Consider the following 43,083-nt stretch of genomic DNA (forward strand, 5'->3'; position numbering starts at 1 on the left):
TAGCTTGCCCAGGTAATTCATTATCTGGGTGGGGTTGTTGGCCGCCACCCGGCCGGTGGCCATGCGGCTTACGTAGTCGCCTTTCTGCCAATCAGCCGTAAAGAAGGCATCGGAGGCGCCCCGCGAGCTGGTGGGCACATAGTCGGGCGTGCCCCGATACTGGGCGGGTGAAGCCTGCCGATGATAGCGGCCGTTGATAGCGGTGCCCGTTTCGTAGCCCTTGCCCAGTAGCAGCAGGTAGCGCTGCTTGGAGCCGCCAGTAGCCAGCATCCACTGCGCAAACTGCCGGATTGCCAGCGCCGATTTCTCGCCGTAGTGAAATTGGTCGTAGAGTTGTTCGGTGCTAACGGTCAGCGTATCATACTTGCCCCCCTCGGCCGAAGCCCGGTACGACGAATAGCTGCGCACGGCATTAGCAGTGGCGCCATCGGCCGTGGGCTGCATTAGTCCTTGGGCGCTTACCACCAGAAAGTTGGCCGTAGTTGGCAGTGAGCGGAAAAGCACCCGCTGGGCCGGCAGCGGTGGTACAAAGGCACGGGCTACGTCGTGCAGGCGCAGGGCGTGCGAGTTGCTGCTGGTGCCCGGAAATACGAACAGGCTGGCGCTGCCCACCGTTTGGGGCAGCACCCGCACTACGTTAGCCGGATCGGCTACATCGTAGCCCACGACGCTTGCGGGCAGGTTTTCGAACTGGTAAGCAGCCGGACCGGCAGCAGTGGAGTCGGACAGAAACGCAACGCCCGCCTTGCCCGCCACCCAGCGACGGGCCTGCGGATACGTCACCCGCAGATAGCCAACGCGCACAAAGTTGTCTTTGTCGTAATTGGGCACCTGCGGGGCTGTCACTTTCACCCGTAGTTTGCCGTCGGCCCCGATATCGGAGGCTTGCAGCGCCGTGCGAAAAGTGTAGCTACCAAAGTCGGTAACGGGGAATGAGCCCAGCTCCCGGGGGCTGGAGCCCGATAGAAGCGTCACGAAAACCGTGCGGGTAATGGCCCTCACGCCGGTTACCACCATTTCCAGCGTAGGTACCCCGGCTATATCAGTCAGCGAGTCTACGGTGAAGGTGTTGTACGAGGCGCCTATTTCTCTGGTGCCGCGGAAGCCGATGGGACGCGAGAAAAATCCCTCGCCCGACTCCATCCAGGGCTGGTATACATTCCGGTCTTCGCTGATGCTAGACCACTCGTTAACGACCAGCTGGATGCGCTGGGTAAGCCAGTTGGGGTGCAGCGTGGTGGCCGCAGCCTGAGGCTGGGCCATGCGCTTGCCCTGGGCCGTGGGCGACAAGGTGAGGAAATAGGCCGCCGTATCGGTGTAGAGGCTATAGAGGCGGTGCACCTGGTCGGCCGGGTCTTTGTACATGCCCCGGTCGAGCTGACCGTCGTTGCGCTGGCCGAAGAACTCGACGAACGAGTTGGCATCGAGCGTGGTTGGGTTACCGCCGACGTGGATGGCTACCTCCTTGCCCCGCCGCCACAGCTGCAGCTGAGCCGGGTTGCCGCTGTTGAGGCCGGCGCGTTGCAGATAGGCGTAATCGAGCCGGTACAGGCCGTCGCGGGCCACCTTAATTTTATAGTACGGCTGGCCGGGGGTGAGCCACTCGTTGCCGTAGGGGCCCGACTGCGCCTGTGCGGCGGCCAGCCCCAACAGGCTCAGCAGCAGCACCAGCCACGCGGTTTTCAGGTAGTGGTGTTTCATGTTTTTTAAGCTGGTAGCTTTTAGCTGATAGCGGTTAGCTTTCGTTCCAAAAAAGGGTCAGGAACATTGAGCTGACCGGCTCATAACTGTACTGTTCCGACTGAAAACTATTATCCGTCAGCACGAAATGCTAACCGCAAATAGCTCTCAGCTAACAGCTCACTTAAGGCCGTAGCCCAGCGAGACGATGATGGAGGTGGGCTGCGAGCGTTGGCCCAGCTTTTCCACGGCCAAGCGGGTCAGGGCCATATCGAGGCGCAGGCCGTTGAGGGCCAGGCCCAGGCCCAGACTGGGCTGCACTTTCCAGGTTTCGGAGCCCGTGAACGACTGCACCTGCTGGGCGTTGCCCACGCCGCCGCGCAGAAATACCAGGTTCTTGTAGCCCAGCTCCAGGCCGGCGCGCGGGTCGAGGTTGACGGCTTTGCTCGATACCAGCGTGTTGCGCTGGCCGTCGGTGCTCAGCTCCATATCGAGGGCGGCCAGGGCCGTGAACTCGCCGGGCAGCTCGAAGCGGCGGGCGCCCCCCAACACGAAGAGCGGCAGCGTGATTTCGGTGCTGTTTTCCGGAATCTTGTCCAGCGCGTTGGCCGAGCCCTCGAACTGGTCGCGGTGAATGGTCCAGGCGTTGTAGGTGGTGGTGATGTCGCGGGCCATCAGGCCCAGCTGCCAGCCGTTGCGGCGGTACTGCACGCCGGCATCAATACCGAAGCCCACGGCATCGGCAAACGAGCCGATGTTGCGGTAGATGACTTTGGCGTTGGCGCCCACCTGCAGGCCCTCGATGCTCCCGATCTGGCGGGCGTAGGAGAGCAGCAGCGCGTAGTCGGCCACCGAGAAGTAGCGGATGTTGTTGTAGTCGATGTAGCCGTACTCGTTTACCAGGTTGCGGGTGTCGGCAATGTCGTCTACGCCCAGCCGGATCAGGCTCACGCCCAGGGCGCTTTTCTCGTCGAGCTTCATGCCGAAGCCGGCGTAGTCGTTTTTCACGATGCCCGAAAACAGCTCGGAGTGCATCAGCACGCCGTCGTACTTGTTTTTCTGGCTTACCAAACCGGCCGGGTTCCAGTAGCCGGCGGTGGCATCATTGGCCAAACTGACCTGCACTTTGCCCATGCCCAGGGCCCGGCCGCCCACGCCCACGTTCAGAAATTCGTTGCTGTATTTGGGCGTTTTGGTCTGGGCCAGCGCCGGCGCCAGGGCCAGCAAACTCAGGCCCGCGCCCAGCAGCAGGGCCTTGGAAGCGAAGAAGTGGGGCATAGAAAGTAGCGTCAAGCAGAAACCCGATAGAGGAGGAAAAACACCGTGCGGCAGCAACGCAAGATACTTGCTAATAGTGCATCGCGGATTGCCTTTCCCGATAAACACCTAAAAACGGCAGCTCAAAGATACGACCCCGCGCCTTAGCCGCAGGCCCCCAAAGAGGCGACCAACCGGAAAAAACAGGCAACCAAAAATATATTTCAACAGTACCTTGTTTTACATAGTACCTTTTGCTACCTTGACTCATTCATCCACCCAATCTGCCTTCACTTATGAAAGTCGAGAACACCCAAGTGCAGATGCGGAAGGGCATTCTGGAGTTCTGCATCCTCGAAATCATTGCCCGCGGCGAAGTGTACGCCTCCGATATGCTCGACGAGCTGACGGCGGCGCGCATGCTGGTCGTGGAAGGGACGCTCTACCCGTTGCTCACGCGCCTCAAGAATGCGGGCCTGCTGGACTACACCTGGAAAGAATCCATGAGTGGCCCGCCCCGCAAATACTACACGCTCACGGAGGTTGGGCAGGAGTTTCTGCACCAGCTGCGCCTGACCTGGGAAGAAGTCCAGGAGTCGGTGCGCATCATCCGCCAGAAACCCGGCGCCGCCCCGGCGCTCTGAGCGCCGCCCGCTTCTCTCCCTCCCTTTCCTATTGTTGACTTGTTGCAGCAACCACGATCATGAAAAAGAACATCAGCATCAACCTGCAAGGCATGATCTTCCACATCGAGGAAGACGGTTACGAGGTGCTCAGCCGCTACCTGGCCGAGGTGAAAGCCCACTTCAGCGGCTACCGCGGGCACGAGGAAATTGTGGCCGACATCGAAAGCCGCATTGCCGAGCTGTTCGCCGCCCGCCTCTCCCCGCTCAAGCAGGTCATCACCCTGGAAGATGTGGAGGCCATGACCGCCAAAATGGGCCGCGTGAGCGACTTTCAGCCCGCCGATGAGGCCGACGACGACGAGCAGCTGCTGGCCGCGGCCGTCGCCAACGGCTCGGCCCAGGGCACCTACACCGGCAACGCCGGCAGCGGCTCGGGCAGCGGCGCCTCCGCCACCGACGTGCCCCCCACTACCGACGAAACCGACGGAAGCCCCAAGCGCCTGTACCGCGACATGGCCAACCGCAAAGTGGCGGGCGTAGCCGCCGGTATTGCCCGCTACTTCGCCGTCAATCCGCTCTGGATCCGGCTGGCTTTCCTGGCCCTGGCGCTTGTCAAGCCCATTACGCGGCGGGTGTTTGATTTCGACGACCAGTTCTACCGCTTCGAGGGGTTCAGCCTGGGCGGGCTGGCAGTACTGGTGTACGTGGTGCTCTGGATTGCGCTGCCCAAGCGCTACGACGCCACCCCGGCCGACGAAGATCCGGCGTTCAAGAAGCTCTACCGCGACACCGACAACGGCAAAGTGGGCGGCGTATCGGCCGGTCTGGCCGCCTACTTCCGGGTCGATGTGGTGCTGATCCGGATTCTGTTCCTGGTGGGCTTGTTTGCCGGTGGCTTCGCCTTCCCGCTCTACCTGGCCCTCTGGATTCTGCTGCCCGAGGCCAAAACGGCCTCCGACCGGCTCCGCATGCGCGGCGCGGCCGTTACGCTCTCGGCCCTCGACTCCAACCTGCGCGACAACCCCTACGCCGCCGGCTCCGACACTGGCACGCCTAATAACCGGCCCGTGGGCACGTTTCTCGAAGATTCGTTCAGCAACATCCGGCCGGTGCTCAACGGGCTGGGCGGCATCATCCGGGCCGTGGTGGGCGGCATCCTCATCCTGACGGGTTTCAGCCTGCTGCTGCCCATTATCCTGGGGCTGGGCGTGGGCCTGGGGCTGACTTCGGCGCCCAACTGGGGCGACTTTGGCCCGCTGCAGCCCTTCCTGCTCTTCAATGATGTGTCGGTCTGGGCCGTGCTGTCGTTCTTTCTGCTGATTGGCATTCCGGCTCTGGCCCTGCTGCTTACCGGTTTGAGTTTGCTACTGCGCCGCCCCATTATGTCGCGGGCCGGCAACCTCACGCTGCTGGGCCTCTGGCTGCTGGGCATCGTGGGCAGTTCGGCGGCGGCCCTCAAAGTCGGCCGCGAGTTCAAGCGCGAGGCAGAGGTAACGCAAACCGTGGCCCTGAACGGCCTGAGCAGCCCCCGGCTGCTGCTGGAGCGCCGCCGCCTCGACAACGACCAGTGGGTGAACCTCGACCTGATTGGCATCGACAGTGCCCAGGCCCCACGCCTGGAGCGCATCATCTCGGCCAAAGGCTCCTCCGATTCGGTGGCCCGCCGCACCGCCGCCACCTCCACCACCCATAACCTGCGCATCCTCAACGACTCGACCCTGAGCGTGGACGACCACTTCACCTTCCAGCCCAGCGCCCGCCTGCGCGACCAGCAGATGCGCCTGCGCCTGCTTATGCCCCGCAGCCGCACCTTCCGCATGAGCGAGGACTTTGCCAGCTGGCTGGACTCGGATGACTACGTGGCCGGCCGCGAGCCTTACAAGCCCGAGAACTTCGTGTACCGCATGCAGGGCAACCGCCTGCAGTGCCTCAACTGCACCGATGCCGACCTGCGCGGCGGCAGCACCGACGACACCGACAACGAGGAAAGCGCCGACTACAACGAGGGCCGCGCCGATGCTAACATCAACCTCGATTTTGGCTCAGTTGACAGATTCGACACCTCCGAGAACGGCTACGGCGCGGGCCGCCGCAACTACTCCGAGTCGGGCTTCGAGCACGTGTCGGTGGTGGGCCCCTACCGGGTGGTGGTGCGCCCCAGCCGCCGCTACTCCATCCGGGCCGCCGGCTCCGACGATGCCCTGCGCCAGCTGCTGGTGGAGCGCGATGGCAACGGGCTGGTTATCAAGCCCCGCAACCGCAGCATGTTCCGGCTGGGCGACTTTTCTTCCGACAAAGCCCGGGTGCTGGTTACCATCGAGCTGCCCGAGCTCAACCACCTGCAGCTGGTGGGCGGGGCTCGTGCCCAGGTGAGCGGCTTCGGCACCGGCGATTTGAGCGTGGAGCAGGCCGGCGGCTCGCAGCTGGTCCTCGACGGCCAGTTCAACGAGCTGAGCATGGACCTGGCCGGCGCCTGCCGGGCAGCCCTGCGGGGTTCGGCCACCGAGCTGAAAATTGACGGCGCCGGCGCCTGCCAGGTAACCGGAGCAAGCTTCACGGCCCGCAACGCCGACATTGATGTGGTAGGGGCCAGCAAAGTTCGGGTACACGTTACCGGCGAACTGAAGGCTGATGCCACCGGAGCCAGCGTTATCGAATACAGCGGCTCGCCCACCGATGTGCGCCGCAGTGCCGTGGGCGCCTCCAGCGTGCGGGCCGTCAGCGAGTAGGCCTGGAACTAGGTCGGCAGGCGTCATTTTCGGCCTGCACGGGCCCTATAAGGCACTTGCCGACACCCCGAGCGTTTTCCTGTAACCCGCTGGCCTCCCAATCGTTCTATACCTGACAGATGAACTTTGCGGCCGGCAGACAACTATTGGCCCGGTTTTTACATCCATAGGCATACCACGCCCCCGCGGCGTACCAGATAAGGGTCCGTATGTGAGTGAAAAAGATGCGACCCCAAGAAAGCCCCGGCCTGCTACCCTGCTGCAACAGGAGGGTCGGGGCTTTCTTTTTTTCGCCTCGGCTCGGGCTTGAGGCCCCAACGCATCAGCGGCCGGCCCCCTACCAGGGAGCCGGCCGCTGCTGCGTTGGGCTGTTTTGCTTCAGAAATGACGGCTAGAACAGCTTAACGCGGTACGTGGCATCGGTGGCGCCGCCGAACAGGCCGTAGCCGCCCGACAGGTTGGAGTGCAGCGGGGCCGGCTCGGCGAAGGGGTTGCCGTCGGTGTCAAAATAGCGCAGCGCCGACTGGTAGAACCGGTACGTGTCGGGCGTAATGCTGCTGACGGTGACTTCGATGTAGCCCGGCTCGGGGTTGCCGCCCCCGTTGGGGTCGTAGCCGCCCCCGGAGTACAGGCGCACATCGGTACTGAAGCTTAGGCGCTGCCCGTTGCTGCCGGCATCGGCGAAGGGGTACTGGTTGTAGTAGCTGCTGGGTTCGGAGAGCTGGAAACGGCTCAGGTTGATGTCGGGCCCGTCGATGGTGTTGCCCCCCGAGTTGTAGTCGCGCACGACGCTGCCCCAGTAGTTGCCCTGCTTGTCGAGCACCCGGGCGTAGGCCAGGTAGTAGTCGGTGGTGGCGGGGTTGTCGGCCACGGCAATCGTGAGGCGGCCGCTGAGATTGAAGTAGTTGTTGGCGGGGATATTGGGGTCGCGGGGCTTGGCCACGTAGGCGGCCGACTCGATGGTGGGCACGGTGGGCAGTGCAAGGCTGGCTTCGAGCGGGGCCACGCCGGGGGCTGAGGCCCGCAACGTGTAGCGCTGGCCGGGCACACCCACGAAGCCCTTGGTGGCCACGTAGTTGCCATAAACACTATCGCGGGGCGTGGGACCGTACTCGTAGCCGCGCTGGGCCTTCGAGCGAAACTGCTCCACCAGCCGGCCGCTTTCATCGAAGAGCTGCACCGTGGCGTCGCCGCGGCCGGTGGGGTCTTTGGTTTCCAGCACGCCCTGGCTGCTGCTCACAAACAGGGCCCGCAGCTCCGCCAGCCCCTGGCGCTCGACGGAAGCCGGGTCGGCAGGCGTGTTGCTGAGCGTGTAGCTCAGCGCCAGCCGGGGCGTGTGCGGGGGAGTGTCCACGTCCACCACCGTCTCGCAGCCGCCCAGCGCCAGCAGGCCCAGCCCTACACTTACTCCACAAATCAAACGCAACGTATCCATAACTCAAAAGTCAAATTCAATAGAAAAACAGCCCCGCTCACAGCCCGGAAAGCAGCGAAATCACAGAATACCAGCGTCAGTCAGCCAGCCAGAAATCAGCGAAATCACGGTTAATCAGCGTAAATCAGTGGTTAAAATTTAAACGCTTTGCTGAACGAGGGGATAATCGGGAACAGGGAAATCTGGCGGTAAGTGGGCTTTTCCCTGACCACGCCGTCCGAATCGGTGTAGCCGCGCTGGTAGTAGAGGTAGTAGGGGTTGCGGCGGCTGTACACGTTGTAGATGCTGAAGCTGTTGACGACTTCGCCCCACTTCTTCTTCTTGGTTTTGCTCAGGTCCAGGTCGAAGCGGTGGTAGGCTTTCATCCGGAACGAATTCCGCTCGCCATAGTCCTCGTAGTCCTGGTTGGGGCCGAGCAGAAACCGGCCCTGCGAGAGCGTGGTGGCGTTGCCGGTGCCGTACACCCAGGTGCCCGAGAGCGTGAAGGTGGGGCTGAAATGGTGCGACACCACCAGCGACACGTCGTGGCGCCGGTCGTACTTGTAAGGGAAAATGCGGCCCTGGTTGAGGTCGGGGAAGCGGCGCTGGCTCCAGGCCAGCGAGTAGCCCAGCCAGCCGGTGGTGCGGCCGGTTTTCTTCTGCAGAAACAGCTCGCCGCCGTAAGCCCAGCCCTTGCCGCTGGTCACCTTGTCTTCCCACTGGCTGTCCACGGTGCCCAGAAAGCTGGCGCCCTCGCGGTACTCAATCAGGTTGCGCATGGGCTTGTAGTAGCTCTCGAAGCTCAGCTCGTAGTCCTCGTCTTTGAAGCGCAGGGTGCGGGCCGCGCCCAGGCTGAACTGCTGGGCCTGCTGGGGCTTGATGACGGGCGTGGAGGGCACCCACAAATCGGTGGGCAGGCCGATGCCGCTGTTCACGAGCAGGTGCACAAACTGCGCCGTGCGGGCGTAGGAGGCCTTCAGGGCCCACTGCTCGGTCAGCAGTAAGCGGGCGGACAGCCGGGGCTCGATGCTGGGGTAGAACGTGCCGCGCACCGCAAACCCGTTCAGGCGCAGGCCGCCGTTCACTTTCAGCCGCTCGCTCAGGCGGTAGTCGTCTTCGGCGTAGAGGCCTATTTCGCTGGCCAGCGTCTGGGTGCCGAGCTTCTGCTGGCTGTTGCCGTCTATCGACTGGTCTTTCTGCTGCAGGGCGCCGGGCCGGAACGAGTGCAGGATGTACTGCCCGCCGAAGCGGATGTAATGGTCGGGCGAGGGCGCATAGTCGAAATCGGTTTTCAGGCTCAGGTCGCGGATGTTGGAGAAGTAGCGCAATGAGTATTTATCGGTGCGCGGCTGCCCGTTGCCGCCGTAGCGCTGCTCGTTTTCCTGGCCTATCTCGAACTGGTACTTGCTGTAGCTGACGTGGGTGTTCATGAACAGCTTGTCGTTCACCACGCGGTTCCAGCGCAGGCCGGTGGTCAGGTTGCCCCAGCCCAGGCTGGCCTCCTCGCGGCTGTAGTCGCCGGCCGCTTTGTCCTTGTCGCGCAGGCGGGCGTAGAACTTGTCGTAGCCGGTGTAGCCACTCAGATACAGCCGGTCGCGGCCGCTGAGCTTCCAGTTGAGCTTGGCGTTGAGGTCGTGGAAGAAGTAGCCAATCGAGCCCTTGCCGCCTTCAGCCGATAACTGTGACTTGATAAACGGCTGGGCCAGGATGTCGAGGTAGGTGCGGCGGGCCGAAATCAGGAACGAGGCAGTGTCTTTCTTAATCGGGCCTTCGAGCGTGAGCTTGGCGGCCACGATGCCCACGGCGCCCTCGCCGTGGAATTTCTGCATGTTGCCCTCCTTCATCGAAATATCGAGCACCGACGAAAGCCGACCACCGTAGCGGGCCGGGAAGCCGCCCTTGATCAGCTCCACGTTGTTGAGCGCGTCGGCATTGAACACCGAGAAAAAGCCGAACAGGTGCGAGGCGTTGTACACGGGCGTGCCGTCGAGCAGAATCAGGTTCTGGTCGGGCGAGCCGCCGCGCACGTACAGGCCGGTCTGGCCCTCGCCGCCGCTCTGCACGCCGGGCAGCAGTTGGAGCACCTTCAGCACGTCGGTTTCGCCGAACAGCTTGGGGAGGCTCTTGATTTGGGCAATGGGCACGTTGATGGTGCTCATGCGGGTGCTGCGCTCAATGCGCTCCTCGCCGCCCCGGTTGCCCACCACCTCCACCCCACCCAACTCGTTGCTGATGGCCCGGAGCCGAAAGTTGTGGCTGGCACTGGCGCCCGTGGCCGCCGTGGCCCAGCGGCTCTGCCCGTAGCCCAGGTAGCTGGCCAGCAGCCGCACCGAGTCGGTGGGGGCGGCCGGAGCGGGCAGCGTAAGCGAGTAGAAGCCGTAGGTGTTGGTGGCGGTGCCATCGCCGGTGGCGGGGTTCACCACGGCCACGCCAATCAGGTTTTCGCCGGTGGCCGCGTCGCGCACGTAGCCGCTGAGGGTGATTTTGCCCGACTGGGCCCGGGCGGCCCCGGTGGCCGCCAGCACCGCGCCGGCCAGCAGCCACGGGCGAATTACAGAATGCATAGAAGTTGGGATATAGCAGAGGAATTTAAGGAATCGTATCGGTCAGCGGCGCTCGGTCGGCGCAGCCAAATTGCCAGGCCAACGAGTTCCGAGCGCCGAAAAAGGTTGTATGAGAATCAGGCGAAAAGGAACAATTTTTCAGCCACGCTCGTTAACGCACCCGCCTTTTTGATGAAATATTTTCAATAAACTGATAATCAGGGGCAATTATTGTCAATAGCTAAAAACGCCACCGGGGCTGCGCACTAACTGTTGCGCGGCCCCGGTGGCATTTTTCTGAAACTCCTGCTACCTACTTCCCTACCGGCGTCAGCCCTTGCGCGGCGCCCAACTCCAGCAGCAGCGCAAAAGCCTCGTCGTGCTCATTGCGCACCCGGCCTTCCAGGATGGCTTCGAGCAGGGCTTCCTTCAGCTCGCCCACGGCGCGGCTGGGTTTCAGGCCGAAGGTTTCCATGATAATTTCGCCAGTGATGACGGGTTTGAAGTTGCGCAGGCTGTCTTTTTCCTCCACTTCTTTCAGCTTCTGCTCTACCACATCGAAGTTGCGCAGGTAGCGGGCCACGCGATTGTGGTCTTTGCTCGTGATGTCGGCCCGGCACAGCAGCATCAGCCGGTCGATATCGTCGCCGGCCTCGAACAGCAGGCGGCGCACGGCCGAGTCGGTTACCACTTCCTTCACCAGCGCAATGGGCCGCAGGTGCAGGCGCACGAGCTTCTGCACCTGGCGCATCTCCTCGCCCAGCGGCAGCTTGAAATCGGTGAAAATGCCCGGCACCCAGCGCGCACCCTTGTCTTCGTGGCCATGAAACGTCCAGCCCACGCGCTTGTCGTAGCGCTTGGTAGCGGGCTTGGCAATGTCGTGCAGCACGGCGGCCCAGCGCAGCCACAGGTCGCCGCCGGCCGCCGCCACGTTGTCGAGCACCTGCAGCGTGTGGTAGAAGTTGTCTTTGTGCGCGTGCTGGCCTACTTTCTCTACGCCCTGCAGCCCGGCCATTTTGGGAAAGATGAGCGCCAGCAGCCCGCTGCTGAACAGCAGCTTGAAGCCGTAGCTGGGCTTGGGCACCAGCAGCATCTTGTTGATTTCGGTGGTAACCCGCTCCTGCGACACAATCTTGATCCGCTCCTTGTTGCGGGCCAGCGCGTCAAACGTGTCAGGCTCAATATCGAAATCGAGCTGGGCCGCGAACCGGATGGCGCGCAGCATCCGCAGCGGGTCGTCGGAAAAGGTGATGTCGGGGTCGAGGGGCGTGCGGATGAGCCGGCGGGCCAAATCGCCCATGCCGTCGTAACGGTCCACCAGCGCCCCGAAGTCGGCCTCGTTCAAGCTCAGACCCAGCGCATTGATGGTGAAGTCGCGGCGGGCCAGGTCTTCTTCGAGCGTGCCGGCTTCCACTTCGGGCTTGCGGCTCTCGGCGCGGTAGCTTTCGCGGCGGGCGCCCACAAACTCCACCTCAATGTCGGGCGTGGGCAGCATGGCCGTGCCGAAGTTTTTGAACACCGTTACGCGCGGGCGGCCGGGCAGGCGGCGGCCCACTTCCTGAGCCAGCGCAATGCCGTCGCCCACGCACACCACGTCCACGTCCTTGCTGGGGCGGCCCAGGGCCAGGTCGCGCACGTAGCCGCCGATTACGTAGGCCGGCGCGCCCAGTTCGGCGGCGGCGGCGGCAATGGTCTGGAACAGGGGCAGGTCGGGGAGTTGCGGCGTGTGCATGGCGCAAAGGTAGCAAGGCCCGTAGTAGGTCCGGATTCGGAAAACGGTTTGCCGGCCGCGGCGAAGGCGGGCGGCGCACAAAAAAAGCGCCTCCAGGAAATCCCGGAGGCGCTTTTTAGGGCCGTTGCCGGCCAATCAGTAATTACTGAGCTGGAACTTCCTCCACCAGCTTGTCGGCGGGTACGTTCTTTACTACGGCCGTGTCGCCGTTCTCCGGAGCCATATCGGCGGCAGCCTGGTCGGCGGTATTTTCGATGGCGTTGCCGGCGGCATCAACGTTGTTGGCGGCGTCGTTGGCAGCGCTATCAGCGGTAGCCTCGGCGTTGTCCTGGGTTTTCTCCGAGCACGAAGCCAGGGCGAAAGGAGCGAAAGCGGCCAGAACGAGCAGGGATTTGAACGAGAATTTCATAGTCAGAAGGTAAAGTGGTGATGAAACGATTTGGGCTTCATACCGCATACCAGCCAAACGTAACCCGCTGTCGAGCTTGTTTTTTTTTCGGGCCGGCTACTCCCGCACCGTTTCCAGCGTGCCGTCGGGCCGCACCCGCACCACCCGCGACGGCGCGGCGCGGGTGGCGTCGTCCTGCCGCCAGTTCACCACGTAATCCACCTTCCGAACCAGCTCGGGCGCTATTTCGCTGAACAGCGCCGGCGTAGGCTGCCCACTCACGTTGGCCGAAGTGGACACCAGCCCGTGGCCCAACCGCCGCAACACCAGCCGGCAGAACTCATCATCGAGCGCCACGCGCAGGCCGATGGTACCGTCGGGAGCCAGCAGGTTGGGCGCCAGGTGGCGGCTGCCGGGTACTATATAGGTGGTGGGCCGGGTTTGCGCGGCCAGCAGCTCGGGCAGGTTGGCGGGCACCACGGCAGCATAGCGGGCAAACATGGCCTCGTCGGCCACCAGCACAATGCAGGCCTTTTCGGCGGGCCGGTTTTTGAGTTTGTACACCTGTTCCACGGCCCGGGGCAGCTCGGCGTCGCAGCCCAGGCCCCACACCGTGTCGGTCGGGTACAGAATTACCTGTTGCAGCAGCAGCGCGTCCACGGCCGCATCGGCTTCGGAACGCAGGAATTTAGGCGTCATGGTGTGGCAGTTGATGGGAATTGAGTGAAGATACTGTCATCCTGAGCGGAGCGAAGGACCTATACAGAAGCCAATATCAAAAGCTACCTTCTATATAGGTCCTTCGCTGCGCGTACGTCAGATGAAGGATGACAGACGGGTTTTAGCTCCTTACTCTACCGACTGGCACAACTCGACCAGCACGCCGGCGGCCGATTTAGGGTGTACGAAGCAGACCAGCTTGTTATCGGCCCCGCGCTTGGGCTCCTCGTTGAGCAGCGTGAAGCCCTCAGCCCGCAGCCGCACCATTTCGGCCCGGATGTCGGCTACCTCGAAGGCTACGTGGTGAATGCCTTCGGGCTTTTTGGCCAGGAACTTCGTGATGGCGCTGTCGGGCGAGGTGCCGGCTAGCAGCTCGATTTTGGAGCCACCAACCTGGAAGAAAACTGTGTCGACCGCCTCGGAAGCCACGTGTTCGCGCTTGTAGGGGGGCTGGCCCAGCAGGGTGGTATAGAGGGCCGTAGCCGCTTCGAGGTCGTTGACGGCCAGGCCGAGGTGCTCAAGGTTGGTAAACATGCGGAGGGAATGGCAGGCAGCCGCGGCCGGATAGCGCGGCTTCTTTGGATTTGTTCTACTTTTGCAGCTACGAATGTAGGGCGAAACTAAACCTGTTTGCCGGGTTTTGTGTTCTACCCACGAATGATTCTCCGCTGACAAACCAGAACTCCGGGCTATGCTCAAATTACCTATTTACCTCGACAACAACGCCACCACGCCCCTCGACCCGCGGGTTCTGGAGGCCATGATGCCGTACCTGACCGAGGTATTCGGCAACGCGGCTTCGCGCAACCACCCCTTCGGCTGGGCCGCCGAGGAAGCCGTTGACTACGCCCGCGACCAGATTGCCGGCCTCATCAACTGCGACCCCAAGGAGATTATCTTCACCTCGGGCGCTACCGAGTCGGATAACCTGGCCATCAAGGGCATCTTCGAGATGTACTCGCAGAAGGGCAACCACATCATCACCACCACCACCGAGCACAAGGCGGTGCTGGATACCTGCAAGCACATCGAGAAAATCGGCGGCAAGGTGACTTACCTGCCGGTGAATTCGGAAGGCCTCATCAGCTTGGAGGAATTGGAGGCGGCCATGACGCCCCAGACGATTCTGGTGACCATCATGTACGGCAACAACGAGACAGGCACCATCCAGCCCATCCGCGAAATTGCCGCCATTGCCCACAAGCACGGCGCCCTGTTCATGACCGATGGCACCCAGGCCGTAGGCAAGATTCCGGTAGATGTGCAGGCCGATGGCATCGACCTGATGGCTTTCACGGCCCACAAAATGTACGGCCCCAAGGGCGTGGGTGCCATGTACGTGCGCCGCAAAAACCCCCGGGTAAAGGTTACGGCCCAGATGGACGGTGGTGGCCATGAGCGCGGCATGCGTTCGGGCACACTGAACGTACCCGGCATTGTGGGCCTGGGCAAAGCCTGCGAGCTGGCCAAGCAGGAAATGACGGCCGATGCCGAGCGCCTGAGCACCATGCGCGACCGGCTCGAAAAGGAGCTGCTGACGCTGGAGGAAAGCTACGTGAATGGCTCGGTAGAGCATCGCCTGCCACACGTGGCTAACATCTCCTTCAAGTACGTGGAAGGCGAAGGCCTGATGATGGGCGTGAAGGATCTGGCGGTATCGTCGGGCTCGGCCTGTACCTCAGCTTCGCTGGAGCCCTCGTACGTGCTCAAGGCCTTGGGCCTGAGCGACGATCTGGCTCACAGCTCGCTACGCTTCGGTCTGAGCCGCTTCACAACCGATGAGCAAATCGATTACGCCATCAACCACGTAAAAGAGGCTGTAACGAAGCTCCGCGAAATGTCGCCCCTGTGGGAGATGTTCAAGGAAGGCATCGACCTCGACAAAATTGAGTGGGCAGAACACTAGTGTTAATTATGGATTAAGAATTTTGAATGTTGAATTGGCCGTTTGAGCCATTTGCACGATTCAGAGCTTAATTCATAATCTAAAATTCAAAATTCTTAATTGACAAAGCCATGGCTTACTCCGATAAAGTAATCGACCATTACAGCAACCCCCGCAACGTGGGCACGCTGGACAAAAGCAAGAAAAGCGTGGGCACGGGCCTGGTAGGCGCCCCCGAGTGCGGCGACGTAATGCGCCTGCAGATCGAGGTAGACGAAACCACCAACACCATCACCGACGCCAAATTTAAAACCTTCGGCTGCGGCTCGGCCATTGCCTCGTCGTCGCTGGCTACTGAGTGGTTGAAAGGCAAAACCGTGGACGAGGCCTTGGCCATCGACAACATGGAGATTGTGGAGGAGTTGGCTCTGCCGCCCGTTAAAATCCACTGCTCGGTGCTGGCCGAAGACGCCATCAAGTCGGCTATCAACGACTACCGCGTGAAAAACGGGATGCCCGAGCTGGAAATGGCCAAGTCGCACCACTAGCCGTTATAAGCTGATAGCCATCAGCTACTAGCTGCTAGCCTTTCCAGATTATCAGCTTAAAAGCCTTACTGCCATGATTACCGTTTCGGATAAAGCAAAGGAGAAAGTAGAGAAGCTCATGCATGATGCGGAGCTGGACGAAACCTACCGCCTGCGGGCCTCGGTGGCCGGTGGCGGCTGCTCCGGCCTGAGCTACAAGCTCGATTTCGATAACGAAGTGAAGCCCATGGACCAGGAGTTCGAGGACAAAGGCGTGAAGGTGGTAGTGGACATGAAAAGCTTCCTCTACCTTGCCGGCACCGAACTCGACTTCTCCGACGGCCTCAACGGCAAAGGTTTCTACTTCGATAACCCCAACGCCTCCCGCACCTGCGGTTGCGGCGAGAGTTTTTCGGTGTAGGCTCACTCACTCTATGGTTCTTCAACGCAAAGGCCTCTCCCGCTTGGGAGAGGCCTTGCTGTTGCTATCGGGCTGGCAACTGGGTGGCGTTTCGGTAAGCCCCCCCGGCTAGGTCTACTGTTTGAAGAATTTGCTGGTGCTCCTGCCAGCGGGCGTTGTTACTTCGAGCTGGTACAGACCGGCCGACAGAGCGGCCACGTTGAGCACGACCGTGCCAGTGGGCATTTCCCCGGCTAGTACAGCTTTGCCTACCAAGCTGATGACGCGATAGTGGCCGCCGCCCGTCGGGGCCTCAATTGTCAGGGCCGTAGTAGCGGGGTTGGGGTAAGCGCGCAGCTGCCCGGCGCCTGCCACACTGACAACGGCCGAGTAGGCCGCTTTGCCATCGAGGTCGAGCTGACGTAGGCGGTAATAGCTGAGGCCGGGCAGCGGCTGCCGGTCGAGGGCTGCGTAGGTATGCGTACTACTGCTGTTTCCCTGCGCTGCCACCGTAGCAATCGTGCGAAACTCTTGCCCCGTTGCCGAACGCTGCACCTCGAAGCTGGCGCTGTTGAGTTCGGTGGCTGTGGTCCAGCGAACCTGCACGCCCGCCGCCTGCCGCTCGGCCCCGAAGCTGAGCAACTGCACGGGTAGCGGGTTGACAGTGTTATCAGGTTCGGTGCTGGCAAGGGTATATGTTTGAAAATCTCCTAGCCCTGCAAACGAGGCCGAGGTGAGTGTGCCTGGTACGAACGTGCCAACTGGGGCGCTGGCCGTGCCCGTGCTGACTGAGCGCCCCAGGCTATTCCAGCCGGTGCCGTCAGTGCGTGCTATTACCAGTGAAGATGCCATCGGGTCAGTTACCTGGTCGTCGGGGGCGAAACTGAGCGTAACCGTACCTATGAACTGCGCAGCTGTCAGAGCAGGCGAAGAAATGATGTCGAAGCGGCGGATTTGGGATACGCGCTGAATTGCGTCGTTGAAAGCCAAGGGTGCCGGCCGACCCTCCTGCTGCTCTACCATTACCAAGGTTCCACGATCGAGTTGGTTTGGCTTCAACGTAATAGGCCGGTAGTTGCCGTTTTTGCCCACTGGAAAGAATTGCATTGTGTTAGTGCCGATGGGCAACTCCCGGGCTACCGGACCGCTCACATAACTGTTGGCACTGCCGCCGCTTATACTGGCTGTTGCAGCAAGCGTAGGCAGGTTTGTGGCCGTAGAAGTAAGCACCCCATTCTGCAGGTCGAGCGTTCCATTAACCCGGATCGGGGTCTGTAACCGGACTCCGGCAGCGTTGTTGAGTCTAAGCGTAACCGGCGCTCCGAAAACTACCGGGCTGGGAGCATTAATACGTTGCTCCTGAAGACCGTTAAGTGTAAGGGTGCTAGCTGACACGGGGGCAAAGATCAAACTTCCCCCAGCCTCCACCACAATGTTACCGCCGATACCAATGCCGCCGGTCAGGTTCAGGCCCACCTTCACGTTGGCACCAATCTTCAGGTCATTTAAAATAACGAGTGGAGCAGAGTCGGTTAGATTCGCCAAACCGGAATTTGTATTTGCAAACTCCAGCGTACCAAAGGTGCGGCCGCTTAAGGAAGGTTTATTTGACCCGGATACAGCGAATTGATACGTACTACCAGCCTCAAATACAGCAACTGCATCGGGCTGAGAAAGTCCGAAAGCGTTGCCTCCACCCTCCTGCCGAAACGTAGCCCCGGCTTTAAATAACACCGACTGCCTGTTGGCCGCTTTGTCACCGAAAGGACTACCAGTAACTCCTGCTTCAGCTTCAAACAGCGCACCGTTCCCGAACACAATGGCTCCAGTAGTCTGTCCCGTCAACTCGTTGGCAACATTACCACCAGCAGTTTCCGAAGCCACCCGCCCATTGATGAGAGCCGTTTCGCCGGCAGTTACGTTGACGACAATAGGCGCTCCGCCCGATCCACGCAATGTCAGCACTGAGCCAGCGCCAACGGTGAAGTCGTCACCATCCAACCCACCTTCTAAATTGAGAGTACGGGGAGAACTAGAGTTTAGCAAAACGACACTAACCAGATTCCGCAACTGCAATTGCCCAATAGTCAGCGACGAAGCAGTAAAGTCGAGTGCCACAATTGCCGGACTGGCTATGTTTCCATCGAAGACAATTATGTCAGTGGGTACAGGCATAGTACGGGCCGGTGACCAGTTATTGGGATTACTCCAATTACTATTCCCGCCCTGGCCTGTCCAAGTATATTGGTTGGGCGGCTGGTTGGTAATGGAAGAAATAGCAATATCATCCACGTTGAACCGGACGTTAGTAGGCACATTCTGACTGGTAATTTTCACGCGGATGTTACCGCCTACATTGGCGGCGAAAGTATACGTCTGCAGGCTGCTGGTTACCGTAACCGGGCTGCTGGTATAAGCCGGGGTGCCGGTTGTATTTCCGTTGTCGAATACCTCTACTATAAACGAAGCAAAATTGCCGCCGGAGCTACTGCTACGATTTGCCGCCGCTTTCAGCGTAATGGTACCAGCCCCATTAGGCTTATCGAAGTTCATTGCTAAGAAGCCATTGCCCAGCACACGGGTAGTACTTTTGCCAGTGCCAAAGTCATCGGCTCCTATATTGGCAATAAGCGCATCTGCCAAGATCCACTCGCCGGTAATGAGTGTCACAGTATCGAGGGCATAACCCGCTTTAGAACCATACTCGAATGTCTCAATCATGCCGGCAAATGGTGTTACGGCTACCGTTGGGGTTCCCTGTACTTGCAAGTTATCTAGTTGCAACGCACCGTTACCGCTGGCCCCACTGGCGTAGAGTCGAAAGTAAACCCTTGCCTGAGAATTAAGAGCGGCAATAGCACTCAGGTCAACGATTTGCCCCTGGAAAGTAGTCGCTACCGAAACCGTAGTTGGAAGCGCAGTGAAAGTGTTGCCGTCCGTGCTGAACATAACCGTGATGTTCTTAGCACCATCAGTTGTTCTCCGGGGTTGAAAATAGAGTCGGTAGTTTGAGTAATTATTCAGGGCGCTTCCTGACAAAGCCAGTTGCAAATAGCGGTTATTGCCACTGGAAATAGTCAACTCAACCGCAGGGCCTGTGCTATTAGCGGTAAAGGCGGTCGGACTGGAGGCCGTTCCTGCAGATACCGCTATGGTGGCCTGCGATGCATCAAAAGCCGCTGTAATCCCTGAGGTAGCTGTCGTTCCAACTATGGAAGCGGATGGTACGCTGCTACCCGGCACCAGCTGATTGAAGTCGTAGTTAACGAGAGTTGTTTGTCCCCACCCTACTGTAGGTCGAAGCAAGGCTAATACAAGTAAGACCATACCCATAAGCCACCAGCAGGGCTTGCGCTGATCAAGCAGAGAATTATGGACCGCTTCCATAAGCATGAAGTCTATAAGATGAGCCGCGTGCCACACCTATACCAATAATAACAATTTTTATTTTAATTATCATATAATTCAACCATTACTTACTGCTCCAACGCAAAAAAGAGCGTCTCCAAGTTGGAGACGCTCTTTTCAATTAGCAGTCTTACTGCAATACAGTTACTTTACTGCTTCACTATACGGCGGGTAGCGACGGCCTTACCATTGCCAACCGTCACTAAGTAGGTTCCTACTTTCAGATTAGTAGTGCTGAGCTTGCCATCAGCGCGCAGCTGCTGGGTCTGTACAGTGCGGCCCGCCAAGTCGGTGATAGTGGCAGTCACCCCTTCCGTACCGCCATCCATCGTGATGGTCAGCTGATCGGTAACAGGGTTAGGATACATCTTCACCTCGCCGGCTTTGAGGAAGCTTACCGATATAATGCTGCTGTAGCTGGTTTTGCCATCCAGATCCACCTGCTTGAGGCGGTAGTACGACAAACCGTTCAACGGCCGGCGGTCAACCTCATTGTACACCGTGGTGGCATTGGTAGTGCCCTTGCCAGCACGGGTGAGAATGGTTTCAAACGTGCGACTGTCGCGGCTGCGCTCTACCTCAAACTGCTTGTTGTTGGTTTCCGAAGCAGTTTCCCAACGGATGCCTACTTGCGCACCGCTAGGCTTAGCGGTGAAGGACACTAGCGTTACGGGTAGTGGGTTACCTGGGGCCTCAATGCCTGGAATCAAGTTGGGTACTGGGGGCGAGAGATAGTTCTCGGCACCGTTCACCGCTGAGACCATTGGGCTATTATTGTCAATGTTATTATACTCAAAAGTATAGAAGTAATAGGTCTTAGAGGGTGTTAAACCATCTACTAGTACAAAGTTGTTATCTCCTTTGTAAACAATGAAGTATCCTGTGTCGACCTCAGGACCCAGTCCGTAATTCTGATTACCAGTCAGGTAAGAGTTCCCATCTTGGGGTTGGCTTGCAGCAGGCAGGGTCGGATTCTCACTAGCTACAATCACCCGGCCTTCGCCATAGCCCGATGCAGCATAATTGGCTGGCAAGTTAAAATTCACCGTGGCAGTTGCGCCGCTACGGATAATCGTGGGCGTGGAACGTTTAGTAGGCTCCACATCGATAGAGCTGCCGGCCAATGATTTGTTGAAACCAAACTCCTGCGCACTAGCAATAGGAAAATCTGTGCTTTGGTAACTGAGCGTCGACGTTGCTGAACCCAAATAAGTGGGCGCATAACGGGCGTAGATAGGCTGATTGACAGTGAATGTTACTGGGTCGGGGATCAGAGTTACGGTGTTACCGTAACTGATGCCATCCAACGATAATTCGAACTGAGGGGTGTTACCCGGGTTGCTTGGGTTAGGAGTGAGCGCTTTGCTAATAGTAATAGGACTCTTTACCCGTTTGGCTGTGATATTCAGAGTCTGGCCTGCCGACGTCGTGTCAATTACTACTTTGGTAACTGCCTGAAAAGCATTATCAACCTGAATTGCGGGCTCGCTGGTGCCATCTACTGGGAGCGTTTGTGCAAGGGCAGGGCTACTGGAGTTACCTATGCTCGATGTAGTAGATAAAGCCGAAGCGGGTAAGAAACGCACGTAGACAGTAGTGGCTAACACATCATTGCCCGAATTTCGAGGTACTAGAAAAGAGTTACCCGTGGCACCCATTAAGCCTGGGAAGCTGGGATCAAGGGAAACCTGAAAATATGTAGGCGCGGATACGGTGATGCCTTGTAGCAGGTTGGTACCCGATAAGGTATATGTCTGTGTCGCCGATGGCTCTCCAGGCACTGTAGAAAATGTGGTTAGGTTACCTGAGGCATTAATAGTGGAGTTAGTACCCGTACTGTTGTTTGCAGTGATGGTAACTACACTACTGGTAGCGCCTGGGCTTGATACAGTAATATTGCCACTAAAGATGCCTTGGGGCAATGGCGTCTGCAAACCAACCAATTGTACCTCAATTGTACGAATAGATACTGAGCCGCCGGTAGGGTAGATAACAATCGGACCATTTATAAGTCCCCCACCTGCCGTAGCCTCGCGAAACTTAATTTTGTCGTTGGAACGGGTAATCGTAAGAGGACCGGTCAGGTTGCCCGCGTTAACTGAGAATGAAAGGGTCTGCGAAGATCCACTACTCGTTACGGTACCAAAATCAAGCGCAGTTGGATTTACCACGATGAAGGGCCCCGCAGGGGTAGGGTTAGCTTGGCCCTGCACCGCAACTGTAGTATTTACTGCATTCGGAGTAGAAATCTGAATGTTGCTGTTGTAGGTACCTGCTGTAACCGGACTGAAACGAGCCTGCAGGGTAAAACCTGCATTAACTTCTGCAGCAGTCAGTATCACCGACTGCGCGTATGCATCACTGATGGTACGACGTACACTGAAATTTGCTGGAGCTGTTACCGTTACATTGTTGGTTACCGCGGTACCCGAAACAGTGAAATTGGTAGGTGCCGTTACCTGGCCAACGAAAGTTGTACCAAAGTTTATGGCAGTGGGCATAACAGCAAGTGTAGGAACAGTACCATTGCCTGTTAAAGCAATAGTAACAGACGAAGCGCCAGCGCTTGCTACCACCAAAGAACCATTATTGGGCCCGGCAACAGTGGGCGCAAAGCGTACCTGCACTTTCGTGCTAGGCACTACGCCATTGTTCACTGGCAGCGCAAGGCTTTGTGTATACGAGCCACCAGCACGCACTTGATACCCAGCAGGAACTGTTACGGTAAGCGTCCCGCCCATTAGCTGCTGGCCACTAACAAGAATGTTCTGGACAGCGCTGTTGGCTCCGACCTGCATATCTCCAAAATCGAGGCTGGTGGTAGGCAGCCCGGTTACAACCGAAGCTGCTGTACCACCCAACTGAACATCATCAATCCGAAAATCGCCTGTAGCAGCACTAACGCGGGTAAATCGAAACGCAACCAGCGGATTTCCCAGTATGTCAGCAGGCAGTATTACTGTGGCCGTTGCCCACCCGCCTGCACTACCAGCACTATAGGCATAAGGCAAATTGGTATAACTGCTGTAGCTTGCTGACGCATTAGGATTCACTGTCCCAACACTATATGCAACACGAAATCTGTTATTGACTGTGGCGCTGGTGGTCGTAATCTGACCAGCCGGGGCATTGAGTTGAAAGGTAAAAGTAGCCGAGCTAAACCCCGCAGTACTTATATCCCGAATGAAGAAGTTCCCTCCTCCAGTATTGTCAGAAAACAAAATATTTGCTCCGCCCGAACCTCCATTAGGACCTCCGAGCGATAGCACTGGGGTATTGGCTCCGCTACTGGCGTAGCCTAATCCTTTTTCATTATCATTATCGAATCCCAGCAGATTGTCATACGATGCTACTGACTGCCCTTCGGTGGCCATAGTACCCATAGATTCTGTGAACGTCTGTGCATGCCCCAGTAATGGGACAAACCAAAGCAGGGCCAATAAGGCCCACAAGCGTCCGGCCGGTCCGGGCTTGGTATTGCGTAAGTAATTCTTTTTCATGAGTATGATGAACTGATTGTTTACGAAAGGAAAGTTGTCTTCATGAGTAAGAGAGGCATTCATTCCACAACGAATGTGCCAGTTTCACTAGTAGGTTACTGTTATTTCCTATGGTGCAATGCGTTGTACGTATGGATGTCATTGCAGATTATAACTTTTGCAAGTTCTTATCATACGTTTTCCACAATATCTATATTGCCTTGGTCTCAAAAGAGCAATACGCATGTGTGCGCCAACTACTTATACTGGTAACACATATAAAATATGCACAGGCCAGTTACTCAACATTAAATAACTCAACCATATGATTTTCAGAATTTTAGCAACTAATCATGATACATTATATAAGCACTGAAATAAGCTACTCACAGCTTGGCTGATAGTTTAGCACCTATCAAGGGTCCAAAGTTAGGCAGCATTCTCCAGATAAGCCCTATAAGCCAGCCTAACAAGCATATAACTATTTGAATACATACATTTATAATGCTTAATTGAAAACAGGTAGTGAATGGTATTGGCAAAGCTGGTGTCCCAGAACAAAACGCCATGAAGGCCGCCAGCATTGCTGCTGACGGCCTTTGCTATAGTTGAGTTGCCCACTGAGTGCTATTTCCAGTCGGGCATAGTCGCATTCTCAAACAGCCGCACCCGATTGCGGCCGCTCAGATCAACCACAAAAACCTCGGGTACCGACTGCGCCACGTTATTCACCTGTACGAATATAATCTTGGCACCATCAGGCGAGTAATGCGGCAACACATCATTGAAGCCAGCAGGCTTAGTGGAATTGGCAGTACCGCCCGAGCCAGCCGACACATCTATCTGGCCGCTGCCATCGAGGTTTTGCGTGAAGATGTGTGCGTTCAGTTGGCGCCCGGCACCGTCGCTGAATGCATCTACGTCGCGGGTGTAAACAATGCGCTGGCCGTCTACGCTGAAGGAGGGAGAATCGAGGCGACCAGGGAGGTTGCCGATAAGCAGGGTAAAGTTCGAGCCGTCGGCGTTGAGCAGGTAGAACTCCGAATCGTAGATGCTGACGCCCACCGTCTGGACAACAATACGGTTGCCCTGCCCCGTCCAGTCCACCTCGCGGAAGTGGCGGTCGGGCGGCGCGGTGGCCAGTAGCGTCAGGCCGGTACCGTCGCGGTTGATACGGTAGAGCTTGTTATAACTGCTATACACAAGTTGTCCCCCGTCGGGCGACCAGCGGTAGCCGACTCCCTGATTGAAATACCCATCCACCGGCTGCAACGTAATCTGGCGCGGGTCGGAACCGTCGCGGTTCATGGTGTAAATCTGGAACTGGCCTGTAGCATTGGAGGTATAGGCAATCCGGTCGCGGTTGGGGCTGAGTTGGGGGTTGGCCTCGATAAAAGCCGAAATCGTCAGGCGGGTAAGGGTGGTACCGGTTTCGTTGCTGGAGTAGATATCGGTGTTGCCGTTTTCGGTGCGCGCGAACAGGTAGCGGTTATCCGGCTGGGCATTGGTTCGGAAGCTCCATAGTGGCGAGAGGGCTGTGGCGCCGCCAGGATTACGCACAGTTACCTGCCAGAAATAGGTGGTGTTGTAGCTCAGCTGTTTGGCTACCACCGTAGTATCGCGGCTGTTAGTAAGCAGGTTACGGGCACTCCCATTCGTGCCCTGGTAAAGCACCACATCATAGCGCAACGAGTCGCCCTGGTTGGTTCCGGCGCCCGGATGCCACTCCAGTTTCACATCGGGGCCGGGCACAGTAGCTTGGTCGGCCGGCGCGGGCCGAACCGGCGGTGCGGGAGGCGTGGTTGAAGCCAAATTCTTTTCCAGCACAATAGCCACGCTTACAGAGGCTTCGTTCTCCACCGTTACCGCCACCGTTACCGAGCGGTAATCGGCCTTGGTGGCCGCAATAGTCAGGCGGCCTGTGGGCACCCCCCCTAGCTCAAAGTTGCCCTTGTCATCGGTAACCACGGAAGAAGTGGCGGGCGTTGTGCTAATGGAGACATTGGCCAGCGGCTGGTTGTTGCGGGCGTCGCGCACGGTACCGGTTACCTTGCCAAATAGCACGGGCTCGACCGGGTTGTCTTCGCAGCTGCTAAGCCACAGAGTGCAGAAGCCTAGCAGCAGCCACAAAGTTCGGAAGCGGATGGGAAGCAGCATGGGTGAGAGCATGAGTTGAGGAAAACGAAAGGTGCCTGCTTATGAAATTTATCAGTCGAAGCAAGCAGAGGCGATGAGCGTTAGGCTATCAGTTGCCGGGCGTGTGGCGCACGGAGTCCTGCGCCAGCAAAACGTTGTGCGCATCGAAGACGCGTAGATGGCCGACATACGTGCTTTTTCCATCAATATTGACCTGCGTACTGGCCAGCACTACCGACTGACCAGCCGCTAAATCGAATTCCCCGCCCTGCTGGCTCGTCGAACGGCCACCGGCCGAAAGGCGCTCCAGACTCATTTCGTAGCGGTAATGGCCAGTGGAGGCGGCCAGACTGCTACAATTACCGGTTACTTCGAGCAAGCTGCCCCGGGGCGTAGCCTGTAGCCACGCCCGGCAAGGCGGGCCCGAAGTAGTCTGGCTGACGCCAAGTAAAGCACCAGCGCTGGCTAGAAAAAGCAGGACAATATGCATAGCCAAAGATTGTTTTTTACGAACGTCAAATATACCTTTTTTTAGAAAGAGTGTATCATGCGAATGCAACTATTTAAACAGATAACTCTAAATTCATTATCCTAAGCAGACAAAAGCTCAAATGCACAAACACCCGCCACTATAACAGGACGGGTGTTTGTGCATTTGGGCTTAAAGGTGAGTTTCGACCATCAGTTATGCTATTGCCCAATACGGCCAGTCTCAATAGAGATTTGCATGCTAGTACCAATCATTTCTATGCTGTAGCGCGGAGGAGCCGTCGCCTGGGTACTAGTTTGGTTGATTCTAAGGTCGTCACCTTTTTGTAGAATAAACACTTCTCGCCCGTCGGTAGCCACATCACGCACAATGCGGTTTCGGTTGCCGATTTGGTTGAGGTCGACGACATTGTTATTGCCGTTTACATTACTGGTGGCCTTATTATCATCCCCTTTTTGGTTGATGATTGTGGTATTGCCACTACCGTTCTGGGTAAGACTTGCTGTGTTAAAGGAACCTACCTGCACAATGTATGCTTGGTTGACTTCAGTTCCCGGGTTGTACTGATCAGCCTTGGCTTTGTTAGAGTTGCCTAATTGCACAAGCTTCGCCAAGTTCTGAGGATTGGCTAACGACGGTATAGGCAGCCGGTCGAGGGCTGACAAACCGTAATCCTCGATCAGGCGCTGAGAGGCTGTATTGGCTTCGCTGTGGCCCTCCTGCTGCGCCTGCGCCACATTGGCCCAACTTACCAAACAGGCCAGCAGGCTGGCAAATGTGAAAAAACGGAGCTGTTTCATAGGAAGGGGGGTATATGGATTCCGACAGACTACCTACCTACCTACCTACCTAGTAGTAGCAGGCATTGGCCGGGCTCTTTCCTCCGGCGAGAAAAGGGCCCGGCCGTTGCTACCTGCGATGCAGGCTTGACTCGCTTTACCTAAGTTTTAGCGAATGTTCTGGGTTACCATTGCTTGGTTAGCGTTGCCGTTCTGACTAATGCAGCTCTGCTGACCAAACTCAGTGGAAGCACCATTAGGAAGCCCGGTGATGGTAGCACCCTGCTGCGTCACAGCTATATTGCGGTTACCGATTTGGTTCTGCGTGGCAGAGCTACGATTTGCACGCTGGTAGATGTCAGCACTGTTCGCATTGCCTTCCTGATTCTGCTGGGAGATGTTGTTATCACCGTAAACATTGATGTTTGCAATGTTCCGGTCACCATCCTGATTCTGCTGGGCCAAATTGTTGTCCCCGTTACCATCGGCAGAATTCTGGTCTAGCTGCTCTCGTTGGTCAACATTAATACCAGCACTGTTACCATTGCCTGTCTGATACTGCAGGGTGGTATTACGGCTGCCCCAGATTACTGCTTTGGCAGCGTTTCTGTCACCATCCTGAACTTGAACGCCATAGTTACGATTGCCCTGACGCTGGAAGATTTGGGCCATATTACCACTGCCCTCCTGCTCAACCAGTGCCACGTTGCGGTCACCCTCTTGTACTACTTCTGAGCAATTGTCAATTGTAGTTGAAGGTATACCGTTGGGGTTATCCATATCAACCCCAGTAGAAGGAGCAGTGATAGGACCGCAGTCTTGGCATTCTACTAGCGCAAAAGCCTGGCGAGTGCCCGATGGCGCAACTTTTTGGGCGTACGCGGAGCTGGCGAACAGAACGGCAGCTACAGCAAGGAGTTGTACTTTTTTCATGGTGGTAGAGAAAAAGAGTGAAAAATGAGGAAAAAAGAAGAAAATCGCGTTGAATGGAGCGCAGCGGTAAGAGATTATTCCCTTTTCCGTTTATCCTTGCCCTTTGATTGAGACAAATATAAATTAGAATAATCAACAAACAATAGCTTGTTAAAATATTTAATTATACTTATTATGTGTTATATCATAAATCCAATATCTATTCATGATGGTACAATCGTATATACCTCATTACCACTGCCTTTATCAATTAATACATAAAAATTATTTTTATATTCATATTTTTTATGTATTGCTGTCATTCCTTATGATATCTAAAAGGAAACTCTGCAAATTATTGTTGCACAGTCATTTACCATATAATTTCCAATCAAGGCAGTAATCTCATGTTGGCTTATACCTTGTTGAAGACAATCCGCTTAGGTTACTGCTTAACCCGACATACAGAAGGCTCCCCGTATCAGTCTCCACTTAATGGATGCTGATACGGGGAGCCTTCTGTATGTCGGGTTAAGCAGTATAACCTTCTATATCTGATTGCAGGACTTGCTTATATCCCCTTTGCCATACAATGGGGTGGTCCAGTAAGAACGGACAGTGAGCTAAGATAGGTTGATTTTTAGGTCGTGTTCGAATTGGTGGGGCGAGCGGTAGCCCAGGGCGGAGTGGCGGCGGTCGAGGTTGAAGTAGGTGTCGAGGTAGTGGGCCACTTCGAGACGGGCTTCTTCGAGCGAGGCAAAGGCGGTACCGGGGGGCAGCAGTTCGGTTTTGAGCGTGCTCCAGCCGGCTTCAGCTTGGGCGTTGTCGTAGGGATTGCCCGGCCGGCTGAAGCTGGGAAGGGCTCCGGCTTGGGCGATGCGGGCGCGACAGGCCGCGCTGGTGTACTGGCTGCCGCGGTCGGCGTGGATGATGAGCCCCGGCGCGGGCTGGCGTAGCGTCAGAGCTTGTTCCAGCGCGTGGAGTACCAGTTCGGTCGGCATGTGGGCGCCCAGGTGCCAGCCGACGACCCGCCGGGAGCAGGCATCACGCCACGTGGCCAGGTAGCACCAGCGCCCGCCTACCAGGGGCAGATACGTAATGTCGCCGACCCAGACCTGGTCCGGGGCGGTGGGGGCCGGCTGGCCCAGCAGCCGGTTCTCGGCCACCACGGCCGCCGGGTCAGCCACCGTCGTGCGCGGCCGGTGCGGGCGGGTGCTCAAGGCCCGCAGCCCGTGCCGGCGCAGCCAGGTGCGCAACGCGTAGCGGCCCACGGCATGGCCTTCGGCGTGTAACTCGGCCCGCAGCCGCCGGGTACCGTAGCGTCGGGCGTGGCGCGTAAAGGCCGCTTGCGCCGCCACTTGCCAGGGCGCTGGCGCGGCGGCCGGCCGGTGCCGCCACTGATAATACCCGGCCGGGCTCACGGCCAGCACCTGGCAGAGCAGTTGCACGGGCCACGGCTCGGTGCAGGCGGCGATGAACTGGTAGCGGCTCATGACTGAGGCGGTTGGGAAAAGATGGTCACGACTTTTTTTAAAATATCGCGCTCCATTTCTACGCGTTTTAGCGCCGCACGCAGCTGCTTGATTTCGTCGCGCTCGGCGCTACTAGGCACGGCGGCTTCCAGGGCTTGGCGTTGCCAGCGCCCCAGCAGCGCCGGCGAAATGCCCTGCGCACGCGCCACGTCGCTTTGCCGGGCACCGGCCGCTACTTGGCGCACGCACTCAGCCTTGAAGGTCGGCGTGTATTTCTTACGGGTGGCGGGCAAGCCGCCAGGATTCGATTTTTCAGTCATGGGCAGCGAAAGCTAAGACTTCGCGCTGTCCGTTTTAGCTAGACCACCTCACAACTCACTATTGGACAAACATATATTACTGAATATAGAGTAACGGCCGTTATTTGGGCTTAGAGGAAGAGGTGCGAGTGCTAAGTTGATACGTGACTCCAATCCGGGCACCAATAGTGTTGTCGTTGTAACGCCCAATATCGGCACCATCGATATCATCCCGCAGAAATAGGCGTCCATCCACCCCCCCCAGTATACTCCATTGCGACCTGAGCCGGTATTCGAGCCCAACTCCAGCTGATATGTGTGGGGTAAACCTACTGGATGCCCCCACCGTCGAAAGGCTATTACCACTAGTCGTGACGCCACCACCTAACTGTAGGTAGGGTGTAAAACGGTCAGTGGGCAACACTCGCAACATCAAGCCGGCTTCGGTGAAGTAGAACTTCTGGTCAAAGAACTGGCGAGCAGCCAGACGGCTCTGGCCGATAGCCACGTAAGGGTTGAGGAAGCCGCCGGCAGGCTGATAGGCGACTTGGAATTGGGTAATGGCCGTAGTACGGGGCGAGGCGAAGTCGCCAGCGTAGCGCTGTCCGCCTGCTGAAACCGTAGCTAGCAGGCCTTTCTTGCGGTCAAGCACCTGCCGGCCCAGTACATCGTAGTGCTTGCCATATTCTCGTTCCGTCAAGTAGCGCATCATTTTAGGACCAGTTGCTTCCGTTGAGTCCTTAGCCAGCCACAGCCTATCCCGGATGCCTTCATATATAAGGGCTTGCACGGCTTTTTCGATAGCTTCCTTGATGGCCATTTCGCTGGGCTCGTTGTAGGTGAAGCCAGTTTCGGCTTCCATAAGCTTCTTAAAGCTCACGAAGCGAAACAGACTTCCTTGAATCTGCTGCGACAATATCGTTTTGGAAGTGTACACGGTGCGCAGAATGCGGCCGTTGCTAGTACTGATGGCCCGCAGGTACACCGTCACGCGGTCCTGACGGTATTGACCCGAAGCTCCGGTGCCGAAGTAGCGTAGCCCGGCCCCGCCCGTAAGCATGTTGGCATCATAGGAAATGATACCACCCTCCAGCATTACGCCCGCAAACAAGAGCGGCGGCAATACAGGCTGCTTCACACCTGTTTGCTCGGTGAATTCGGCCCGGGTAGAGCGGATGATTTTGCGCTCATTGAGCAGGTTACCCAGGTTCTCACGCTCGATGGGGTCGAACCAGCCCGACTCTTCAAGCGCCCGTAGCAGAATGGTGGTCGTACCTTGGGTAATAGCGGTCGAAAAGCTGGAGCCGTTGATTTGCGGCTTGTATTGGCCGGTCTGGTCGCGGAACTTATACACCGCGACTACCGTGCGGGTTTTAGGGGCGGGCAGATTGAGCATATCAGCATTACCGTTCACCTCAGTACCGAGTCGGGCCCGCTCAGGGCTGAAAGGCTGATGAAAGTAGGGGCTACAGGCAGCCAGTAGTATGGCAGTTAGCAAACCTAGAGCGTACTTATAGGGGCGCGCGGTAGCAGTGTTCATAGGGAGAGGCAACGACTTTTGTCGGGGAGGAGAAAAAGCAGGCGCTGGAGCGCAACCGAAGCAGGCAGTAGCGCCCGCAGGCCCGCTACCAATGCCGTCAGATGGTCTGCTAAGGCAGATTCGGAATGGTGACAGTGGTCTGGTTGCCGCTGGCGGGGTCAGCAATGACGATGACGACGCCATTAGAACCTGGCGTTACCTGAATCTGGTAACCGCCGACCGAGTAATTGCCGGCTTTCACGGTGCCTTTCCCGAACTGATCGGTGATAAAACGGTCAGTCAGCTGGCTCAGAATCTGTCGATTAAGACTGGCAGCGAAGGACGTAAGTGGGTCCTCAGCGGTGCGGGCCTGAGCGGCATTGGGGTCCTTGAAAGTATCCTGCGACGTAGCCGAGCTCAACAGGGACGAATAGTTGAAGGTGTTGCCGCCGAAGTTGGGGTTGATGGGCTCGTAAATAAAATCCTGCGCCGTAGCGGCGGGCGCGGCCCCCAAGGCCAGAAGTAGTGCAGTAACAGAGCAGTACAGGTATTTCATGGCAGAGCAGTTTAGGAGCAGAAGTGGAATAGTGGGAGTTGGGTCAATTGCGTAAAGCAGAATCAGTAGACTTCCAGGGGTTGGCGGTTGCCCTGTTCGAGCTCATTGCCCAGGCGGTTGTTCTCGATGAGGTGCTGGGTAACCGTGCCAACGGCCTCGCTGGCCGCCGCTTCGATGTACTCCTCATTTGGCTGGAGCGGCATTTCGAGCAGGTCGATATCGTTGACGGCCACCGTGATGAGAATGCTGGTGCCGCGGGCGGGCTTTTCGGTGATGGTAACCACGTAGTCGCCCGAGCCGGCGGGAGCCTCGAAGCTGGTATAGAACAGGCTGTAGAAGTCGCGCCCCAGCTTGCTGATGGTTTCATCGACAACCAAACCATCTATTTCGAAGCCGCGCTGGACTTTCTCGGTGCCGCTCGAGTCGGCCGTTACCTGGAGTAGCAGCCGCAGGGCTTCTTCGAGCTGCTTGGGGGTGAGTGGGTTTGCCTTGCTTTCGTTGGTAGGGGCCTGCGCCGGGGCCGGGCTGCCCTGCTGCTTCACGCGGGCGGGGGGCTGCCGCACGCCCTGCGCCAGCGCGGCCGGCGCCAGCAGCAGCAGGCCCGGCAGCAGCCACCAGCCCCATTTTCGCCAGAAATCAACGAAATTTATCATAGCACCGCCGCAGCTTAGGAGCAACAAACGGAAGAGCCTAGTCAGGCAACGGGCTCTTACGGTGCCTAAATGTAAGTATTTAGTATATGAATATAACTAATTGCACGACAAGTAAAATTACACTGCGTAATTTCCTACTTCTATTCCCACAGCGGATAGTGCTCCAGGTTCACCTCTTGGCCAAAGAAAATGCGGGTACTTTCTTCGAACGAGCGGGTAAAATCGGACACGTAGAAGTGATGCCGGGGCGGCGTGGTGCCCGCGGCGGCCAGTAGCTGCCGGCTTTCGAGGTACTGGCGCACGTGCCGGGCTACTACATCGGAAGCGTCGAGCACTTCGGTGCGGCCCTGGTAGAATTCGGCAATCTGCTCCTTGATGAGCGGGTAGTGCGTGCAGGCCAGCACCAGGGCCTCTACGCCCTCCAGCGCCGGGTTAGAGAGGTAGGTTTCGATGACGTTGCCGGCAATAGTGTCATTAAAAAAGCCCTCCTCAATCATGGGAGCCAGCAGCGGAGTGGCCAGGCTGCGCAGGTCGACGCCCGCGTCGAGGTCGTCAACCTTCTTCTTATACACGTTGCTGTTCACCGTCTGCTTGGTGCCAATCAGCCCTACTACGCGACCGGCGTACTGCTGCCCCACGTGCGCCACGATGGGGTCGATAACGTTGAGTACCTGAGCCTTGGAACCCACATACTCGCGCACCAGCTCGTAGGCAGCAGCCGAAGCCGAGTTGCAGGCAATAAGAATCACCTTGCATTGCTGGCGCAGCAGCAGGTCGCAGATTTTCACGGCGTAGGCCTGGATGGCGGCCGTGCTTTTGTCGCCGTAAGGCAGGTGGGCCGTGTCGCCGAAGTACACCAGCCGCTCGTGGGGTAGCACTCGGGCCACCGCCCGCGCCACCGTCAGGCCGCCAATGCCACTGTCGAATACGCCAATGGGACGAGTAGTGAGATCAGAAAGAGAAGTTGTTATAGCCATTTAAAAGCGAATGTAAGGTATGTGGACAGGCTTTTTCGGCACTTGGGTTTTGGAGCTTATTTTTCTGATTCTAAAAAATAAGCTCCAAAACCCGTCTTCCCTCCTACCCGCTCAGCCGCCCATCGGCCGCGTAGCGTAGTTCGCCCAACTCCACCAAATCGCGCAGCAGGGCCGTAACCGCCGACGCCTGACCGGGCGCGTAATGCGTGAGCACTTCGCGGGGCGTTTGGGGCGTGGCCCGTACCAATTCCAGCAACTGGACGCGCAGCTCGGGCAGCGGGGTGGCCTCCTGACGGGCTTTTTTGCGAGCCAGGCAGAAGTCGCAGACGCCGCAAGCGGGCGCATCCAGCTCACCGAAATATTCCAGCAGCAGCTGTTGGCGGCAGCGGCCCCCGGCGGCGTAGCGGATAACCGAATCGGTTTTGTGGGTGGCCAGGTCGCGCTGTTTGGTCAGGCGCTTCTGGTCCAGCGGGAGCTTGTCGGCGTCGTAGCGCGGGGTGGTGAACAGGGCCTGGGGCGACTCGTGGCGCGGCTGGAACTGGATGATGCCCGAGCGGTGCAGAAACAGCAGCATCTTGCGCAGCTCCACCACGCTCAGGCGCAGGTACTGGGCGATGCTGTTCTCCGAAATCCGCTGGAAACCGGCAAACAGCTCGCCCCCGTGCAGCCGCAGCAGACTTTTAATGAGCTGGTCGTGCTGCTGGTTGGCTACCTGGAAGCGGTAGAGGTCGGTGTGGTCGATGGGGATGTGGACGCGGGCGGGATTATTTACGGCCTCGTTCAGCTGCACGAACCCCTCGCGGGCCAGCGTGCGCAGGCTGTTATGGGCGTCGAGGGCCTTGATGCGGTAGGTTTCGGCGAACTGCTGCAAGTCGAAATCGAAGGCCACCAGCTCGCCGCCGCCCACCGCGGTGCGCGAAAAGTTGGCCAGCGCCTGATACACGCGGCGCACCGTGTCGAGGGGCGGGTAGCTCAGGCGAGTGCGGCGGCGCAGCTCGTCGGTGTCGGCGGGGCCGGTGAGCAGCACGGCGAAGGCATATTTCTCGTCGCGGCCGGCGCGGCCGGCTTCCTGGTAGTAGGCTTCGAGGTTGTCGGGGGCCTCCAGGTGCACCACCAGGCGCACATCGGGCTTGTCGATGCCCATGCCGAAGGCGTTGGTGGCCACGATGCAGCGGGTTTTGTTCTGCATCCAGTCCTGCTGCACGCGGGTGCGCTGGTCGGCGGGCAGGCCGGCGTGGTAGGCAGCGGCCGACAGGCGCTGCTGCTGCAGATAGGCGGCGGCATCCTCGGTCTGGCGGCGGGTGCGGGCGTACACGATGCTCGTTTTATCGGCCCCCACCCCGCGTACTACTTCCAGCATCCGCTTCATTTTGTCCTCGGTTTCGAGCACCGAATACGACAGGTTGGGCCGGGCGAAGCTCTGCTGAAATACGCGGTGGCTGGCCCCAAATACCAGTTTCTCCACAATATCCTGCCGCACCTGCTCGGTGGCGGTGGCCGTGAGGGCAATGCAGGGTACACCCGGCAGCAGGGCCCGCAGCTCGGCAATGCGTAGGTAGGGCGGCCGGAAATCGTAGCCCCACTGCGACACGCAGTGCGCCTCATCCACAGCCAGCAGACTCACCTTCATCTTCGCCACGCGGGCCCGGAACATGTCGGTCAGCAGCCGTTCGGGGCTCACGTAGAGGAACTTTACCGGGCCGTACACGCAGTTGTCGAGGGTCTGGTCGATTTCCTGGTGGCTCATGCCGGCGTACACGGCTTCGGCCTTCACGCCGCGCTGGCGCAGGTTTTCCACCTGGTCCTTCATCAGCGCAATCAGCGGCGACACTACCAGGCACAGGCCGGGCCGGGCCAGCGCGGGCACCTGGAAGCAGATGCTTTTACCGCCGCCGGTGGGCAGCAGCGCCAGCGTGTCGTGCCCCGCCAGCACTGCCCGGATGATGTCTTCCTGCAACGGCCGGAACCGGGTGTGGCCCCAGGTCTGGCGCAGCACGTGCAGAATATCGTCGGTGGCGGCTTGCTCGGTGGGCATGGCGCAAAGGTACGGGCGGCAGGGGTTTGCGGTGGTAGGTGAATTATCCTGTCATCCTGAGCTTGCGAAGGACCTATACAGAAGGTAGTATCAAGTAATAGCTTCTGTATAGGTCCTTCGCAAGCTCAGGATGACAGGCGGGGCCGTACGTACTGCTTCTCCTTTACCGTCTCTCAACCGCTTCCCGGGCTTCTTCCTCTACTTCTTCCTGGCGGCCCTCCCTTATTTTTTCTACCGCTTCCTGCTCATCGGCGGCATCTGCTTCTTCAAGGCTTTCCTCCTGTTCGGCTTTGTCCTGGGGTTCGAAGCTGAGCTTGATGTAGATGGGAAAATGGTCGGAACCCACGTAGGGCAGGCGCTCCATGTCGTCGACTTTGAAGTGGGGCGAGACGAATACGTGGTCGAGGGGCCAGCGCAGCAGCCGGTACTCGGCGTGGAAAGTGGGCAGCAGGCCGCGGCCCACCCGCGGATCAAGCAGGCCGCTGATGCGCCGGAACAGCTCGGAGGTGTGCGACCAGGCCACGTCGTTCATGTCGCCGAACACGATGGTGGGCTCGTCGCGCTGCTCAATCTGGCGGCCTACCAGCAGCAGCTCGGCGTCGCGGCGGGTGCTGGTTTCCGCCTCGGCGGGCGCCGGCGGCTTGGGGTGCAGGCCGTACACGCGCACCCAGGTGCGGCCGTTGGGCAGCTGCACGCGGGTATGCACGCTGGGCACGTCGTCGTCGATGAGGTACTTGATTTCACAGCCATCGAGCGGCAGACGCGAGAAAAACAACAGGCCGTAGGTGTTGTCGAGCGGCTCGTGGCAGGTGTAGGGGTGGGTTTTCTCCATCGGCTTCAGCTGCTGATGCCACCACTCGTCGGTTTCCACGGCCATGATGATGTCGGCATCGGCCTGCTGCAGCACCCGCAGCGCCTTGTCGCTCTGCTTGTTGTACTGCAGCACGTTCATCATCACCAAGCTTAGGTGGCCCCCGCCATCGGTGCGGGTGCTGTCGCCCACGTGCTTGCCGGCCAGCGGCGTATAGGGCACGATGCGGTAGGCCTGGTAGAGGGCGGCCAGCGCCACGCTCGCCAGCAACGCCGGCAGCCAGTAACCGGCGGCGGGGTGGTGCCAGCCCAGCAGCCAGCCCGCCACCAACACGGCCAGCAGCACGCCCACAATCTGCAGGCGCGGAAAATCAAAAATGCGAATCCACCAGACCGTCTGGCGAATCAGCGGCAGTAATGTGGCAACCAGGGAGGCCACCGCCAGCAGCAGCACGAGGCCCTGCGCCAGCATCAGCCAACCAGAATCGTAGGAGTTGAACACTATAAGGAGAAGTTTGGAACAGGAAGGCAGGGAAAGTTTGGCTCTACGCGCCGCCGCCGCGGGGGTTGTTTTGCTAAAAGTAGGATTTTCCCCGTGCCGGTGCCGCAAAGGCTCGTACCTTTGCCGGCCATACCCTGCCCGCGCCTATGGATATTCTGCTCGCCACGTTCACGACGCTGTTTTCGGTGGTTAATCCGTTCGGGGCCATGCCGGTCTTTCTGTCGCTCACGGAAAGCGACACGGCGGCCGAGCGGGCCAACATCGGCCTGAAGGCCTGCCTGTCGGTGCTGGCCGTGCTGTCGGTGTCGTTTTTTGCGGGCCAGTACGTGCTCAACTTCTTCGGCATCAACATTCACCACCTGCGCATTGCCGGCGGAATCCTGCTCATGCGCTCGGCCTTCGATTTGCTGACGCCCGGCGGCAACCGCACCAAGGTGTCGCAGGAAACCATCGAGGCCAGCCGCGAGAAGGATGACATCAGCTTCACGCCCCTGGCCATGCCCATGCTCTCGGGCCCCGGCGCCATTGCCGTCTGCATCAGCCTGTACACCAAAAAGCTCACGTATGGCGACATGGGGCTGATTTTCGCTGGCTTCGTGCTGGTGGCGCTGGCCGTGTACATCATCCTCATGTCGTCGCTCCGGCTCACGCGCTTTCTGGGCCGGCCGGGCCTGGCGGCGCTGGCCCGCATCATGGGCTTCATCACCCTGGCCATCGGCGTAAACTTTATCATGACGGCCATTAAGGCCCTTTTCGTTGATTGAGCGGCAAGCTGCAAGCCGCAAGCTACAAGCCTGACCTTCCATTAGTCAACTGGTCAAACTTATAACTTGCGGCTTGCAGCTTGCCGCTTGCAGCTTCAAAAAACGTGCTTCAAAACGACCTGCTTTTGCGTGCCGCCCGCGGCGAAGAAACCGAACGTACCCCCGTGTGGCTCATGCGCCAGGCGGGCCGCATTCTGCCCCAGTACCGCGCCCTGCGGGGCCGCCTGAGCGGCTTTAAGGAGCTGGTGGAAACGCCCGACCTGGCCGCCGAAGTCACTATCCAGCCCGTCGATGCGCTCGACGTGGACGCCGCCATCATCTTCTCCGACATTCTGGTGGTGCCCGAAGCCATGGGCCTCACCTACGAGATGGTGGAAGCCCGCGGCCCGCTGTTCCCCGAAACCATCCAGAACGCCCAGGACGTGGCCCGCATGCGCATCGCCGACCCTGAGGAGCACCTTGGCTACGTGCTGGAGGCCCTGCGCGTAACCAAGCGCGAGCTGAACGGCCGGGTGCCGCTCATCGGGTTTGCCGGCGCCCCCTGGACTATTTTGGCCTATATGGTGGAGGGCCACGGCTCGAAAACCTTCAGCAAGGCCCGTCGGATGCTGTACCAGAACCCCGAGCTGGCCCACGAGCTGCTGCGCAAAATCACGGCCACCACCATTGCCTACCTGCAGGCCCAGGTAACGGCCGGCGCCAACCTGATTCAGGTATTCGACTCCTGGGCCGGCATTCTGCCGCCCGCGCACTACAAGGAGTTCAGCCAGCGCTACATTGCCGAAATCTGCGCCGCCATGCCCGCCGAAGTGCCGGTTACAGTATTCGCCAAGGGTGCTTTCTGGGCCATCGAGGACTTCGCCGCCCTGCCCGGCTGCCGCACCATCGGCCTCGACTGGAACCAGGACCCGCGCACTGTGCGCCCGCTGGTGGGCGACAAAACCCTGCAGGGCAACCTCGACCCCTGCGCCCTCTACGGCACGCCCGCCCAGGTGCAGGCTGCCACCAAGGCCATGCTCGACCAGTTCGGCCCCCAGCGCCACATTGCCAACCTCGGCCACGGCGTCTACCCCGATACCAACCCCGACAACGTAAAAGTCTTCATCGAAACAGTGAAGGAATACAGCGCCGGAATGCGGGGTTAGAAAACCTCATCTGTCATCCTGAGCATAGCGAAGGACCTATACAGAAGGCAACACCAGAAGTTAGCCCCTGGATAGGTCCTTCGCTATGCTCAGGATGACAAACGGGTGTTCTGCTTTGCTCCTTGACCAAGAAATTTACCAGCTCAGCAATGCCTGCGCTTCGGCTAGTAGCTTTTGCTTCTCAATCGGCACCACGCCCACCTGCTCGCAGACGAGGCCGCCGCCCAGGTTGGCCAGTGCGGCCGTGGCCGGCACCGGCAGGCGCAAAGCCACACACAGGGCGGCAATACTGATAACTGTGTCGCCGGCGCCTGATACGTCGGAGATGGTGCGCAGGTGGGCCGGCAGGTAGGTTTTCTGGTTCTGCAACTGGGCAAACACGCCGTGCTCCGATAGCGTCACGAGCACCGTATCGGGTTCCAGCAGCTCGCGCAACCGGGCCACGGCCGCCTCGAAGCCGGCCCGGTCGGTGGTGGGGTCGCCGAATTCGAGCTTGAGGCCCTCGCGCAGCTCTTTCAGGTTGGGCTTGAACAGGGTGCAGTGCTGGTAGGCCAGGAAGTTCTTTTTCTTGGGGTCGACCACCGTGGGCACGTCCCGCTCGCGGGCCAAACTGATGAAGTGGCGGATGTTGCTTTCGGTGAGTACACCCTTGTCATAATCCTCGAAAATTACCACATCGGCCCGCGCCAGTAGCTCCGTAAAACGGGCCGTGAGGGCCTCGTTTTCGGCCGCGTCGGCTTCGGTTTCCACTTCTGAGTCAATGCGCAGCAGCTGCTGGCCGTGGGCCAGGATGCGCTGCTTCACGGTAGTGGGCCGGGCGCCGGAACGCACGATTCCCGCAGCCGACAGCCCGTTTACTTCCAGCCGCTCCAGCAGCTGGTCGCCGCCCGCATCATCCCCAATCAGGGCGCACAGCAGCGGCGTGGCCCCGAGGGCCTGCACATTAAGCGCCACGTTGGCCGCCCCGCCCAGGCGCTGCTCGGTGCGGCTCACGTTCACCACCGGCACCGGCGCCTCGGGCGAGAGGCGCACCGAGCGGCCCCACACGTAGGCGTCGAGCATCACGTCGCCTACAATAAGCACGGTTAGCTGGTTGAAGGCGGCAAACAGGTCGGGCAGCGAGGCGGGCGGCAGGGCGGTAGCGGGCATCAAAAGCGGAAGCTGGTAAGAAGCCGCAAAGGTAGGCTAGTATTGAGTAGTGGGTAATAAGGAAGGAGAACGTCATTCAGAGCGCAGCGAAGAATCTCGCGTGAATCGTTGAACGACAAGGACGCAACGTCAGCACGCGAGATTCTTCGCTGCGCTCTGAATGACGTTCTCACCAAATCACCTCTATCCCAGCTTGGCCAACGAAGCCTTGATGCGCGCGAAGGCTTCGCGCAACTTCTCATCGGCGGCGGCGGTGCTGAAGCGCAGGCAGTCGGGCGCGCCGAAAGCAGCCCCGTCGACGGCGGCTACGTGGGCATCGTTGAGCAGGTACATGGCTAGGTCGGCGGCCGTGGCAATAGTTTCGCCGGTGGCGGTGGTGCGGCCGAAGTAGCCGGTGACGTCGGGAAACAGGTAGAAGGCGCCGCTGGGTACGTTGGTGCGGAAGCCGGGAATGTCCTGCACCAGTTCCAGCACCAGGTCGCGGCGGCGGCGGTAGGCGGCCACCATTTCGTCGGCCGAGGCGCGGCCGCCTTCCAGGGCGGCAATGCCGGCGCGCTGGGCAATCGAGCAGGTGCCGGACGTAATCTGGCTCTGAATTTTCTCGCAGGCGGCGGCAATTTCGCGCCGCGCAGCCAGGTAGCCCACCCGCCAGCCGGTCATGGCGTAGCCCTTCGAGAAGCCATTGACGGTAATCACCTGGTCCTTTACCTCATCAAATTGGGCCAGACTCACGTGCTCGCCCACGAAGTTGATGTACTCGTAAATCTCATCGGCTACCACATACACGTTGGGGTGGCGGGCCACGACGGCGGCCAGTTCAGCCAGCTCTTCGCGGCTGAAAACGGCCCCGGTGGGGTTGCAGGGCGAGGAGTACATGATGAGCCGGGTGCGGGGCGTAATGGCGGCTTCCACCTGCGCGGCCGTTACTTTGTAGTCGTTTTCCAGCGTGCCCATCAGCGGGATGCTCACGCCCTCGGCCAGCCGCACCATCTCCTCGTAGCTCACCCAGTAGGGCGAAAACACCAGCACCTCGTCGCCCGGATTTACCAGGCTCAGCACGGCGTTGGCCAGCGCCTGCTTGGCCCCCGTACTCACCACAATGTTCTCGGGCTGGTAATCCAGCTGGTTGTCGCGCCGGAACTTGTCGCAGATGGCCTGGCGCAGCTCCAGATAGCCGGGCACCGGCGTGTAGAACGTGTAGCCCTCATCCAGTGCCTGCTTGGCGGCGTCTTTGATGTACTGGGGCGTCTGGAAATCGGGCTCCCCAAAGCTCAGGGTGATGACATCGACGCCCTCGGCCGCCAGCGCCCGCGCCTTTTTGGCCATGGCAATGGTTTGCGACTCCTGCATGGCGTTGATGCGGTCGGACAGAACAAGCGGGGCGCGGTCGGTAGCGGCAGTGGAGGACATATTCGGGGCTGGGTTTGGGTGGAAGGGTAAAGGTAGGAGGAAGTGAGATACGGGATGCTGGGATATGAGACGAACGTCATTCAGAGCGCAACGAAGAATCTCGCGTGCTGACGTTGAGTACTGCCGCAACGTCAGCATGCGAGATTCTTCGCTGCGCTCTGAATGACGGCCTTCCACTACCTCTTGCCCCTACTCCTCGCGGCCCAGCTGGCGCAGGCACCGGGCCATGATGCGCCAATCGAGGGCGGGGTGGTAGTCTTTGGCGTAGAGCAGCTCCAGGCGGCGGCGGGTGGCCTCATCGAGCGGGGCACTGGCGGCGGCCGCGGCGGTATCGGCGGGCGAGAGGATGGCGCGGGCAGCAGCTTGCGGCGCGGCGGCGTGGCGCAGGCCCACCCAGGTGCGCGCGCCGGCCAGCACCCGCAGGCAGTTGCGCACGAAGCCGGCTTTGCGCTGCACCAGCCACACCAGCACCGGACTCAGCGCCAGCAGCAGCAGACTGCTCAGAACGTCGAGCAGGCGCTTGTTGCGCACCTGTTCGGGGCGGAACAGGTTGAGCGTGATGTCGAGGGCGTAGTAGTCGCCGGGCGAATCTTTGCCCGAGCTGCCGATGATGTACTGGCTGCCGGGGGGCAGAATTTTGAACGCTACCGGCGGGTGCTGGGGCAGCCCGGCCATCAGCCCGATAATCTGGCTGGCGGGCAGGTCGCGGCCGCAGAACACCAACTCATCGAGCCCATAAATACGGATAATGTCCTCCAGCTGGCGCACCTCCCCCAGCAAGTCGTCGGGCGGCGGCGGGGCAGCAGCTACGGCCGTACCAGTTGGCCCGGCTGCGGCCTCGGCGGGTGCGGCGGGTGCGGCATCCGGCGCCACGTAGCCGATGATGCGGGCTGGTACGGCAGCCTGCTCCAGCAGCTGGCGCACCCGGCGGCTTTCCTCGGCCGAACCCACGATACCCACGTTTTTCTGCTGATTCTCGCTTAAACTAAAGCGGCGGTAGCGCAGGAAATTGCCCGCCGCCCGCCGCAACAGCAGCGCCGCCACGGCCCACGCGCCGCCCAGCAGAATCAGGGCCTTCGAGAAGCGCCAGGCGTCCAGGAAGTTGCTGAAAGCCGAAATCAGCAGCGTGCCCACCACGATGCCGCGCACCAGCCGCCCGGCCCGCAGCGGCCGGTCGTAGGCCCCGCTCAGGAAGGCCGAACCCAGCCACACGGCAATGTAGACGGGCACCGCCACCAGCATGTACTTTTCGGGGTAGGGCCCGCGCACGTACTTGTGGTTGTGCTCCCAGTAGGTTTTCAGCACGTACATGCCCGCGTAAATCAGGCCGGCATCGAGCAGCACCGGGGCGGCCCGCAGCAGCAGCCGCTGGGCCACGGCCGCCCCCGCCCGCAACCAGATGGCCGCATTTATCAGCACCGAAAATGTGCCCGCCCGCTGCGGCGCGAAGTGCTTGCGGGCAAAAATCACCATCGCCCGGTAGAACACGAACACGTAGTTGACGCTCGTGCGCTTGGTGCTTTCGCCCTTGTAATGGATAATGCGGGTGCCGGGGTAGTAGAAATTCTGCCAGCCACCCTGGGTAAGGCGGTACGAGAGGTCAATGTCCTCGCCGTACATAAAGTAGTCCTCGTCGAGCAGACCCACCTCGCGTAGCGCGGCGCTCCGCATCAGCATGAAGGCGCCGCTGAGCACCTCAATTTCGTGGGTTTCGTCGGGACTAAGGAAGCCCAGGTGGTAGCGCCCGAAGCGCCGCGACCGGGGGAACAGCCGCGCCAGCCCGAATATCTTGTAGAACGCCACCGCCGGCGTAGGCAGGCCGCGCTTGCTTTCAGGCAAAAACCGGCCCTGCCCATCCAGCATTTTCACGCCCAGCCCGCCGCAGCGCGGGTGCGCATTCATAAACTCGCAGCACAGCCGGAAGGTATCTTCCTCCACCACCGTATCGGGGTTGAGCAGCAGCACGTAGCGGCCCTTGGCAAGGCGCAGAGCCTGGTTGTTGGCCTTCGAGAAACCGGGGTTGTCGTGGTTGGCAATGAGCATCACCTCCGGAAACCGGGCCCGCACCATGGCCACCGAGCCATCGACCGAGTTGTTGTCGACTACAAATACCTCCAGCGGCCGGCCCAGCTTCTCGCCCGCCCGCCGCACCGACAGCAGCGCCTGCTCCAAAAAGTAGCAGACGTTATAGTTGACAATGATAACGGACAGGGCAACTTCTTCGGGCGGCACGGGGCGGAGCGTCGGCGGTAGTTAGGGCCGCGAAAGTTACGCAGAAGCGAGTTTGGAGGCTGGCTGCAGAAACTGCTATAAACCGTTTGTCATCCTGAGCAGCGCGAAGGACCTATACAGAAGCTATTGTTTGGTGTCAGCTTCTGTATAGGTCCTTCGCAAGCTCAGGATGACAAATGGTTCTAGCTAACCCAAGTTGCGGACTATAACCCAACTTGGTGTAGGGCGTGGGCAAAGATGAAGAGGGCGATTTTCAAGGCAAACCCAGCCGCTGTTACGGCATGAATCTGCTTGGGAAAGCGTGCGGTCAGGCGACTAAAGGTCGTTTCAATGCCCTTACGAAAGTACTGAATCAGAAAGTTTTGCGCTGGATGGTGGGGCCGTTTGCTGTTTTTGCGCCGCGCGCTTTTCTGTTGGTTGCCGCTCGCTTCTGCGAACACGTCCTCCGCCACATA

General features: G+C 59.2%; 32 protein-coding genes and 1 pseudogene (1 of these 33 cut by a window edge). 7 read left to right on the forward strand and 26 right to left on the reverse strand.

All coding sequences use genetic code 11. From position 1 onward, the window contains the following. On the reverse strand, nt 1–1,701 hold the 5' end (the start) of the coding sequence (porU2, locus tag H145_RS0111710; RefSeq protein WP_019948341.1) for a putative type IX secretion system sortase PorU2. It extends 2,832 nt beyond the left edge of the window; only the first 1,701 of its 4,533 coding nucleotides appear in the window; the start codon lies at nt 1,699–1,701; its stop codon lies beyond the left edge, outside the window. A gap of 159 nt (nt 1,702–1,860) precedes the next feature. Beyond that, nucleotides 1,861–2,958, reverse strand: coding sequence for a putative type IX sorting system protein PorV2 (locus H145_RS0111715; RefSeq protein WP_019948342.1), 1,098 nt, complete (start codon nt 2,956–2,958; stop codon nt 1,861–1,863). Between the two features lie 275 nt (nt 2,959–3,233). Here H145_RS0111715 and H145_RS0111720 point away from each other — a divergent pair, with 275 nt between their 5' ends. Both H145_RS0111720 and H145_RS0111725 read left to right on the forward strand, forming a co-directional pair. Continuing rightward, nucleotides 3,234–3,581, forward strand: coding sequence for a PadR family transcriptional regulator (locus H145_RS0111720; RefSeq protein WP_019948343.1), 348 nt, complete (start codon nt 3,234–3,236; stop codon nt 3,579–3,581). A 59-nt stretch (nt 3,582–3,640) separates the two neighbouring features. Next, nucleotides 3,641–6,292, forward strand: a complete 2,652-nt coding sequence (locus tag H145_RS0111725; RefSeq protein ID WP_019948344.1) for a PspC domain-containing protein — start codon at nt 3,641–3,643, stop codon at nt 6,290–6,292. Between the two features lie 391 nt (nt 6,293–6,683). Here H145_RS0111725 and H145_RS0111730 read toward each other — a convergent pair whose 3' ends face one another. From H145_RS0111730 to mce, 6 genes are all read right to left on the reverse strand, one after another. Then, complete coding sequence (locus H145_RS0111730) at nt 6,684–7,727, reverse strand: DUF4249 family protein (RefSeq protein WP_019948345.1); 1,044 nt, start codon at nt 7,725–7,727, stop codon at nt 6,684–6,686. Nucleotides 7,728–7,858: 131 nt separating this feature from the next. Next, nucleotides 7,859–10,270 (reverse strand): TonB-dependent receptor, encoded by a 2,412-nt coding sequence (locus tag H145_RS0111735; RefSeq protein ID WP_019948346.1) that lies wholly within the window; start codon nt 10,268–10,270, stop codon nt 7,859–7,861. A gap of 292 nt (nt 10,271–10,562) precedes the next feature. After that, on the reverse strand, nt 10,563–11,981 hold the full coding sequence (locus tag H145_RS0111740; protein ID WP_026351456.1) for a CCA tRNA nucleotidyltransferase: 1,419 nt from the start codon (nt 11,979–11,981) through the stop codon (nt 10,563–10,565). Nucleotides 11,982–12,123: 142 nt separating this feature from the next. Continuing rightward, nucleotides 12,124–12,390, reverse strand: coding sequence for a hypothetical protein (locus tag H145_RS21045; RefSeq protein WP_019948348.1), 267 nt, complete (start codon nt 12,388–12,390; stop codon nt 12,124–12,126). 96 nt (nt 12,391–12,486) lie between these two features. Continuing rightward, nucleotides 12,487–13,068 (reverse strand): L-threonylcarbamoyladenylate synthase, encoded by a 582-nt coding sequence (locus H145_RS0111750; protein ID WP_019948349.1) that lies wholly within the window; start codon nt 13,066–13,068, stop codon nt 12,487–12,489. A 150-nt stretch (nt 13,069–13,218) separates the two neighbouring features. After that, on the reverse strand, nt 13,219–13,623 hold the full coding sequence (mce, locus tag H145_RS0111755; RefSeq protein ID WP_019948350.1) for a methylmalonyl-CoA epimerase: 405 nt from the start codon (nt 13,621–13,623) through the stop codon (nt 13,219–13,221). 157 nt (nt 13,624–13,780) lie between these two features. Here mce and H145_RS0111760 point away from each other — a divergent pair, with 157 nt between their 5' ends. From H145_RS0111760 to H145_RS0111770, 3 genes are all read left to right on the forward strand, one after another. Next, nucleotides 13,781–14,995: an IscS subfamily cysteine desulfurase gene (locus tag H145_RS0111760; protein ID WP_019948351.1), complete on the forward strand. Its 1,215-nt coding sequence runs from the start codon at nt 13,781–13,783 to the stop codon at nt 14,993–14,995. Nucleotides 14,996–15,105: 110 nt separating this feature from the next. Further along, entirely contained in the window at nt 15,106–15,522 is a 417-nt protein-coding gene (gene iscU / locus H145_RS0111765; RefSeq protein WP_019948352.1) for a Fe-S cluster assembly scaffold IscU, read from the forward strand. A 73-nt stretch (nt 15,523–15,595) separates the two neighbouring features. Beyond that, on the forward strand, nt 15,596–15,922 hold the full coding sequence (locus H145_RS0111770) for a HesB/IscA family protein (protein ID WP_019948353.1): 327 nt from the start codon (nt 15,596–15,598) through the stop codon (nt 15,920–15,922). Between the two features lie 114 nt (nt 15,923–16,036). On the opposite strand, the gene H145_RS22815 is transcribed toward H145_RS0111770, so the two are convergent. The 14 genes from H145_RS22815 to H145_RS0111840 all read right to left on the reverse strand — a co-directional run bounded on the left by H145_RS22815 (nt 16,037) and on the right by H145_RS0111840 (nt 35,928). Next, nucleotides 16,037–19,288 (reverse strand): T9SS type A sorting domain-containing protein, encoded by a 3,252-nt coding sequence (locus H145_RS22815; protein WP_169513186.1) that lies wholly within the window; start codon nt 19,286–19,288, stop codon nt 16,037–16,039. Nucleotides 19,289–19,458: 170 nt separating this feature from the next. After that, a complete protein-coding gene (locus H145_RS23740; protein ID WP_169513187.1) occupies nt 19,459–22,809 on the reverse strand; it encodes a T9SS type A sorting domain-containing protein in 3,351 nt (1,116 codons plus the stop codon). A gap of 606 nt (nt 22,810–23,415) precedes the next feature. Further along, on the reverse strand, nt 23,416–24,945 hold the full coding sequence (locus H145_RS22820) for a carboxypeptidase-like regulatory domain-containing protein (protein ID WP_019948356.1): 1,530 nt from the start codon (nt 24,943–24,945) through the stop codon (nt 23,416–23,418). A gap of 88 nt (nt 24,946–25,033) precedes the next feature. Continuing rightward, nucleotides 25,034–25,414 (reverse strand): curli-like amyloid fiber formation chaperone CsgH, encoded by a 381-nt coding sequence (csgH, locus tag H145_RS21065; protein WP_019948357.1) that lies wholly within the window; start codon nt 25,412–25,414, stop codon nt 25,034–25,036. Nucleotides 25,415–25,614: 200 nt separating this feature from the next. Further along, nucleotides 25,615–26,214, reverse strand: coding sequence for a hypothetical protein (locus H145_RS22825; RefSeq protein ID WP_019948358.1), 600 nt, complete (start codon nt 26,212–26,214; stop codon nt 25,615–25,617). A 147-nt stretch (nt 26,215–26,361) separates the two neighbouring features. After that, nucleotides 26,362–27,126: a hypothetical protein gene (locus H145_RS0111800; RefSeq protein ID WP_083937774.1), complete on the reverse strand. Its 765-nt coding sequence runs from the start codon at nt 27,124–27,126 to the stop codon at nt 26,362–26,364. 602 nt (nt 27,127–27,728) lie between these two features. Next, a complete protein-coding gene (locus tag H145_RS0111805) occupies nt 27,729–28,598 on the reverse strand; it encodes an IS3 family transposase (protein WP_019948360.1) in 870 nt (289 codons plus the stop codon). After that, on the reverse strand, nt 28,595–28,897 hold the full coding sequence (locus H145_RS0111810; protein WP_019948361.1) for a transposase: 303 nt from the start codon (nt 28,895–28,897) through the stop codon (nt 28,595–28,597). The genes H145_RS0111805 and H145_RS0111810 overlap by 4 nt, the downstream gene beginning before the upstream one ends. A gap of 100 nt (nt 28,898–28,997) precedes the next feature. Beyond that, entirely contained in the window at nt 28,998–30,416 is a 1,419-nt protein-coding gene (locus H145_RS0111815) for a CsgG/HfaB family protein (protein ID WP_019948362.1), read from the reverse strand. Nucleotides 30,417–30,525: 109 nt separating this feature from the next. Beyond that, nucleotides 30,526–30,951, reverse strand: coding sequence for a curli production assembly/transport component CsgF (locus H145_RS0111820; RefSeq protein ID WP_026351460.1), 426 nt, complete (start codon nt 30,949–30,951; stop codon nt 30,526–30,528). Nucleotides 30,952–31,013: 62 nt separating this feature from the next. After that, the gene (locus H145_RS0111825) at nt 31,014–31,604 is read right to left on the reverse strand and encodes a CsgE family curli-type amyloid fiber assembly protein (protein WP_019948364.1); all 591 of its coding nucleotides are present in this window, start codon (nt 31,602–31,604) and stop codon (nt 31,014–31,016) included. Between the two features lie 140 nt (nt 31,605–31,744). Beyond that, nucleotides 31,745–32,581, reverse strand: a complete 837-nt coding sequence (gene murI / locus H145_RS0111830; protein WP_033426176.1) for a glutamate racemase — start codon at nt 32,579–32,581, stop codon at nt 31,745–31,747. Between the two features lie 103 nt (nt 32,582–32,684). Beyond that, nucleotides 32,685–34,616 carry a RecQ family ATP-dependent DNA helicase gene (locus H145_RS0111835; RefSeq protein WP_019948366.1) on the reverse strand — a complete coding sequence of 644 codons (1,932 nt, stop codon included), beginning with the start codon at nt 34,614–34,616 and terminating at the stop codon, nt 32,685–32,687. Nucleotides 34,617–34,779: 163 nt separating this feature from the next. Further along, complete coding sequence (locus H145_RS0111840) at nt 34,780–35,928, reverse strand: endonuclease/exonuclease/phosphatase family protein (protein WP_019948367.1); 1,149 nt, start codon at nt 35,926–35,928, stop codon at nt 34,780–34,782. Between the two features lie 146 nt (nt 35,929–36,074). Between H145_RS0111840 and H145_RS0111845 the strand changes: the two genes are divergently transcribed. After that, nucleotides 36,075–36,692 (forward strand): MarC family protein, encoded by a 618-nt coding sequence (locus H145_RS0111845; RefSeq protein WP_019948368.1) that lies wholly within the window; start codon nt 36,075–36,077, stop codon nt 36,690–36,692. Between the two features lie 104 nt (nt 36,693–36,796). Further along, nucleotides 36,797–37,837, forward strand: coding sequence for a uroporphyrinogen decarboxylase (gene hemE, locus H145_RS0111850; protein WP_019948369.1), 1,041 nt, complete (start codon nt 36,797–36,799; stop codon nt 37,835–37,837). Nucleotides 37,838–37,972: 135 nt separating this feature from the next. Here the strand turns inward: hemE and H145_RS0111855 are convergent, their stop codons facing one another. The 4 genes and pseudogenes from H145_RS0111855 to H145_RS24505 all read right to left on the reverse strand — a co-directional run. Further along, on the reverse strand, nt 37,973–38,986 hold the full coding sequence (locus tag H145_RS0111855) for a bifunctional heptose 7-phosphate kinase/heptose 1-phosphate adenyltransferase (protein WP_019948370.1): 1,014 nt from the start codon (nt 38,984–38,986) through the stop codon (nt 37,973–37,975). A gap of 183 nt (nt 38,987–39,169) precedes the next feature. Continuing rightward, nucleotides 39,170–40,396, reverse strand: a complete 1,227-nt coding sequence (locus H145_RS0111860) for a pyridoxal phosphate-dependent aminotransferase (protein ID WP_019948371.1) — start codon at nt 40,394–40,396, stop codon at nt 39,170–39,172. Between the two features lie 189 nt (nt 40,397–40,585). Beyond that, entirely contained in the window at nt 40,586–42,628 is a 2,043-nt protein-coding gene (locus tag H145_RS21075) for a glycosyltransferase family 2 protein (RefSeq protein ID WP_019948372.1), read from the reverse strand. A gap of 203 nt (nt 42,629–42,831) precedes the next feature. After that, a pseudogene (locus H145_RS24505) lies at nt 42,832–43,083 on the reverse strand (IS982 family transposase); the annotation flags it as partial.

The sequence above is a fragment of the Hymenobacter aerophilus DSM 13606 genome (assembly GCF_000382225.1).
Classification (GTDB): Bacteria; Bacteroidota; Bacteroidia; order Cytophagales; family Hymenobacteraceae; genus Hymenobacter; species Hymenobacter aerophilus.

Coding starts and splice junctions, on each gene's coding strand:
- H145_RS0111860 (WP_019948371.1), bottom strand. CDS start 40,396: ATGTCCTCCACTGCCGCTACCGACCGCGCCCCGCTTGTTCTGTCCGAC.
- H145_RS0111805 (WP_019948360.1), bottom strand. CDS start 28,598: ATGAGCCGCTACCAGTTCATCGCCGCCTGCACCGAGCCGTGGCCCGTG.
- H145_RS0111770 (WP_019948353.1), top strand. CDS start 15,596: ATGATTACCGTTTCGGATAAAGCAAAGGAGAAAGTAGAGAAGCTCATG.
- H145_RS21045 (WP_019948348.1), bottom strand. CDS start 12,390: ATGAAATTCTCGTTCAAATCCCTGCTCGTTCTGGCCGCTTTCGCTCCT.
- H145_RS0111800 (WP_083937774.1), bottom strand. CDS start 27,126: ATGAAAAAAGTACAACTCCTTGCTGTAGCTGCCGTTCTGTTCGCCAGC.
- H145_RS0111820 (WP_026351460.1), bottom strand. CDS start 30,951: ATGAAATACCTGTACTGCTCTGTTACTGCACTACTTCTGGCCTTGGGG.
- H145_RS22815 (WP_169513186.1), bottom strand. CDS start 19,288: ATGGAAGCGGTCCATAATTCTCTGCTTGATCAGCGCAAGCCCTGCTGG.
- murI (WP_033426176.1), bottom strand. CDS start 32,581: ATGGCTATAACAACTTCTCTTTCTGATCTCACTACTCGTCCCATTGGC.
- H145_RS23740 (WP_169513187.1), bottom strand. CDS start 22,809: ATGAAAAAGAATTACTTACGCAATACCAAGCCCGGACCGGCCGGACGC.
- H145_RS22825 (WP_019948358.1), bottom strand. CDS start 26,214: ATGAAACAGCTCCGTTTTTTCACATTTGCCAGCCTGCTGGCCTGTTTG.
- H145_RS0111750 (WP_019948349.1), bottom strand. CDS start 13,068: ATGACGCCTAAATTCCTGCGTTCCGAAGCCGATGCGGCCGTGGACGCG.
- H145_RS0111825 (WP_019948364.1), bottom strand. CDS start 31,604: ATGATAAATTTCGTTGATTTCTGGCGAAAATGGGGCTGGTGGCTGCTG.
- csgH (WP_019948357.1), bottom strand. CDS start 25,414: ATGCATATTGTCCTGCTTTTTCTAGCCAGCGCTGGTGCTTTACTTGGC.
- H145_RS0111740 (WP_026351456.1), bottom strand. CDS start 11,981: ATGCACACGCCGCAACTCCCCGACCTGCCCCTGTTCCAGACCATTGCC.
- H145_RS0111730 (WP_019948345.1), bottom strand. CDS start 7,727: ATGGATACGTTGCGTTTGATTTGTGGAGTAAGTGTAGGGCTGGGCCTG.
- H145_RS0111715 (WP_019948342.1), bottom strand. CDS start 2,958: ATGCCCCACTTCTTCGCTTCCAAGGCCCTGCTGCTGGGCGCGGGCCTG.
- H145_RS0111835 (WP_019948366.1), bottom strand. CDS start 34,616: ATGCCCACCGAGCAAGCCGCCACCGACGATATTCTGCACGTGCTGCGC.
- mce (WP_019948350.1), bottom strand. CDS start 13,623: ATGTTTACCAACCTTGAGCACCTCGGCCTGGCCGTCAACGACCTCGAA.
- H145_RS0111720 (WP_019948343.1), top strand. CDS start 3,234: ATGAAAGTCGAGAACACCCAAGTGCAGATGCGGAAGGGCATTCTGGAG.
- H145_RS0111725 (WP_019948344.1), top strand. CDS start 3,641: ATGAAAAAGAACATCAGCATCAACCTGCAAGGCATGATCTTCCACATC.
- H145_RS0111735 (WP_019948346.1), bottom strand. CDS start 10,270: ATGCATTCTGTAATTCGCCCGTGGCTGCTGGCCGGCGCGGTGCTGGCG.
- H145_RS0111760 (WP_019948351.1), top strand. CDS start 13,781: ATGCTCAAATTACCTATTTACCTCGACAACAACGCCACCACGCCCCTC.
- H145_RS22820 (WP_019948356.1), bottom strand. CDS start 24,945: ATGCTGCTTCCCATCCGCTTCCGAACTTTGTGGCTGCTGCTAGGCTTC.
- iscU (WP_019948352.1), top strand. CDS start 15,106: ATGGCTTACTCCGATAAAGTAATCGACCATTACAGCAACCCCCGCAAC.
- H145_RS0111815 (WP_019948362.1), bottom strand. CDS start 30,416: ATGAACACTGCTACCGCGCGCCCCTATAAGTACGCTCTAGGTTTGCTA.
- H145_RS0111810 (WP_019948361.1), bottom strand. CDS start 28,897: ATGACTGAAAAATCGAATCCTGGCGGCTTGCCCGCCACCCGTAAGAAA.
- H145_RS0111845 (WP_019948368.1), top strand. CDS start 36,075: ATGGATATTCTGCTCGCCACGTTCACGACGCTGTTTTCGGTGGTTAAT.
- H145_RS0111855 (WP_019948370.1), bottom strand. CDS start 38,986: ATGCCCGCTACCGCCCTGCCGCCCGCCTCGCTGCCCGACCTGTTTGCC.